The organism is Metabacillus bambusae (assembly GCF_017497975.1).
In the GTDB taxonomy this organism is placed as follows: Bacteria; Bacillota; Bacilli; order Bacillales; family Bacillaceae; genus Metabacillus; species Metabacillus bambusae.
Window position 1 is genome coordinate 57,672 of sequence record NZ_JAGDEL010000001.1, and the last position, 57,671, is coordinate 115,342.

The window sequence follows — 57,671 nt, forward strand, 5'->3', positions numbered from 1 at the left end:
CTGCCTCTGGTTTTGCTCCTAGCATTAAAGCACCTTCGATTAGCTGTTTTTCTCTTTGGATCCCTTCAACTAAATTCTTTACACCTAGAGTAATTCCTGTCATTGAGTTGCCAATAATCATCCCTGCAATTGGTATAAGATACTGTGGTTCATACCAAGGTTGAAAATGAATAACAACAAAATTAAAGTAAATGAGTGTAACAAGTGAACCAGATACCATAGATATAGCAATAATTTTCTTTAGTTTTTTGTTAATAGGTATGGCTACTTGTTTATATGTATTGTACACGGCAAAGCAAAGCATTAACAAAACGATTAATGTAATTAGAAATGGATTTGGTTGTTCAAATATATAGGTAAGAATATATCCCACTAAAATCAATTGAATCGTCATTCTTGCTGTGGAGATGATAATTCGTTTTTCACGTTTTAGACCACGCCATTTTACAAATGCGATTAATAATAAAATGAAGAGGTAGCCGGCAACTAATCGCCAAAATTCAATATCTCGTATGACGTTATTCATCCTCTGTCCACTGCTCTTTTCTCTAGTGTTATCATCTTTTCTGCATATTTTGCTGCGATCTTTTGTGAATGTGTGATCATAATAACGGATTGGCCGTTTTGCTTAACCTGCTTAATAAAGCTGGCCATTACTACAGATTCAGCGTCTTCATCAAGAGCTGCTGTTGGTTCATCTAACAGATATACTTCTGGTTCCATTAGATACACTCTTGCTAAAGCAAGTCGTTGTTTTTCTCCACCTGATAAAGTACCAGCATCTTCATTTAAAGCTTTATTTAAATGCACAATTTCTAAAGCCTTGTTCAATTCATGATCTTCTTTCAGCTTTTTCTCTGAAAAGTTCAACCCTATGTTTAAGTTATCGCGAATTGTTCCTTCAAAAATGGTAGGTTGCTGTGCTAGCATGACAACTTTTCTTCTATGTAGTATTGGATCAGCAACTTTTATATTTTTATCCTTAAAATAAATCTCCCCTCCATCTGGTGATAGCATAATATTTAACATTTTTAATAATGTTGATTTACCCGCTCCACTTTCACCAACAAGGCAAGTAATCTTATTAGCAGGGATTTCCATCCTGTCTATAAGTAAGATGTCTTTATAAATTAAATTTTCAATTACAAACATTTGTTTTACCTCTTTATATTAGTCTATTTCTATATTGCTCCAACTATAAAAGTTTGTAAATATAAATAGCTAAACAATATGAAAAACACCCACGTATTATGAAAATGTACGTGGGTGTTACTTTTAGATTATTCTTTTAAATCTTCAATTGAATCAATGTCCATATATTCAGGAACAACTAATCCAGTTTTTGCACCTTCAAGGTTTGCACCAAGGTCCTCAAAATCACCTTCGTATTTTTTGTATTGATCCGCATGAGTTAGTGGTAACCAACCTGCGATATGTGCGTCAATACTACCATCAGCTACACCAGCCCACATAGGACCTGCTTCGACTTGACTTAGTGTTACTTCATATCCTAAGTCTTGAAGTACTTTTGCGACAACATTTGTACTTGCGATTTCACTATCCCATGCAACATAAGCTAATTTCACTTCTTCTCCATTACCTTTTTGTGCATCTTTCGTCCATTCTGCTACTTTGTCAGTATTTTCTTCTACCCAAGCAGCAGCTGCATCTTCAGGTGATGTTCCATCTTGAATATTGCTCATAATTACGCCCATTTCGTCTGGTGTCCAGTGGAATTGATCTAATACCTTATGAACGCCCGGTAGATCTTCAGCTAATCCAATACGTGCAATAGAATTAATATTTTCTGCTTCACCATATACACCCTTAGGATCTTCTAAGTATTTCAAATCAAATTTTGAAAACATCCAATGTGGCGTCCAACCTGTTATGATAATCGGTTCTTCATCGTCATAAGCTTTTTTAAGAGATGCAGTCATTGCTGCTCCTGATCCTTCAATAAGCTCCCAATCTGTTAACTCATACTCTTCAAGCGCAGCTGCAGTTGCTTTCATAATTCCTGCACCAGGATCAATACCCGTAATTTTGTATTCTACACTCTCTCCAAGAGATGCTGTGTTGCTACCAGAATCAGTAGTCCCACTACTTTCCTCTCCGCCACTACAAGCAGCTAAACCCAATGATAATCCTAATGCTAATGTTACTTTTGAAAATTTTGTAAACATTAAGCTGTTCCCCCTTTTTTTGTTTTTCCTATATTTTGAGTTATCCGGTCTAATATAATCGCAATGATTACGATTGCCAAACCAGCTTCAAAACCTGTTCCAGTTTGTAATTGTGTAACGGCACGATATACGTCCGCACCTAAGCCTGGTGCGCCAACCATTGAGGCAATCACTACCATCGATAAAGCAAGCATGATGCTTTGGTTTATACCAGCCATAATTGTTGGTAATGCCAATGGTAATTGTACCTTCAGTAATTTTTGAGCTGTTGTTGATCCAAATGCTTGAGTTGCTTCTATTAAATCTTCAGGTACTTGCTTAATCCCTAAAATTGTTAAGCGAATAGTTGGAGGCATTGCGAAAATAACGGATGCGACCACTCCTGGTACAACGCCAATATTAAAGAAAAAGATTGCAGGTAGTAAATAAACAAATGCAGGCATTGTTTGCATAAAATCAAGGATTGGTGTCACTATTTTGCCGACCGTCTCACTTTGAGATGCCCATATTCCAATCGGAATACCAAGAATTATAGATATACCTACCGATGTAATGACTAAAGCGATTGTGTCTAGCATGTTTTCCCAATATCCTAGATTATCAATTAATAATAATCCTACTAATGAAAATAGTGCGATACGCCAATTACAAACCTTCCATGCTAGTAAACTAACAATAATTGCTAAAATAATCGTTGGAATGATACCTAAACCTAGAACGATTCCATCTACGAAGAACTCTAACCCAGTAGCGATACTTTCAAAGAAAGGTTCAAAATGATTAACAAGCCATTCGATGATCATGTCGATCCAATTGGCTATAGGCAACTTTGGTAATAATTCATCCATCTTAGAGTACCTCCCTTTCTACTTGTGCAGGGAGCTCTTTGTATTCAATGTCATTAATGTACGTCTCATTACCTGCTAATGCTCCAATAACTGCTCCTCTTATGACAATACCCTTTAGTCGTTTGTCCTGATCAATAACAGCTACAGGGATCGTTGCCATAGATACATCATCAAATAGGTCTATAAGAAGTGTATCTTGCTGAACGGTCGTTACATCTTTATTTAGCACTTCCGCTAAAGTCAGATTTTTTTCTACCGCATCTCTTGCATCAGCAGCAGTTACAGCTCCTATTAATCTCTTTTGTTTATCAACAATATAAACAGTAGAGATTCCGTTATCTTTCATCACCTTAAGAGCAACCCTAGCTCCTTTTTCAAGTTGAATCGTTTCTGGCCGCTTCATAACATGACCAGCAGTTAATACTTTTGATAAATCGACATCCTCAACAAATCGCTCTACATAGTCATTAGATGGATTCATCAAGATTTCTTCTGGTGTACCAATTTGAACAATATTTCCATCCTTCATTAAAGCGATTCGGTCACCAATTCGTAGGGCCTCATCAAGATCATGTGTGATAAAGATAATTGTTTTTTCCATAGTTGACTGAAGCTCTAATAATTCATCCTGCATGTCTTTTCTAATAAGTGGATCAAGTGCACTAAATGCCTCATCCATTAATAAAATATCAGGATCATTAGCTAATGCACGAGCAAGTCCGACCCTTTGCTGCATACCACCACTTAATTGACTTGGGATTTGATGTTCATATCCTTCCAGACCAACAAGCTTAAGGGCTTCTAATGCACGTTCCTTACGATTTTCCTTGCTAACACCTTGAATCTCTAGTCCATATTCAGCATTAGCCAAAACTGTTCGATGTGGGAAAAGGGCAAATCGTTGAAAGACCATACTTAGCTTTTTACGACGGACATTTCGTAATTCTTCCTTACTCATTGAAACAATATCTTCCCCATCAATTAATACTTGACCACTTGTCGGTTCTATTAATCGGTTAAACATGCGAACTAAAGTTGATTTACCACTACCGGAAAGTCCCATAATAACGAATATTTCGCCTGGATAGACTTCAAAGTTTGCACGATTAACACCTACAGTAGAACCTGTTTCTTTTAATATTTCTTGCTTTGATTTTCCTTGTTTGAGAAGCTGAGCAGCTTTTTTAGTGTTTTTCCCAAAAATTTTCGATACTTCTCGAACAGTGATTTTTACCGTACGTTCATTACTATTCATTTTTCCACCTCTACCTATTGACTCATATAAAGCGCGACTAACCATCTATTATTAATTAATCCTTCCCTTCAATGATTTATTGTCACGAACACTATGCCTTATTAATTATAGAAATAGTACAAAATGATTACAAAGCGCAAATAAGCTCATTTAACTCCGTAAAGTACGTACAGAAAATACTGTACGTACTTTACGTTCTATATACTTACAATTCCTCCATTTTCCTTTTCCTTCATTGCCTTTACAATCAAATCATATAAATGTAGTCTGTATATATACATTAGCTAATAGGATGTGACAGGGTTTGCAAAGTAAAGAAGAACTTGAGAAAGCTCGCGAACGTGTAATTGAAGCAATCTCTCAAAATATGAACTTATATGGTGTAACACCTTCAGTAGGAAGATTGTGGGGGCTACTTTACTTTCAAAATCAGCCTATGACCTTAGATGAAATGAAAAATGAATTAGGTATGAGTAAAACAAGTATGAGTACTTCTGTTAGGAACCTAATGGATTTACATATGGTGGACAAGGTTTGGAAAAAAGGTAATCGCAAGGATTTATACGTAGCTGAGGAAGATTGGTATCAAACCTTTATTGATTTTTTCACAATAAAATGGAGAAATGGTGTACAAATTAATGTTTCTGCAATTGAGAAATCGTTACGAGAACTTAATTTACTCCTTGAAAAGCCAGAACTCACCGAAGAGTTTATAAATGAAATAAAAAGTGACATTGAGAAGCTTCATCAATCGTTAGAATACTACGGCTGGTTAAATCGCTTAGTTGATAGCTTTGAGACTCACGAAATTTTTGATTTTATTCCAAAAAAACCGATCGATCACACGAAATAATGTGGTTGATCGGTTTTTTTCAAATGGGCTTTGTTAACGGAAAATGTTAATTTTTCATATGAAAAAGCACCCGACAGTATCTTCTTTTTGCAGGTATGTTCAAACAACATAAAAGCAACTAAAAAATACAGAAAAACACTGTTCACCACTATAAGAAATCGCTTACAATAAAAGCATCAACGAAAAGGAGGAAATTTACATGAAAAACATAACAAAACAAACCGTACAAACATATAAGGGTGGAACACTTTCTTAAATTGTTAACGGTGTACTCCCTTATATGTGTTCATTTAAATAACACATAAAGGGGTAAATCATGCATTTTCCATTTAAAAAATTTTTCTCATATTACAAACCTTATTTAACGTTGTTTCTTTCGATATTGGTGTGCGCTTTTATCGTTTCTGTTGTGACTTTGGTGTTTCCGTTGCTCGTTCGGTATATTACGAAAGATGTTCTAGCAGGTGACTTGTCCACTGCGCTAAGTAAAGTGTATTGGATTGGTGGGCTAATGCTTGTTTTAGTCGCAATCCAGAATATCGGGAACTTCTTTGTGGACTACAAAGGTCATGAAGTTGGTGCTCGTATGGAAAGTGATATGCGAAGCGAGCTGTTCGAGCACATGCAAAAGCTTTCCTTTAGCTTTTATGATAAGGAAAAGACAGGTCAGCTCATGTCTCGAATAACGAACGACCTGCTACTGCTATCCGAGCTGTACCATCACGGTCCAGAAGACTATGTCAAATATCTCGTCCGTTTTATTGGAGCATTCGTCATTTTGTACTTTATTAATGCACCATTAACGATCGCCGTATTCTGTTTTTTACCATTCTTAATTGTCTTTGTATTGTATTTTAATAAGCTGTTGAATAAAGCATTAAGAAGAAACAAAGAACGAATTGGAGACGTAAACGCACAGGTTGAGGATAGTCTATCAGGAATCCGCGTAGTAAAATCGTTTGCCAACGAGTTTATCGAGATCGAGAAGTTTAACCGAGAAAATAATCGTTTTCTTGATAGCCGAAAAAAAACGTACAAGGCTGAAGCGTATTTTTTCAATGGTGTTGAAACGTTTATCCAACTTATTACCATTACAGTGGTCATCTTTGGTAGTGCTCTTATCGCGGGAAAAACGTTAGATTTAGCAGATTTGATCACTTTTTTACTGTATATCAGCTTTATGATTGAACCAATTCAACGACTGACTCATATGAGCATGCAGTTTCAAGAAGGAATCACTGGCTTCCAGCGCTTTATGGAAATCATGAATCTAATGCCGGCAATCAAAAACAACCTGAATGCCATTACCCTAAATGATGTACATGGTGAAATTGAATTCAAGCAAGCTACCTTCCGATACGAAGATCAATTAGACAATGTCTTAGTAAACCTGTCACTTCGTGTACAACCAGGAGAATACGTTGCATTAGTTGGTCCGTCTGGTGCGGGAAAAACGACATTATGCTCGCTCATCCCTCGCTTTTATGATGTGACTGATGGGGAAGTGTTACTAGATGGGATCAACGTCCGTGATATCGACCTACAGTCCTTAAGAAAAACAATTGGTGTTGTACAGCAAGATGTTTACCTCTTCACAGGAACGGTGACAGAAAATATCCGCTATGGAAATCCATCAGCGAATGATGAAGAAATTATCGCGGCAGCTAAGCACGCCAATGCCCATGACTTTATTATGAACTTGCCAAACGGCTACAACTCCGAGATCGGACAACGAGGTGTCAAACTGTCTGGTGGTCAAAAGCAGCGATTAAGTATCGCTCGCGTATTCTTGAAGAATCCACCAGTTCTCATATTTGATGAGGCAACGAGCGCACTAGATAACGAGAGTGAAAGCATCGTCAAGGAATCACTAGAATCGTTAGCAAAGGGACGTACAACTATCGTTATTGCCCATCGCCTCTCCACTATCCGCAACGCTGAGCGGATTATCGTTTTAACGGAGGACGGTATTGTGGAACAAGGTACACACACCGCATTACTTGCACGCGATGGAGCGTATGCACACCTGTATTCTAAGCAGTTTGAATTCCAGGTGTAAACTCTTTAAACACTAATCGGCCCCTTCTCCTTTAACGAAGAAGGCCGATTAACTTTAATAAGCTTTGTTGAATTTTTTTATTTAACTTTTTCAAAAACTTACTTAAATTTACCTGCAACTATTGTGGGCTATAATGGAGCAACGAAAGAGGATGACTCAAAACCAAAGGGTCAGACCCCTCCAACACAATATATAGCACCTTATACGTTAAAGGCTACTATATATTAGTAATGTTGGGAGGTGTCAGACCCTTTTAAGTCAGCCTCTTTTTTGTACCTCTTACCATAGATAGAGTTTGATTTTGGCAAGCATTCAGTAGTATCTTATCAACTTTTTTCCATGACTGCGAAGTAATTGCCTTCACTGTCTGAAAAGTTAAATACTCTTCCAGAAGGCATATTTACAATTTCACCGATTGTGATATTTTTATTAGAAAAGTCCTTATATAGTTCTTCAAGGGTTTCTGTGAAAAACATTAAAGAAGGTGTACCAAGATTTAATCCAGGTGACATTTTAGCAACTAATTCCTTACTATGTAGAATGATACTTGTCTCTGTATCCTTCGATGGCGAAATTTCAATCCATCTCATTCCCAGACCATTATTATCTTCACTTATTACACTAAACCCTACTTTCTCAACCCAAAATTTCACTGCCTCATCTTGGTTATTTACATAAAGCATGATTTGACCTACTTTGTTAATCAAAAATATCACTCCTATCTTAAATAAAGTAATGGGTGTTTTAGTTAATGGCTTTTTTCTAATAGATTGTTGCTTTTAAAATAAAAACTAATTCAGGTTGATTGGAGCGGAAGTTTGAGACTCCTGCGGGAGCAGCGGGACAGGTGAGACTCATTCAGGCGTTTACGCCAAGGAGGCTCACCACCCGCCCCGCGGAAAGCGAGCAACTGGAGCGGAAATCAACCACACTCCATTACTTGGTAAATAGCAACAAAGTTGGCGAAAACAGCCTAGTTAATAAATCCCTGTAAAAATTTTACCATAAAAAGTAATTTTTACCCAGGTTATTTAAAGTAACACTCATTGAGAAAAGAGCTTTTTCATTTGATCATTACTTTTTCAATATACCTAAATATTCTTTCCAAGGCCCAACGTCTTCTCTGTATCTCTCGGCCATGACCCGAACGATTTGAGCAATGTGGGTTAAATCATGAACCACCCACGTAGAAAGCAATTCACTTACCTTAACTAAACCAAATTCAGGGTGTGAACCTGCTAATTCAAGTTGCAATTCAGCTTCAATAAGAACCTTTAGTTTAGTTATATTTAGTGCTCTAATCGTTTTAAATTCAAGCAACTTTTGTTCAATCGAACTTTCAGACCTTTGATTTAAGTGAGAATTACGATCAAATGGTGGAAATGGTTTACTTTCACCCTCCTGAAGAATAATTTCTAGTCTCGGTATCCAATTATTTTTCTCTGCATCAATAAGGTGCTCAATCACTTCAGAGACATTCCAGGTTCCTTCACCTTCATTGCATTGCAACCAACCATCAGTTAAACCAGATAAAAAACACTCTAATGTTTGTGGTGTACGTTCAAGAAGCTCAATAGCTTCTTTCATATTAAAATTCATAAAACTGCTCCTTTATTGATTAACCCCTAGATACTCTTATTATCTCCTTCAATAACATATAGCTGCTTATGTTTGTTTAAAAGCTGCTGTTGTAAATAAAAACCTCACTAATTTAAGCTATCTATGTAGGATCATCTGGATTAGTATTAAATTCTCTTTTAATCCGAAAAAACCTCTTTAAAAATGTTTTTTTGATGAATCTAAACTGACCTGTTCGTTAATAAGAAAAAGACGATGCCTTCTTTCAGCACCGCCACTCCTTAGTTCAGAAATTAATTTATTGCCACTTTTCTAAGAGATTGTTGCTTTTTAACGATAACTATTTAAGGTTGATTGGAGCGGAATCAACCACACCGCACTACTTGGTAAATAGCAACAAAGTTTGCGAAAAAAAACAATTTATTAGATTATGTAATGTTATTTTAGTTGGTCAATTATTAAAAGTAATGATTTCACTATCTGTTAAAGTATACTCATGAGAACTAATTAATGAAGCTTTAAGTGATTCAGTTAGTCTGTCTTCATCATATGCACAAACTGAAATAACCTTCATCGATTGTACCGCCTTATTAGCTACTTGTTCAAATTGTTCTATTTTACATGTTATTTCCTGTAGATCTCCCCATTCTACATGAGCCCAAGTTCGAATGGAAGCGTTTTTTTCTATGTAAGTCTCTAACATATTTGAAAAATAAGAAACAATAGTAGGTGGATGAAAATCTCCATGTGAACAGTAAAAATCAAAGTTATTAACATGCTTAATTTTGTCCAGTTGTACCTTAGTTAATAAAGGTTCTACTTTCTTATATAGTAATGGAAATATCCTTTCGTTTTCGATAACAAAAACATAATCCCCTTGCTCGATTCCAGAGCAGATGTAGGAAACTGCATTTTCTATATAGCGTTCTAAATCGTTAAAACAGTAAAATATATGATAGCATGTTGATTGCTGTAAATCCCTCATTAGTTGCTTAACTTTTTTATCCAAAGCTTACTCCTTACCATCTAATAGCTTTTGTCTATAGTCCAGAATTTAAATTTTACATGTCTTATTTAAATTGTAGCATAACCTATTCATTCTAAGCTGCATTGTAAGTAGAATAAGAATAAAGAGCTACCGAAGCAACCCATTTATTGAATAAATGATAGGACTTTTCGCCTTAAATGGACTCTAAACAATCTTCCCTAAGCCTAATATAGATGTTGTTATTGCCAAGCTCGTTCATTGGCAACAACGCTAGCATCAAATTCAGTGGCATATGCAGTATCTGTAACTATAAATTTTTGCTTTGTCATGTGAATCCCTCCTATTATCAATATTTCTTAACAGAGTCTTCCGAAAAAAGTAAACCCTTACACTCTTAATCCGACAAAAAAAGGTTTTCTTAGACAATTAAAATACTATTCAAATGTGGAAAAAAGGATTATGATAGATCTATTACACGGCAAAGGGGTGACATCATTGAAACTTCGCTTGCTGATTAAATCGATTATGATGCTTTTGTTAGTGTTTGTAGGGTTTCATATTGTTTCAATGTCTCACTTAAATCACCCTATTAATCAAGCAAAAGTGTTAGCCGTTGAAACGGAAGCATCCTTAGCTACAATTAATCTCCAAGAGGATGATCAAAAGCATTTTAATCACCTAGACAGCATTCAAGTAAAGGATCCTTTAATCTTACTTATAGTGATCATAACACTATTGATCTTTTCAACTATAAGATTTAATCAGAAAATAAGACATTTCCTTTACTCAGTTTATTATCAATCATCATACTTTTCTAGAAATCATTTATTTACTACCTAATAATATTAAATAGGAGGTTTTATAAATGATGTTTTGGTTAAGAATGATTCCAGTTGTTGCTTTTTCAATTACTGCACTTAGTCTATTCACGTATCAAGGGATAGAAATCATACACGCATTCTCAGATTATTTTCAAAAAAAGTAAAGATTTCTTTATTAGTTTTGAAAAATGATCATGTGAAATAAAGATTAGGGCTGATCCAATGATGGATCAGCCCTATTTTTATGAATGATTATCTTTTTCGTCAGCAAGTGTTAACCACACTTTTGTGACAGAACCAGCATCTTGTTCATCAATAACGAAGGAACCGTTACTATATCGGTCATTAGGTCTTAATGATGCAAGATTGATACATTCAATTACACCTTTTTCTGTCTCGAGATAAAACTCGCCCTTGTCTTGAGCAATTTCTGCTCCAACAACTCTATGTGGATTATTTTTTAATTCTCTAAGCATAACTAAACCACGTTTAGCACGTGATGATTTTTCAAAGTCAGAAACATTCATCTTCTTTACTGCACCTCTTTGAGTGGCAATAACTAAAAATGCTTTTTTATCACGTTCGATTACTTTTCCGCTAACGACAAAATCATCTGGTTTTAGATTAATCCCTTTTACACCAGCAGCTCTTGGACCAACAATGCTTACTTCTTCTTCCTCAAACCACAAACCATACCCTAACTGTGTCACTAAGAATAAATCATTTTGTCCTGAAGTTAAATGGACATCAATTAGTGTATCATCACCTTTTAGATTTAAAGCAACCAGTGGTTTTGAATACCTCTGTGCTTTATATTGACTTAACTCAGTCTTTTTCACCATGCCTGATTTCGTAATAAAGGTTAAGAAATAATTCTCAGCAAAATCCTTGACAGGTATTGCCTTTAGTATGACTTCATCTCTGTCAATCGGTATAATGTTTGCGATATGCTGACCAAGGTCTTTCCATCGTATATCAGGTAATTCATGCACTGGGCAATATAAGTAATTCCCTTTATTTGTAAAGAGTAAGACGACTTCGGTTGTATTTATTTCGATTTGAGAAAGCAATCTATCACTATCCTTCATCCCGAAATCCTGTCCGTTAGATGCGGCATATGACCTGAGACTCGTACGTTTCACATAGCCGTCCTTTGTGACCGTTACAATAACATCCTCAGATGCGATCATAACTTCAAGATTGATTTTTATTTCTTCAATCTCAGCCTCAATGACAGAACGACGATCATCCGCATAGGTCTTTTTCACCTTTTTCAAATCATTTTTAATCACTTTTAGTAAAACATTTTCATCATTAAGAATGCTTGAAAGTTCCTCGATTTTCTTTGCAAGTTCTTCTGCTTCATTTGTTAATGCGGTAATATCTGTATTTGTTAAACGATAAAGTTGTAAGGATACAATTGCTTCAGCCTGTGGCTCAGTAAATTCGAATTTTTGAATTAAGTTATCCTTAGCATCACGCTTGTCTTTTGAAGCACGAATAGTTGCGATCACTTCATCTAAAATCGATAATGCCTTTATTAATCCTTCAACAATATGCTCCCGCTCACGTGCTTTACGAAGTTCATATTTTGAACGATTTGATACAACTTCCTTTTGATGACCAATATACGCATCAAGAATGGAAGGCAAGCTCATTAACATTGGTCTACGGTTATGGATTGCAACCATATTAAAATTGTACGTAATTTGCAGGTCACTATTTTTGTATAAATAATTTAATACACCTTCAGCATTTGCTTCCTTTTTCAGCTCAATAACGATTCGTAAACCAGTTCGATCTGTGTCATCACGTACTTCAGCGATTCCCTCAACCTTACGTTCAATGCGGAATTCATCCATACGTTTCACAAGATTTGCTTTGTTCACTTCAAAAGGAATTTCCGTAATGACAATTTGTTGTTTTCCACCACGAATTTCTTCTATACTTGCTTTCCCGCGTATAATTATTTTACCTTTACCTGTTTCATACGCCTTTTTTATTCCCTCAAGTCCTTGAATAATTCCACCTGTTGGGAAATCTGGGCCTTTTATTACTGTCATTAATTCATCAACAGTACAGCTTGGTTTATCCATTCGCTTAATAACTGCATCGATGACCTCACCTAAATGATGTGGAGGAATATCTGTTGCATAACCTGCAGAAATTCCTGTTGACCCGTTCACTAATAGATTAGGGAACATTGCAGGTAAAACCAATGGTTCCTTACTAGTGTCATCAAAGTTCGGTACAAATTCCACCGTTTCTTTTTCAATATCACGAAGTAGCTCCGTGGCAATTGCGGATAATCTTGCTTCCGTATAACGCATTGCGGCTGGTGGATCACCGTCAATACTACCGTTATTTCCATGCATCTGAATAAGAAGATTACGGACCTTCCAATCCTGACTCATACGAACCATTGCTTCGTATACAGATGAATCACCGTGAGGGTGGTAATTACCTATAACATTCCCTACTGTTTTTGCTGACTTACGATAATTCTTATCATTTGTATTTCCATCGACGTGCATGGCATATAAAATTCGTCGTTGTACAGGCTTTAAGCCGTCACGTGCATCTGGAAGTGCACGATCTTGAATAATGTACTTACTATAACGTCCAAAACGGTCACCTAGTACATCCTCAAGAGGTAAATCACGAAATATTTCTACTGAATCTGCCAAGACCTATACCTCCTCTGCGACCGATAAATGTTCGTTTTCTAATATATTTGTTTCTTCATCAAGACCAAATGCTACGTTATTTTCAATCCACTTACGACGTGGCTCAACTTTATCACCCATTAATGTTGTTACACGACGCTCAGCACGCGCAGCATCATCTATTTTAACGCGAATTAGCGTTCTAGTATCTGGATTCATTGTTGTTTCCCATAGCTGATCAGCGTTCATCTCACCTAACCCTTTATATCGCTGAATCATATACCCTTTACCAACCTTGGAAATGGCACCTTGTAATTCTTCATCAGACCAAGCGTATTCCACAATTTCTTTTTTCCCCGAACCTTTACTTACTTTATACAAAGGTGGTAAGGCGATAAATACTTTGCCATTTTCGATGAGTGGTTTCATATAGCGGTAAAAAAAGGTTAGCAGTAATACTTGGATATGAGCACCATCTGTATCAGCATCGGTCATAATAATAACCTTATCATAATTTATATCTTCAATTAAAAACTCTGCTCCAACACCTGCACCGATAGCATGAATAATCGTATTGATCTCTTCATTTTTAAAAATGTCAGCAAGCTTCGCCTTTTCAGTATTAATAACTTTACCTCTTAGTGGAAGTACAGCTTGAAATCGACGGTCTCTTCCTTGTTTAGCTGAACCACCTGCTGAGTCACCCTCAACGAGATATAATTCATTTTTTAAAGGGTTACGTGATTGTGCTGGAGTTAATTTACCACTTAACGTTGTTTCTGAACGTTTGCGTTTCTTACCACTTCTCGCTTCTTCGCGAGCTTTACGTGCAGCTTCCCTAGCTTGGAATGCTTTTATCGACTTTTTAACAAGTAGGGTCCCAGAATCAGGATTTTCCTCTAAGAAATAAGATAGGTTTTCAGAAAGAACTGCATCGACAGCAGATCTTGCTTCACTTGTACCTAGCTTACCCTTCGTTTGACCTTCAAACTGTAGAAGTTCTTCAGGAATTCGCACTGATATAATTGCTGAAAGTCCTTCTCGAATATCAGAGCCCTCTAAGTTTTTATCCTTTTCCTTCAACAAGCCTGTTTTTCTGGCATATTCATTAAAAGCTCTTGTCAAGGCTGTTTTTGAGCCAGCTTCATGTGTTCCACCATCTTTCGTTCGAACATTATTTACGAAAGATAAGATGTTTTCTGAATACCCATCATTGAATTGGAAAGCAAAATCTACTTCAATTCCATTTTGTTCACCTTCAAAGGAAACGACAGGATGAAGTGCGTCCTTTTCTTCGTTTAAATAGGTGACAAATGCCTCTATACCAGTCTCATAATGATAAACCTCATTTTGATCATTACGTTCATCAATAAGTTCAATTTTAAATCCTTTTAAGAGGAATGCTGATTCACGTAAGCGTTCACTTAGCGTTTCAAAATTGTATGTTGTTGTACTAAAAATAATTGGATCTGGTTTAAAATGAATTTTTGTACCAGTTTTCGTTGTCTTCCCTTTCTTTTCAAGGGTTGTTACAGGCTTTCCGCCATTTTCAAAACGTTGCTCATAAATTGAACCATCTCGTTGAATCGTTACAACTAACCATTCAGAAAGAGCATTTACAACAGATGCACCAACACCATGGAGACCACCACTTGTTTTATAACCACCTTGACCAAATTTACCTCCAGCATGAAGGATAGTCAAAATAACTTCAGGTGTCGGCTTACCGAGCTTATGCATCCCTGTTGGCATCCCACGACCTTTATCTTGAACAGAAATACTATTATCTTTATGTATTTTTACAATTATATGGTCACCATGACCCGCTAAGGCCTCGTCAACTGAATTATCGACGATCTCATATACAAGATGATGCAAGCCTCTACTATCAGTACTTCCAATATACATACCTGGACGTTTTCTTACGGCTTCTAGTCCTTCAAGTACTTGGATAGCATCATCATTATATTCAAATTGTTGCTTTTTAACCAAAAGACTAAACCCCTTTCAATTGACACACAATCAAATCATCTCTCTAATTAAGAACGCATGTTTTAGTATTTTATACAATATTTCGTTTATCGACAACCCACACTTTTAAAGAAATGCTTATTTTCTTTAATAATTTGTTATTTAGTATAGTGCAAATAACGTAATATCCATGCTTTATTGTATATGGTAAATTGCTTTTAGCAAACCTAATTCGTGTAAAAGATAAAAAAATCCTTGTTTTTCACAAGGATTTTTCCTAAAGTTGATCACAATATTTTCACCCCATTCTTAATGGGGAGTAAAAAATACCTCAATATCATGATTCAAAAGAATAAGTAGATTTGGTCAAACTGCGTTAAAAATCCGCTGAATTTGTACCATTCCGTGGAGGTGAAAAAATACCACAGTGAATGAGGTCTTACTTTACTTTGTCATAGCATGCTCAACCTTAATACAACGATTCATCACAACAGTTTTATTGTTTTTTTTCAACAGATCATATGCTTCCTCGTTCTCAAGACCTAATTGTGCCCAATAAACATCTGCATCAATTTCTAAAAATTCCTTAGCAACATCAAGTAAATGCTCAGAGCGTCGGAATACATTGACGATGTCAACGTGTCCTTTAATATCTTTTAATGATGCTACAGCTTTCTTACCAAGCACTTCATTCACCGTTGGATTGACTGGTATAATTTCATAACCTGCATCTTGCATTGCTTTACTTACCATGTAAGATGTACGTGATGAATTATCGGATAAACCAACAACTGCAATTGTTTTACTATTTTTTAAAATCTCGCCAATTTCCTGTCTTGTTGGATATTCAATCGTCATTAACATCCAGCTCCTTTTCTCAATCATAGCAACAATGACCAATATAAACAATTTTTAAGTCCTATTAAAGTTTATTCTTAACGCGTTGATTTTATCCTGTATCAGTTCTCCAATACGTAGAGATTCACGCTGAATTTTTTTGCGATTCACAAGTGAATTTAATGTTTTTTTAATTCTATATTAGAGTTTTTCTATCATCTCATGGTAGAATATAAGAAGATTATTCAAAGGAGCACTTATATGATTGAAGCAATTATCTTTATTTTAGCGTATTTACTAGGTTCCATTCCTTCAGGATTAATTGTTGGAAAACTAGGCTATGGAATTGATATTCGTGAGCATGGAAGTGGAAATTTAGGTGGTACGAATACATTCCGTACACTTGGTGTAAAAGCAGGACTTATTGTAACGAGTGCAGATATACTGAAGGGAACACTAGCCTCTGCATTACCGTCACTATTTTTTAACAGTGATTTAAATTCGCTTTTAGTAGGTGTTTTTGCTGTTATTGGCCATACATATCCGATTTTCGCTAAATTTAAAGGTGGAAAAGCCGTTGCAACTTCAGCTGGGTTACTGCTATTTAGTGCACCAGTTATGTTTATAACCATTTTAGCGTTCTTTTTCATCGTTCTTTACATTACAAAATATGTATCGTTATCCTCAATGCTTGCTGGTGTTTATGGAATCATTTACAGCTTGTTTACAAAAGATATTCCATTAATTATAGTGATTTCACTATTAACAGTCTTTGTCATATATCGACATCGAGCAAATATTAAAAGAATCATAAATAAAACAGAACCAAAAGTTAAATGGCTTTAGTTTGTCTTTAATACTTTATAATAAAAACCACTTTTACTGTGGTTTTTATTTTTTTACAAAAATTTAACATATTCAATCGGATACAAAAATGGTTCTATCTGTAGTTCTATATTATAATAAAGAGAAGGACTACTATTTTGTTTTATTCTTCTGTTCTAGGGAAAAAACGTATCATAGGATAATTTACTTGTATTTAATTAGTCGTTTATAGAAGGAGTGTTAATGATGGAAATAATCGTTGATGAAAAGGCTGCAAGTTGGTATATAGATGAATTACAACTTCAAAAAGGTGATACAGTACAATTTTTTGTCCGCTATGGAGGATGCAGCAACGTACAAAAAGGCTTTTCATTAGGTGTAGTAAAGCAAGAGCCTGAAGATATCGGTTCTAGTGCAAAAAGCAAAGGAATCACTTTTTTTGTTGAGAATCGTGACTTATGGTATTTTGATAACCATAACCTTCGTGTAGAACTTGATGAAGAAGTAGATGAGCCAACATTTAACTACATTGAATCAGTAAAACAGTAAAAAACAAAAGTTCGGATAAACATCTGTAATTTAACAAACGACAAAAAGAGGGTTACTCAAAAGGGTAACTCCTCTAATTGGTAATGAATGATTTGTAAGGTTTTTTTGGAAGATTCTTTTCCTTGAAATCTAGGTCTATGTATGTAATTTAAACCGTTTAATATGGTCATCTAATCCATAATGTTTTAAGACTTTCACTTGTGTCTTCCCTAATAAATCAAAATGTGGATATTGCTCATTATGATGTATCCATTCTTTTTTTAAACCGAATTGTGCTCCCCAGTTTGCTAATTTTTCAAGGTCCTTACATCCCGCTTTTGTTACACAATGTGATTCTGGAAATCGGTCATCTAGCCAGAAATGTGTTAAAAATGAAATTTCTCCACGAGTTACTTCTTCCTTCCACTGCACTAATTCCTTGCGCGAAATTCCAAAGGCCATTTTATTTCTTCGCCTTCTCGTACGCTTCATGCCATTCAGGGAAGAGCTTACGAAATTTTACAGGTCTGAACGTATCCTTTTGGACACAAACATGACTTGACTTAGCTTGTACTGCTAAATCTCCTGAAGGAGTGAAAATTTCATACCCATAAACACTTCTCATCCCATTATATTCTTCTATCCAAGTATGGATAATTGCAGTATCACCATAACGAAGCGGCTTTTTGTAGGATATTTCAAGATCGATTACCGGTGATATGATCCCCTCCTCTTCCATTCCTGCATAGGAAAATCCAAGGTCTTGAATCAATTTTGTTCTACCTACTTCCATCCAAATTAAATAATTTGCATGATAAACTACACCCATTTGATCTGTTTCTGCATAGCGTATTTCAATTTCTTTCTTTGATACAAGCATGTCATTCTCTCCTTGTTGCACAATTCTAGCTCTTAGAAATTCTTCTAACAATCATATCATACAAATATTTGAAATTGAAGAACAAAAGCCCAAGCAGGTGTATAGGCTGAAGAAAAAACTAACCTGATTTATAATCGATTTTCTTACTAAAAAAATGGCTGTTTTCGCAAACTTTGTTGCTATTTAACAAGTATTGGTGAATGGTTGACTACAGCGATAGGATGCTCGCTTTCCACGGGGCGGGCGGTGAGCATCCTCTGGGCACTGTGGGGTCTCTTGTCCCGCTGCACCCGCAGGAATTCTCGCATATCCGTTCCATTCAACCTAAAACGTTTTTTGTTCAAGAAACTATTTAAAAAACAACAATCTTTTAGAAAAGAGCCAAAAAAATAAACCAGGCAAAATGCCTGATTTATTGATCGTGACGATATCCGTTTTCACGTGCTTGAGCTTCATCTTTAATTTCTTCGCGCAATGCATTAATACTTTCTTCACGACGAAGGTTTTTCGCTTCAATTCTCTCACGTTCTTCAGCAGAAGCAAATTGAAGTGTGTCTTGTGCTTCTTCAATGTTTTCAATCGTGTTTTGAACCATGCTTTGTAACTTTTCTACATTGTCAGTACGATCGTCCGGGTTTGGTCGATTTTGTTTTGCCATCGTTATCATTCCTTTCATGGTTAGCTTACAAAACAATAACTTTAGTCTGCTATATAAAAGGAGTTTTTAAACACTTATTTATGTTAAATGTAGAAGAGATTACTCTCCTTTAGTTTGCATAACCTGAGCATGCTTGCCGGATGTATCTTGCATTTTTTTGCCTTTATTATTTCCAAATCCTTTTGACTTTGTTCCAATGTGACTTGGAGCATAATGGGATTGTTTCATATCTGAATTTGTCATGGTTATCGCCTCCTCAAAGAATAGGTTGTCCCTATATAAGACAATAAATGACTAGAAAAGCTTGTTAATCTAATTTCTTTAGCATTTTTTGCTCCCAGCGCTCCTCAATTCGCTCAAGGGCTTCTTGGTCTTTTAAAAGTTGTTCTTTATTTTCTAAGACTAATTCTTCAAATGATCTCTTTCTACTCTTTCTCATCATGATCACCTCCGCTTATGTTTATAAAAGGATGTCCAATTATTAAATCATTTAGTACAATTTTTAGAAAATAAACGAAAGTGGCACGATATAGATTATTGTGATAAGTATAATCTATATAAAAGGCTCTTTTCTAAGAGACTGTTGCTTTTAAAACGAAAACTGCTTAAGGTTGATTGGAGCGAAAGTGCGAGACTACTGCGGGAGTAGCGGGACAGGTAAGACTCATGCAGGCGTTTACGCCGAGGAGGCTCACTGCCCGCCCCGCGGAAAGCGAGCATCTCTCGCTGCAATCAACCACCGCACTACTTGATAAATAGCAACAAAGTTTGTGAAAAAAGCCATATAAAAAGACCGAGATAAATATCTCGATCTTACTTAAGCTCTAGAAAATCTTCCATTTGTTTATAGGTCATCGCACCAACAAACTTTGTTCCAATGATTCCATTTTCATCAATAATATAGGATGTAGGGTAAGACATTACTTCATATTGGTTATTTATTTTCCCTTTTTCGTCTAATAATACTGGAAACGATAATTCTAGTTCTTCAACAAAATCCTTAACAGTATCCACGTTTTTTTCTGAACTAGTCAGGTTTACAGCTGCAATAACAACCTCGTCATTATAATCTGCTTGTATTTTCTGCATATCAGGCATTTCAGAGCGACATGGAGGGCACCATGTTGCCCAAAAATTTAGAATAACCTTTTTACCTTGTAGACTTGATAAACTCATCTTTTCCCCATCTAGGGTCGTTAATTCAAAGTCTGGTGCTGCATTACCCTCTGTAACACCCACTTTAGTGTCATTGGGATTTATAGCATAATAAACCGCATAACCAATTAAAAAAACTAAAATTGAAATAGCTAATATTTTTTTCATTTGATTAAATAAGACCTCCTAAACAAAAGACAAAACAATAATTTTTATCAGTTGAAATACAACTAAATAAGTAAAAATCAGGATCATAATTGAGTGCATAAAGACTTTAAGTGAGATTTTCTCTTTTTTCCCAATCCAAAATAGATAAATGATACTAATAGCAAGTCCTAAATAAATACCATCTTGGCCACCTGAAACATATAACCAACTAAAGGTTAATAAGAGATCAGGTCGAAACAACACAATACTAAATTTGTAAGTCATAACAATTAGTAAAGCAGCTGTCCAAAAGTGCTTTAGAATAAAATGTCTTACAAGAGATGCTTTTATCAAACTTTCAATTAGATAATATGTAACTAAAAATGAAAATAGGACAACTATAAGATAGTACTGTAATGTAAAAGGTCCTAACTGAAAAGCATCATACATACACGGACCTCCCATAATGCCATTTTTCTTAATTCTATTTAATCACGGAAACTTAGAAAGAACAATGAATTTAGCTTCCCGTTCCTTTTTTAGACACAAAAAAAGGAACGGGAAACCCGTTCCTTTTATAATGCTTAGCCTTTTAATTTGTCACGCAATACCATTTGAAGAATTCCACCATGGCGGTAGTAATCAATTTCAACTTCACTGTCGAAACGAACTAATACTTCAAATTCTTTTTTGTTACCAGCTTCATCAGTTGCTGTAACTTTCACGAAATCACGTGGTTTTACAGTTTCATCAATTGTTACTTCAATCGCTTCTTTACCAGTAAGTCCTAGTACCTCAGCATTTTCTCCATCTTTAAATTGAAGAGGAAGCACACCCATTAACACTAGGTTACTACGGTGAATACGCTCGAAGCTTTCAGCGATAACTGTTTTAATTCCAAGCAGATTTGTACCTTTCGCTGCCCAGTCACGAGAACTTCCCATTCCGTAATCCTTACCAGCTAATACAACAAGTCCTGTACCATCTTGCTTGTAATCCATACATGCATCATAAATTGATTTCACTTCACCAGTTGGCCAGTAAGTTGTGTAACCACCTTCTGTACCAGGGGCAATTTGGTTTTTGATACGAATATTTGCAAACGTACCTCTCATCATTACTTCATGGTTACCACGACGAGAACCATAAGAGTTAAATTCTCTTGGTGTTACCCCATTTTCTTGAAGGTAACGGCCAGCAGGTGTATCTTTACCAATTGAACCAGCAGGTGAAATGTGGTCAGTTGTTACAGAATCACCGAATTTTGCAACAATTCGTAAATCCTTTAACGTTTCCACTTTACCAGGCTCAGCTTCTAAGCCTTCAAAGAATGGTGGATTTTGAATGTATGTTGATGAATCATCCCATACATATAACGCTTCATCAGTTGTTTCAATTTCGTTCCAACGAGCGTTATCATCAAATACTTGCTCATATTCTTTTCTGAATAACTCAGGTGTAACAGTTTTATTAACAACTTCGTTAATTTCATCTGTTCCAGGCCAGATATCTTTAAAGAATACGTCATTTCCATTTTTGTCTTTACCTAAAGAATCACTTTGTAAGTCAATATCAACTGTACCAGCTAAAGCATATGCCACAACAAGTGGTGGTGATGCAAGGTAGTTTCCTTTTACTAGTGGATGAATACGTCCTTCAAAGTTACGGTTACCTGATAATACAGAAGTTACTAATAAATCGTTTGCTGCAACAGCTTCTTCGATTTCATCAGCAAGTGGACCAGAGTTACCGATACATGTTGTACAACCATAACCAACAAGATTAAACCCTAGTGTTTCTAAATGTGGCAGAAGACCTGAATTTTCTAAGTATCCTGTAACAACTTTTGAACCAGGAGCTAATGATGTTTTTACGTATTTAGGCACTTCCATTCCTAATTCAGTTGCTTTTTTCGCAACTAAACCTGCAGCTACTAAAACGTATGGGTTTGATGTATTCGTACAGCTAGTAATAGCAGCAATCGCAATCGCACCAGTTTTCATGTTTGTTTCTTCACCATTTTTAAATTTCACAGTGATTTCTTTGTTAATTTCAGTTGCTTCTAAACCAAAACCTTGGTTTCCAGCTGGAGCAACTAAATGTTTATGGAACGTATCTTTCATCATTGATAAAGGAATTAAATCTTGTGGACGTTTTGGTCCAGAAAGATTTGCTTCAATTTCAGAAAGGTCAATTTCCACTACTTTCGTGAAATTTGGATCTTCGTTTTCAGGCGTGAAGAATAAACCGTTAGCTTTGCAATAATCTCCAACGATATTAATTTGCTCTTCAGTACGGCCTGTAAGACGCATGTAATTAAGTGCTTCTTCATCAACAGGGAAGAAGCCACAAGTTGCACCATATTCAGGAGCCATGTTTGCAATAGTAGCTCTATCTGCAAGTGGAAGTTGCGCTACACCAGGACCAAAGAACTCAACAAATTTACCAACAACACCTTGTTGACGTAAAACTTGAGTAACTTTTAATGCTAAGTCAGTTGCAGTTGTACCATTTGGAAGTTCTCCAGTTAATTTCACTCCGATAACTTCAGGTACTGGGAAATATGAAGGTTGCCCTAGCATACCAGCTTCAGCTTCGATACCACCAACACCCCAACCAAGAACACCAATACCATTGATCATCGTTGTATGTGAGTCAGTACCAACTAAAGAATCTGGGAATGCTTCGAATTCTCCATTTTCATTTTCTACTGCATGAACTACATTTGCTAAATACTCTAAGTTAACTTGGTGAACAATACCAGTTGCAGGTGGTACAGCACGGTAGTTGTCAAATGATTTTTTCGCCCAGCTTAGGAATTTATAACGTTCTGCATTACGTTCAAATTCAAGCTCCATATTGAACTGTAATGAATCCATTGTTCCAGCTTTGTCAACCTGTACAGAGTGGTCAATTACTAAATCAACTGGAATTTCAGGATTGATTTTATCAGGGTCTCCACCTAAATCTGCCATTGCTTTTCGTAAAGAAGCTAAATCAACAACAGCTGGAACACCTGTAAAGTCTTGTAAAATAACACGAGATGGTTTGAATGGAACATCGATATCTTTTTGCTCAGAAGTTCCCCATTTCGCTAAGTTTTCAACATGTTCTTTTGTGATAACTCTGCCGTCTACTTGACGTAATACAGATTCTAAAAGAACTTTAACTGAATATGGCAAGCGTGAAACGTTACCAATTCCTGCATCTTCTAATGCTTGTAAAGAATAGTAGTTGTACGTCTTTCCATTAACCGTAAAGCTTTTACGTGCTTGGAAAGCATCTTTTTTTGTTGTTACTTGATTAGTCATTAACAATTTCCCCCTTATTAAGATCAAGATCGACTCTTGTCGAAGGATAGTACCCCGTTTTTAAACTTTCGCACAATTCAATCTTAATACAACTAGTAACATAAGTAAATAACAATGATGTTATTGATATGTATAAGTTTTTCTTATGAAAGCGTACTAGTTTTACTTTTTTACTATATCAAATTTTGAGCAAAATAACATAAAAACTTTTAAAATTTTTTATTATTTTTTACTTAATTTGGTTTGTAATTAGCGTTTCTGAATGGTTCGTTGTTTTTTGAGACAAGATATCTGTTATAGGGGGTGAAGTGATCTTATGGCTAAACGTAAAGCTAATCACGTGAGAATGGGTATGAATGATGCAAGTGCTCAAGGTGTTGGTGCAGGCTACAATGAAGAACTTCAAAATGAGCCGTTAACAGCTAAGCAAAGACAGAATAATAAGAAACGTAAAAAAAATCAATAAGATATAATGTTTGTTTCTTTACGACAAAAAACGACGGATCCTCCGTCGTTTTTGCTTGAAGAGGTAATAACACAAGATTGTTGTTGTGCTTATATGTCTGTTTGATTCACATCATTAACGATTTTTTGGAGATCCTGTTGATATTGTTCAAGACGTTGTCTTTGTGTTTCAGATGCATTTTCAAGTGCATTATTAATTTGTTGATAAGCTTCATTTACTTCTTCTGTTAAATGTTTAAGCTGTGCTCCGTAGTCAGCGCTATCTTTTACGATACTCTCATACGAATCAAAAGCTTCAGTCGCGCCTTGCTGTGCTGCTTGAAAAGCTTGTTGCTTGTCCTTATTATATGGCATAAATCCACACACTCCTTCTATTCATGTATGAAACCATCTGTTAGTATGCCTCTTATTTCTAAAAATATTCACTTTAATATAAGAATGTTTTTAAGATTTTAACTCATTCTAATGGTAGGAGGGATGACAATGACTAATAAAAATACAGGTAAAGATATGCGAAAAAACGCTCCAAAAGGGGATAACCCAGGACAGCCAGAACCTTTAGATGGTTCTAAGAAAGTTAAAAACGCAAACCATACCCGTCAAAAGCATAACCAAGGGCACGATATGTAAGGAATGGGCTAGCCCCATTTCTTTTTTTAGCGTTTTAGGAAATTATAAAATTCTCGTACTGTGGCTAAGCGCTTGGCATCCAGCTCCAACGCCTAGCCCCTCGAGGTCATAAGCTAATTTAGAATTGAAGCATTCTATTCTAAATCATCTTACGCTTGTCGGGGCTGATCAAGGCGCTTGCGCTTTTGTTCTTGGTTAGCGTTAGCTTTACTATAAAATTCTTATCCTGTGTAAGTCACTACCTCTAGTTTATAACACCTATTTCCCCAAGTTAAATTATGCAATTTTCTATCCAATTACCTTTCCGTAGGACAAAAACTTTCACAAAAAAAACAATCTTGAATACCTTATTGGTTAAAGGGGTTAAAAACATTCATAAGTGAAGGAAGTTTCAGTTCTATGGAGGTCAATTTTCATGAATATTAGAAAGTGTTCAAATCCAATGAATATTAATGGGATTGAAGAATGGATGACACAATTTTTTACTGACCCGTTTACTAGCTTACTGGATGAGCACACATTTCGAGTCGACTTATTTGAAACAAGCGAGGATTTTATTATTGAAGCTGAGCTTGGAGAAACAAAGAAAAAAGAAGATATTCAAATTACTACATGTATAGAAAAAATAAAGATTTCCGTTCAATCTAATGTAAGTAATGAAAATGAGGAAGAGAAAAACAATGAGGAAATCGCAAGGACAATTACGCTACCTTATTCAATAGAAGATAAAGAGATTATTGCAGCATTCAACCATGGAATTTTAGAAATAAAAATAGCTAAAAATAGTAGTTGTGAGCAAAAAAGAAATACAATTCAGATAGTTGGCTGACAAAAAAGTAACCGCTTGCTCGCTCCAGTAAGCCATTTCCCCTTCTTAAGCTAGTATCTCAACTACTTACACATTCCTCGTGGATCACTGCACCAATAAAAAATGACAGCGATTATGGCTGTCATTTTATTCTTCAACTATATATTTCGAATGTTGCTGCTGCACACTTATTGTAATACGTTTTAATTCTTGATTCCCACATTGCACACAAGAATTATTTTCATCATTAAGAATCATACATTTTAAGCAATAATATTTTTCCATTAAGCGAAACCCCTTTTTCAATCAATATATGATGAAAAAGATTGTTTGTTTCATTTAATCTACAAGATGTTCAAAACTGTTATGATAAATTTTATCCAATTGATCTATTTTATATATGAAGAATTCATGGTCTGAATATTCATCTAATCGATTTTTTTCCTTATATTCTTTGACAGCTTTTTTAGCTTGCTCAATCGAGGTAAATATGCCCAGTATATTTGAGCTTTCTCCACACTCTGCACACCCAAGATCTAAAACAACATAATACATCTTAACACCCTCTAAGTTCTTTTAAACAATACTATAGCACGTTTAAAAAGGCTTTTACTAACAGAATGCATCTCTAGCATTTACAAAGGTAAAGATATAGAGACTTTCGTTCCCACACCTACAGTAGACTCAATTTTAAGCTTTCCCTTATGATTTTCAATAATTTTAAAGCTTGTCATTAAGCCAAGTCCAGTACCTTTTTCTTTCGTTGAATAAAAAGGCTCACCAATATTTGCTAACCGTTCTTCAGGAATACCACAACCGTTATCAATGATCTGAATGAAAAGAGTAGATTCACTAGCTGATAGTTCAACCGTTACACTCCCTTTTTCATCAAGCGCATCTAAAGCATTCTGTATAATATTAAAAAACACTTGCTTTAATGAGTTTGCATCACCGTTTATTACAGGAATATCTGTATTAACAGTATAGTTTATTTCTTTGTTGATTAATAATGCCTGAGTTTGACTTAACTGAATCACTTGCCACAGTAATTCATCCACTTTTAATAGCTCTAATTTATCTTGATGTGGACGGGCCATTGTTAAAAACTCTGAAATAATCGCTTCGACTCGGTCTAATTCATCAAGCACAATCTTTATAAAATCTTCGTTACATTCTTTTGTATTGGAGAAAAGCTGCATAAATCCCTTTACAGATGTTAAGGGGTTTCGTATCTCATGAGCAACTGCTGCAGCTAGTTGACCAACAACAGCTAGCTTATCAGATTTTCTTAATAAATTATCCGTTTCTAGCCTTTTTCCAATATCCCGTGAAACCGATATTATTCTTTCTGATTCACCTGTTTGTTCATTTATGACAGAACGCATATTTGTTTCAATCCAAATGTATGTACCATCTTTTTTACGTGCACGATAAGTTGCAAGGATTGGGTCAGTATTTGTTAATACATCGGAATGTTTTTTTTCAACTTCAGGTATATCTTCTGAATGGATGAGTGTGTATGGAGTTTTTCCAATTAACTCATCAGGATCATATCCAAGAATTTGCGTAATTGATGGAGAGATATAAACATATCGTCCATCCATCGAATGAAGGTTAATGACATCGGAAGAATTTTCTGCAAGCAGTCTATATTTTTGTTCTTTATTAGTCAGAAACTTTTCTAGGTTTTTTTGTTCTGTTATATCTAATACTTGAGCCAAAAAACATTGTTGTTTTTGTGTTGGATCATTTATAAATGAAACGTTTAACGAGCCCCAAACAATTTCCCCTGATTTATGTAAATACCGCTTTTCCATTTGATAGTAATGTCGTTGGCCTGTAATCATTTCATGAAAAAGATCTAAATCTAACTCATAATCATCAGGGTGAGAAATGTCTTTTATTGATAACTCTTGCCACTCTTCATCTGAATACCCGATAAACTCATAAAAGGCTTTATTAATAATAATTTGCTGAAAACCATCCTCAAAAATAATTTGTGGGATTCTCGATTGCATAAACACTTGTTCATAAATTGATGAATCAATAATCATATTGCCCCCGACCTTCGTTTACAAATTATGTAACAAATAGTAGTAACCTTACTATAACAATTTTTTGTTAAAATAACCATTTTTTTACTAGGTAAAATATTTTTTAAATTAGCTTATTAAAGCGACTATTCAATAGTGTGAATTTCAAAATGAGCAATGCTTTCCTTCAGGTCAATATTACGAAAGTCTTAGTTTTTGGTCGCATAAAAAAGACTCCCATAAACAAGAAGTCCTATTTCGTAAACAATTCCTATTAATTATTGATCGTGTTTTTCCTTTACACTTCACTAACATTACTTAAAATAAGTTGGATAACGTTCTTTTAAAAGTTCCTTTTCAAAAACGACTAAACGCAAATGTTCCGACATTACTTCTTCTGCTTTATCTGGTTCATTCTTTTTAATTAATTCAAATATTTGTTTGTGCTGGGAAATGATAATACTCCAATCTAAATAGGAGGACAAACGCAGCAACCGAAGTCGTTTAAAATGACTACTCATTAGTTGGAGCATATTCCATGTTCGATTCTTTCCACATGCAGAAAACAAAATTTTATGAAAGTCATCATCTAATTCAAATAACTTTTCATGATTATCCTTTTTTTCACACGTTTCTTGCATGGCAATATTGGTTTGCAATTGAAATAAATCATCATCAGTTAATTTGTCACACGCTAATTTCACAATCACTTTTTCGATGTTCTCTCTTACAAACCGCGATTCTTCAACATGTGATAGATCAATTCGTGAAACAAAAGTACCTCTTTGTGGGTAAATTTCTAATAGCTCTTCCTGAGATAATTGTAAAAAAGATTCTCTTACAGGTGTTCTACTAACCTTTAATTGCTCTGCCACTTCTTTTTCAGATATTTTCGTTCCTGGTTCTAATGTTAATGTAATTATTTGTTCTTTTAACGTATGATAGATATAATTCCTTGTTGAACCATTATTTCGGTTATCATTAGCAATAAACACCAATCCACCCCCCATTCGATCTAACTCTAATATACCAAATGTATCATACTAGTATGGTAATTTAAAAATTATTATAGATTAAGTACTCGAACGATTCAATATAAAAAAGAGCAACTCACTAACCTCAGGAGTTGCCCAGGATGGATCAATTTGCGGAATTTTATTTACTATTCGTACTTTCCCCCTGTCGTAATTGTTGTATCTGAAAACCCTTCTACACTTGTTTTCTTCTCATTAAAATGCTTTACATTAGCAAGTATTCCTTCTCTCGTATAAAACGGATCATCACTAGCAAGTGGAAGCTGTACATGGGTTCCTAAATTAGCAGATTTGTAGATTGCTGAAATTAGCTCTAATGTATTTCTACCTTGGATGCCGTCAATTAACAATGGCTTTTCTTTAGCAATTGCTGATAAGAAATGATCGATCTGTCCTGTATGTCCTTCATATTTCAATTCAGGATATTGTTCCCAGCATTCCGTTATTTTAGATTCTACATCTGTATCACTTTCGGGGTAAGGAAATCCATTTTCACGCGCTTTTTGGGCCTTAACCTTCCAAGGTACAGAAACTCTTGCTTTTTCACCCTGGAATATTAATTGCTGTTCTTCCCCATGATGTACAACTGAGCTTGTCACTTGTGCTAGACCACCATTTTCATATTTAAAAATCGCAACGGATAGATCTTCTACCTCGGCATTGTCATGCAATGTATTAGATGCAACGGCCACAACCTCTTTTGGCATTCCCATCGTCCATTGGAGCATATCAATATGGTGAACAGCATGATTAAGTGTACATCCACCACCCTCTTTTTCCCATGTCCCACGCCACCATAAATCATAATAGCTATAACCACGCCACCAATAGGAATCAACTTGCACATGTGAAATTTCCCCTATTAAGTTTTGATCTATTACATGTTTTAATTTCATGATCGGATTAATAAATCGATTTTGAGCAACAACTGATAAAAGCTTGTTACTTTCTTGTGCAGCCTGTATCATATCATCACATTCTTTTAATGATGAAGCCATTGGCTTTTCAACTAAAACATGTTTACCCGCAAGAAGAAAGTCGATTGAAAGCTTAGCATGGGTAAATGGTGGTGTACAAATGGAAACTGCATCGATTGTAGGATCATCTAGTAATTCTTTATAGTCGCTCACAACTTTTGCTTCCAATTGATACTTCTTCACATATGATTCTGCTTTTTCTGGATAAATATCTGCAAATGCTACAATTTTACATCTATCACGGAATTGACAATAAGCGTTTATATGCGCAATTGAAATTGAACCAGTACCTATTATTGCAATATTAATCATGCCATCTTTCCTCTCAATATAAATTTATTCAACCTACCGTAATCACACTAGTATGGTAGTATGGATGTGATTATTTTACCTTCGAATTATTTTACCTTCGATTTGAAGAATCCTTACCAATCAAATTTACTTTTATTAAAACAACTTTAAAAAGAAACACCCCTTTGAAAGTGATACTTTTCAAGTCATTCACTACTCATAAGATGGTGTTTATAATCGTACTATTTTTATACTTAGCGTTTAATAAATCGTTCTTTTCTTTTCATCAGGTATTCCGGAATGACGATAAAAATATGTATTAATTCGATCTCTCCATTCGATTGCATTTTCAAGCTGCATCGTAAAGCGATTTAACACATTTTCATATCTGTAAGTGTCTATTTTATCCTTTAACTTTTCCCAACGTGCCTTCATATTTTCTACCTGTTCTACACCTAAAAAATGTGTATTGTAAATATGCTGAATCACCGTTTCACCCGACTTTAAAGTATGTGTATATGGAACATGGTGGAAAAACAGCAACAATTCATCAGGACATGTTTCAAGAGATTCGTAGATTTCTGCATTTTCAGGGTAATATTGACCACTATATCCAGTACCATTTTTAACAGTTCTGTTTACCCCTGTTCCAAGGCAGTCTGAAAAATGATATGTGCCCCATTTAGAATATTCATAGCCTTCAATATTAGGTCCATAGTGATGTCCTGGATTAATCATCCAGCCCACACCAAGTGGTGATGTATAATTTTCATAGATACGCCAGGAATTTAAAAGCATTTGATTAACTTCTTCAACAACTTGCTCATCATGTCCAAAGGTTAAACGTACCCATTCATCTGATATTTCTTCAGCGGAGAGTTCAGTATCCCAGATTAGACGACCATACCCATAAAAGTTGGCTTGAGCTAGTGTATTCCCAGTCCAATTTAAGTCATTTCCGATATTGGATACTGCTGTTATTCCACTATATTGAAATGGATACTTTGAACCATTCACAATAGATTTGACAGTGGAACCTTTTCCCTCTGAATACGTATCAAAATCTAGTACTTCCTTCCATTGTGGAACTAAGAAGCATAAATCCTTTTGTTGACCTGTATATTCTTGAGCAACTTGAAATTCCAATACTTGATTTGTTTGCTTCAAACTACCGAATAATGGGGATACAGGCTCGCGAACTTGAAAGTCCATTGGACCATTTTTAATTTGAAGTATGACATTATCAAGAAATTCTCCATCTAATAGTTTAAAATGATCATACGCTGCCTTAGCACGATCAGTCTTTCGATCTCGCCAGTCTTGAAGACAATCATAAACAAAACATCTCCAAAAAACTAAACCACCAAATGGTTTCAATGCACGACCAAGAAGATTTGCACCATCTGCATGGTTTCTACCATATGTAAAAGGACCTGGACGATGTTCAGAATCCGCCTTCACAATAAAGCCACCAAAGTCAGGGATATATTCGTAAATTTCAGCAACTTTTTCACTCCACCATACTTGAACTTCAGAATCAAGTGGATCTGCGGTATTTAAATCTCCTATTTCAATAGGGCTTGCATAATTAACACTTAAATAGGTAGTAATACCATAAGCTCTAAAAATATCTGCAATTTCTGCAACATGAGGTAATAGCTCTTTCGTAATTAGCTTTGATTCCACTTGATGAACATTGACATTATTAATTGATAAACTGTTAATACCAACAGATGAAAGATATCTAGCATAGTCTTTTATTCGATCTACGTCATGAGTAAACTCGTTTTGATCGTAAAAGATTGAATTTCCTGAATAACCACGTTCAATATCACCTAACATATTGTCCCAATGGTTAATCATTCGAATTTGATTTTTTGGATTTTCGAAAATAGCTAGGTTATTGATGTCTTTTCTCATTTGAATCAATCTTAGTAAATGAAATGCAGCGTATAATAAACCTTTATCAGTTTTACCTAGTAGTAAAACCGCTTTATCTCCCTGGTAATCAAAGGATTGAATCATATAGCCATCATCATTTAGTTTATTGCAAGCTTCATAATCGACCCCGTATTCCTTAATAATCTGTTGATCATAAGTTGCTAAAACGATTGAAGCTTTCTTTTGTGGTTCATGAGAGAGCGTTGGTGTTTCACCTAACATGGAAAATAAACCTTTTACGAGTTCTTCTTTAGCTGAATCAATGATTGCTGATTGATCTAAAATAACTAAATTGCTACAAACTTTTTTATATTCCTGAACGCGAGAATGATCTATAATGTCGCTGTATTGTAACCAGCAATTATAAGCACTTTTCCATACTGATTCTTCTAACTTAACATTTGTCAAAGCTGCCACAAACACTTACCCCTTTCTTGAACGTTTTTCCTTAAACATTTTACTAAATAAAATATGCTGGAAATGATAATTTCCAGCATATAAGAGTTTTAGACAATTGTCTTTAAACAGTTACATTTGCTAATGTTTCTAATAAGTATTGGTTAACTAGTCCTTTTAAACGTTCTTGTCTACCAGATTCGTTTTTAATTTCATTTAATTGCAATGCATATGCTTCTAATTGATGGAAGTTTGTTTTTCCTTCAACAATATCAAGACCAATACCTTCTGAATAGCTGCTATAACGTTGGTCAACAAAATCGTCTAACACCTTGTCTTCAATCAACTTATTCGCAACCTTTAAGCCAATTGCAAAGCTGTCCATACCTGCAATGTGAGCGTGGAAAAGATCTTCAGCGTCAAACGAACCTCTTCTTACTTTTGCATCAAAGTTAAGTCCACCTTTGCCTAAACCACCATTTTTCAATATTTCATACATTGCAAGTGTTGTAGAATACAAGTCTGTTGGGAATTCATCTGTATCCCAGCCAAGTAACGTATCACCTTGGTTCGCATCAACTGAACCTAACATATTGTTAATACGTGCTGTGCGTAATTCATGCTCAAACGTATGGCCCGCAAGAGTCGCATGATTTGCTTCGATATTAAACTTAAAGTAATCTGTTAAATCATATTTTTGTAGGAATGCTAGACCTGTTGCCACATCAAAATCATATTGATGCTTCGTTGGCTCTTTTGGTTTTGGTTCAATTAAGAATGGTGCATCAAAGCCGATTTCCTTCGCATAATCAACTGCCATATGGAAGAAGCGTGCTAAATTATCTTGTTCAAGTTGCATATTTGTATTTAAAAGCGTTTCATAACCTTCACGACCGCCCCAGAATACATAGTTTTCTGCACCTAGCTCTTTACCAACCTCTAAACCTTTTTTAACTTTCGCAGCGGAATAAGCAAATACATCTGCATTATTTGAAGTAGCAGCACCGTGTACATATCTAGGATGTGTGAACATATTTGCTGTATTCCATAAAAGTTTAGTTTTGCTAGTACTCATATATTCTTTAATCATCGCAACGATTGTATCTAAGTTTTGGTATGTTTCTTTTAATGTTGCGCCTTCTGGTGCGATGTCAACATCATGGAAACAGAAGAATGGAACATTTAATTTTTCAAATAATTCAAATGCAGCTTCTACACGAGCTTTCGCTAAGTCCATACCTTGTAAATGGTTCCAAGGACGGATAGCTGTTCCTACTCCGAATGGATCTGAACCATCTGCAGTAAATGTATGCCAGTATGCTACAGAAAAACGAAGAATTTCTTCCATTGTTTTTCCATTAACGACTTCCTCAGGATTGTAGTACTTAAATGATAGGGGATTTTTAGAACCTGCACCCTCATATTGAATTTTATTAACATTTTCGAAATAAGCCATTTTTTATTCCTCCTGATCTAAATTAAGTATGTAACACTTTTTCTGTTATCGCTTACATTCTCTTTTAAAAAAACTTGTAGGTTGAAATGTGCTAACCAAGTTGTTTGTTATCTTTATTTCTTACTGTTATATTACCATTAGATACTTAGTTTGTCTATCCGATAAACTAAGTTTTTTATAACTTTTTTGTATTAATAGAAAATCACATCCTCAAACCCCAGAATAAGCCATAAACCCACCATCTACTGGAACACTTATTCCTGTAACAAATCCACTAGATTCATTATCTACTAGCCATAGTAATGTCCCTAGTAAATCTGTTGGATCCCCAAGTCTTCTCATTGGTGTATGGGAAAGAATTTTTTCCGTTCTTTCGGTATTTGTGCCATCTTCATTTTTAAGTAGTTTTTCGTTTTGTTTTGTTAAGAAAAATCCAGGTGCAATTGCGTTTACCCGAATACCTGTCTCAGCCAAATGAACAGACAGCCATTTTGTAAAATTCTCAATCCCAGCCTTTGCTGCACTGTATGCCGGTACTTTGGTCATTGGACTTGGTGCACTCATGGAAGAAATATTTATGATCGAACCTTTCTTACCTACCATTCTTTCAGAAAAAACCTGTGTTGGTATTAATGTCCCGACGATATTTAAGTTAAAGACAAACTGAAATCCTTCAGTTGTAAGATCGAAAAAGGTTGTAATTTCCTTGTTTTGTAAATCAGATAAATCAAAGATTTCGTTAGTAGTCACACCTTTAGGGTGATTACCTCCTGCACCATTAATCAAAATATCGCAAGCCCCATACGTCTCATTCACTATTTCTTCTGCCTTTTTCACACTCTCACGATCTAATACATTACATTCAATCGCTAATGCTTCCCCACCTTGGCGTTTAATATCTTCAGCAACAGTAACAGCTTTTTCATATGTACGGTTTAATATAGCGACCTTCACTCCCTGTCTAGCAAGCTCTTTTGCCATACAGCTACATAAAACGCCACCTCCACCTGTAACCACTGCTACTTTCCCGTTTAAACTCTCATATTTTGGTAACATCTTATCCATCCTTTCACAATTTATGTTTATATGAAATCTCAAAATATTAAGTTGTAATGATAACTAATACATAGTCAAAATATAGGTTGTCAACTAAGAAATAGACACTATGACTTTATGTTACGCCTCCTTATCAAAGATCTTGAAGCGCTTACAAAATCCCTCAAAACTTATTATATCACCTAAAATAATCTTTGTGTATCGTTTAAACTAAGTTTTTGGTAAATGTTTGTTTCTTAACCGTTACGCTTCTCTGAAATATAAGTTTCTTTTCGTATAGAAAAAGAAGGCTCTTTTCTAAGAGATTGTTGCTATTAAAACAAAAACGATTTCAGGTTGATTAGAGCGGAAATCAACCACACCGCTTTACTTGGTAAATAGCAATAAACTTTTTTAAAATATTATATATTCTTACCCGCCATCACTACTACTAGAAGCAGTAACAGCAGACATACTCGCGATCATTACTGCTTGTTGAGCTTGAATGATGGTTTCTATCGATGTACTTAACCCTGCGGTAACAACATCATTCATTTCAGTTTTATCAATCATTAAAAATAGTACGCTCATCATAAAGTTCATATCTTTTTGCCATTTAAAAAGTTTATCATCATTAAGCTGTAGATAGACAGCTTGGAGTTTCATAACCTCATCCTGAAAATTATCTAAAAAGGAAAGCATCCCGATGTATGGATAGTGTAAACTTTTCGTCTTTATCCCTTTCTGGTAAAGGTCATTTTTAATCACCAGGCATTTTACCGCAGCATCCTTAGGATCTCTTGAAGGATCAAGTGAGAGGATATGACTTAAAAACTGCAAATCATTTCCTTTACGAAATTTGTTTTGTTGTAATTGAGAATAATTTTCTTCCATTAATAATGCAGTTTGATCAACTTCAAAATCGTTTTGTGCAATAAGTGCAGCTAACGGATAATCAGAAGACCCCGTTAGAAAATAATGTTGATCCTTCATCCTGTTATACAGTTGAATGGTCTTATCAATATAATGTTCTGCTTTCTTACCAGTATTTAATAATATACCAGCTGAAATATATGAAAAAGTTGATCGAGAGAATCCTTTTTCCATCAGTTTTTCATAGATTGTTAGTAGCTCATCAAATGAATGTTGAGGGTTAGAAGTAGTTGTTTCTAACATAGCGGCTGTAGTGAAGCGCTGTGTTGATTTTAAATAAGAAAACATATTAACTTTCCCATTAATATAATCCGAAAGCTCAATATATTTAATTAAGTCAAAGTCCCTTGACTTTGCCACATACATTGCTGCCACAAGCATGAAAATACGTTGATCAGAATGCCATTTAAACTGTTTTTTTAGTTGAGAAAATATATCTTTGTATAAGTTAACTTTTATATGAAGGGAGTCCAAAAAAGTCACATCCTTTTTGTTGTTTAATTTATGGTTGTTTTTGCATTTGTACACATATCTACGTTACGAATTTAGTCTAACTTTGTTTTCTCTATGTAAGCTTGTCTTTAATAACACTTATGTACATTTAGAAAAGAGCTTATTTTATATACGTTTATATACACCCATATGTTTCAACAATTTTAAAGAACGGAATAAATTCCACTAAAATTTAATGACCTTAAAATGACTTAATACTCCCTACAACTAAAATTAGACACAAAAAATAAGCAGGTGAATCACTTCACCTGCTTATTTTTTCATAAGATTAAAATTTCGCTTGATAGTTTGTTAATTCCCAAGTATGAACAGCTGTACGATAGCTATCCCACTCTGCTTTTTTAGCTGCAACATATTCACCGAATACATGCTCACCTAAAGTTTTAAGACCAATTTCGCCGTTTTCTAATTCGGCTACAGCTGCTTCAAGACTACCAGGAAGATTGTCAATTCCTAATTCCTCACGACGCTCTTCTGTCATATGGAAAATATCTTCATTAATAGAAGCTGGAGCTTGTAATCCTTGTTCAATTCCATTAAGACCTGCTGAAGCAATAACAGCAAATGTTAAGTATGGATTTGATGATGGGTCTGGACAACGAAGCTCAACACGAGTAGCCATTCCCTTTTTAGCTGGAATACGAATTAATGCTGAACGGTTAGATGCTGACCAAGCAATATAGCAAGGTGCTTCATATCCAGGTACTAATCGTTTATAAGAGTTTACTAAAGGATTTGTAATCGCAGCAAAGCTTTTTACATTTTCAACTAAACCAGCAATAAATTGATATGCTTCTTGTGATAATTGTAATTCATCTGCTGGATCGTAGAATGCATTTTCGCCATCTTTAAAGAATGACATATTTACATGCATTCCAGAACCGTTAATTCCAAAAACAGGTTTTGGCATGAAGGTTGCGTGTAAACCAAATTTTTGTGCAATTGTTTTAACGACCCATTTGTAAGTTGTAGACATATCTGCAGCACCAAGAGCATCTGCATATTTAAAGTTAATTTCATGCTGACCTTCTGCTACCTCATGGTGAGAAGCTTCAATTGTAAAGCCCATTGCTTTTAATGCACGGTAGATTTCTAAACGAACTCTTTCTCCAAGATCCTTTGGTGAAGGTTCAAAGTAACCGCCATTATCACCTAATTCCATTGTTGGGTTGCCATTTTCATCTGCTTTAAACAAGAAGAATTCTAATTCAGGTCCAACTGAAATGGAATAGCCTTTATCAGCTGCACGTTCAACAGTCTTTTTTAATACGTTACGTGTATCACCTTCAAAAAGAGTTCCGTCCGGGTTAGCTGCTGAACAAAGGAAACGAGCCTCTGAATATCCTTCTTCAACAGTCCAAGGTAATACTGCAAACGTCGAATAATCGGGAATTAAGTATAAATCAGATTTATTGATTGGGGAAAAACCTTTAACAGATGAACCGTCAAACATTTGTTTCCCTGCTACTACATCATCAAATTGATCAACAGTAACTGTAATACTTTTTAAAATACCCTCTATATCTACGAATTGTAGATGAATAAGCTCTACGCTTTTTGAGTTAACAATCTCTTTAATTTGTGCAAGAATTTCCGTATCATTTTTCGCTTTTGAAATAACCGCTTCAGCCATGTAAGATAACCTCTCATTCAATGTCTATTTTTATAACATGGGTTTATTATATTTAAAGTTTGTAAATTTGACAAGGGGTTTTCTATTAAATTTTCTGTATTTTTATAATATTTTCATAGAAAACGGTTTCATTGCAAGTCCTTATTTAGTTACTAGAATATATGAAAGAATATTTCATTAAAGAGCTTAATGAAATAAAAATTAAAACAAATGTATTTTTATACAAATTTACCATTTTGTGTGTTATTTATCTATTAGCATAAGCTAATTTCATCAATTAGAAATATTAAATTGAGGAGGTCTATAATATAGATTCGATATTCAAATCTATCTATGGTTCTTTCAGTAAAATAGATATTATGATTAATTTCCTCAAATTTTATTTCATGTTTTTCCTTTGGTTTGTAATGCTTCTCTCCTACAACAAAGTAGTATAAGTCCTCGTACTGTTCATATTGTTATAAATGTCAATGATAATATGTACATTTTTGATCGTTTTAGAATGTACAATATTGACCCTCGACCATTTTTAATTAAATTTAGGGGTCTTTTGACTATATTCGATATAAACCTGCTGAATCTTGAATTTCCAATGTATGTTACCTATATACCTTATTCTCCATAAATAATAATTCATAGAAATTGAAGAAATTGTTAAGAATAAAGCACGAATGAAAATTATTAAACACGAAGGTGGAATGATGATGGGATTTCGTTCGATTTTTATTGTATTCCTTTCCATCCTATTAATTGGCTGCACTGTTCATAAAAATAACGAAGAGCAAGATTTACTACCTATTGCCATTCAAACGAATAATAAAAATCCCCCTAAAGTTGTCCTTCTTATCATTGATTCATTGATGGATAAACCATTAAAGCAAGCGATTCAAGAGAATAAAGCGCCTGCCCTGGCATTTTTTTTAAATCATGGCCGTTATAATAAAAACCTAGTCAGCTCCTATCCAACAATGTCAGTTACAATAGACAGCTCTTTAATAACGGGTACTTACCCCGATAAACATAAAATTCCCGGTCTTGTATGGTATGACGAAGATGAACAGCGAATTATCAATTACGGAAATGGTTTTTTCGAAATGGTGAAAATTGGGGTTTCTCAGTTCGCTGAAGATTCCCTATATCAATTTAATAATGTGGATCTCAGCCCTAAGGTGGAAACCATTCATGAAGTATTAGATAAAAGAGGGAAACGAACAGCTTCTATTAACTCTATCATTTACCGAGGAAATTATGAACACACTCTTAAAATTCCAAAGGTCTTATCGAAAACTACTGCTTTGCCAGATCATTACAATACCTCCGGACCAAAGATACTGTCAGTGGGTGCATTTATTCGTCAGGACGAAAAAAATAAACATTTAGTAAATCGGATAGGGCTCAATGATGCATTTGCAGCCCAAGAATTAAAATATCTTATAGAAAAGAATAAACTTCCTGAATTTTCAATTATTTACTTTCCGGTAAATGATCATGTTGTACATAGAAAGGGAACTATGACGACTGAAGGCATTGAGGAACTTGATAAACAACTACAAGAAGTATTAAATGTATTTCCAAACTGGAAAAATGCCCTTGATAATATGATTTGGATTATCATTGGAGACAGCAAGCAATCATCAGTTAAAAAGAACAAAAAGGAAGCATTAATTGATATACGAGACGCTCTTTCTAACTACAATATTCTAAAGCTTAATGAGCCTGTTCGTAATAAAGATGAACTTGTCATTACGGCAAATGAACGAATGGCATATGTATATAAGATCAATGAGGATATACCCTTGCAAGATATTATCAGTAGATTACAAACAGATGAGCGTATAGCATGGATCGCATGGAAGGAAAACGACATGATTCAAGTAAAATCAGGAGATCAAGATGAAGTCTTTCAATTCAAACCTGGTGGAGTTTTTAGAGATGTTTATAATCAAAATTGGTCCATAAAAGGAAATAGCTCAGTTCTTGATCTGGCTATAGATAATAACAATCAAATTAAATATGGGGATTATCCAGATGGATTAGCAAGATTGTATGGTGCATTACATTCACAAAAAGGAGATTTTCTAATAATGGATGCTAAACCTGGTTACGAATTTATCGGAGAAAGTTCTCCTGAACATACAGGTGGGGGTGCCCATGGGTCTATGCATAAAAATGATTCTCTTACACCTATTATTGTTACAGGAACCGATAAAAGCATAGATCATTTGCGTATTGTTGATTTAAAAGAATGGATATTGGATATCTTAAAATGAGTTTAATATCCGTTTTATACAGAGAAAATTTTGATTCGGATTTTACTGATTCCAATTTCTACACATAAAAATGCCTACATTGAAGTAGGCATTTTTATGTGTACTGAAATTTATTTGTTTGTTAAAGGATTTTTGTCAGGTACTAATTCCTTTGAAAACTCTGTTATACCAGCAGCGTTTGGCATTTGGCCAGCTGTTTGTGTTCGAATATTATTCATTACATTTTGAACAGGACGTAGCATATTTCTGTTTCGATTACTCCTTATTCCAAAAACGGCTGCACTAACTCCTAGACCTAATAAAGACGCCCACATCATGCCTCTATTGTTTCTTTTCCTGCCAAACATCTTTAAAATATTTTGTCTTCTCCCTGTATTCAAAAGAGCTGTTATCCAATTATTCATTTTCAAGCACTTCCTCTTTTAAAATTTGTAAAGCAAAACTTTTCCCTTACTTCATCTAATATTTACTTTAAGGGATTTGATGATGCTGGCAATGTTTTGATATGGACTAATTTCATTAAAGTGTTTTAACTGATTAAGTTATAAAATGGAATTGACAAGAAATTCAATATGTTTTAAGTAGAACATAAAGAAAGCCCTTTACATTACAAAAAACATCTTTTGAATAGAATCAATAATTGCGAAGAACCTAAACTCTAGATAAATTTCTTTTGCCCCTTCATAATTTTAACGCGATCATCCAAATTATCCCATAAGTTCTATTTCTAATTAATCTAAAGAAGGGATACCGATTGCTGATAAAAATCAATACTTCTCCACTATTTCTTATAGTAACGCACCCCGTTTCAATAAGAAAAAAATGTGTAACAATTTAAACATTCCTTACATTTTGATCTTCAATTCTTTTTTATGACATCTATATATGATTGTACAGGGTACACATGTCTTCAATCTTTCCTTACATTAAGATATAAATACTTGACGTAACCTTTTTACAATTATATACTTACTATCAAAAAGTAAGTTAAATATTCTATTCGGAGGTAACTTTATGAGCTTTCATGGTCAACCTAATACATTTGTTAGTGAAGTACATCTTAAAATTAGCAACTTAACACAATCGGTCCAATTTTACACTAATATTATTGGCTTACAAGTTCTTAGTAAATCAGCAAAGATGGCAAGTCTTACTGCTGATGGAGTAAATACGTTAGTCGTTCTTGAAGAGATTGACAATGCTACTGCTAATACAGGAAGAAAGTCCGGCTTATATCATATCGCTCTCCTTCTACCAAATCGTCAGCAATTAGCTAATACTCTTTATCATTTGCTTGAGACTCGTTATCCCCTTCAAGGTGCCTCAGATCATCTTGTAAGTGAAGCCATCTATTTAGCTGATCCAGATGGAAACGGGATTGAGATCTATGCAGATCGTCCAGAGGAAACATGGAAAAAATATGATGGTACAATCGAGATGGCTACTAATCCTCTAAATGCAGAAGATTTATTAGCGCAAAGAGGCACTGAATCATTTGTCGGCTTACCACCCGAAACAATGATGGGGCATATTCACCTACAAGTTTCCTCCATTAAAGAATCTGAAGAGTTTTATCAGGCACTTGGCTTTCATGCAGTAAATCGCTATGGGCTTCAAGCGTTATTTATTTCTACAGGAGGTTATCACCACCATATTGGCTTAAACACATGGAATAGCGCGGGATCTACTGCCCCTTCAGAAAATGAGGTTGGCTTAAAAACTTTCACTGTAAAGTTTCCAAATGAAGAAACTCGAAATTTGGCCATTAACAATCTAAAAACATTAGGTACTGAAATTACGCAAAGAGAAAACCAAATCTCGACTTTCGATCCATCGAAAAATGTGGTCCTTCTAGCCATTTAAAAGCAAGAAATGGTAACTATAAATCCTTACTAATAAATCAAGATCTTTGACATATATTTTACGGATTATGTAAGATGAAACCATATCTTACATACTGAAAGGAGCCCGAATAAAATGGCACAATCATTACAAGAAAAAGTTGCGCTTGTAACAGGGGCTGGAAAAGGCATTGGTCGCGCTACAGCACTTGCATTAGCAAAAGAAGGTGTGAATGTTGGACTTATTGCTCGAACTGAAACAGATTTAATGAATGTTGCTAAGGAAATCGAAGCCTATGGTGTGAAAGTAGCCTATGCAACTGCAGATGTTTCCTCGATGGAACAAGTAGATCAGGCTGTAGCAACTATTAATAGTACACTTGGCACAGTAGATATTCTCATCAATAATGCTGGAACTGGAAAATTCGGTAAATTTCTTGAACTTGAACCAGATGAATGGAAACAAATCATTGATACGAACTTAATGGGTGTTTATTATGTAACTCGTGCAGTTCTTCCACAGTTGATTGATAAAAATGGTGGTGACATCATTATGATCTCCTCTACAGCTGGTCAAAAAGGTGCACCTGTTACTAGTGCATACAGTGCTTCTAAGTTTGGAGTTCTAGGATTAACAGAATCTTTAGCACTTGAAGTTCGTAAGCATAATATTCGTGTAACTGCCTTAACGCCAAGTACAGTAGCAACAGAATTAGCTTATAAGGAAAACTTAACAGATGGCAATCCTGAAAAAGTCATGCAGCCAGAAGATTTAGCAGAATTCATCGTTGCTCAATTAAAATTACATCCTCGTATTTTTATTAAGTCAGCTGGCCTTTGGTCGACTAATCCTTAATCCGTGTGTAACCAGTATCTCTACAATGAGCTACTGGTTTTTTATTAACTCATATTTAATCGCTTTTTATAACAAACTAATAAGACCCTCTCCCACTTACCTGCTTTACCATCTATTTACTTTCTTACCTTCCCAATTCGTCCATACACTGTAACTTTTTCCCTATTTTCAATAAAAGTTGTAGACAATGTTCAGAACTTAACATATAATACAATTAACAATTAACATCTTGTTAATTAAAATAAGAATGATAATAGGAGTGCAGTACCATGTCTAATAAAGAAGCATTAGAACAATATGATCATAAACAATTTCGCACACCAGATGGGTACACTTCTGATATTGCAGTTTTTACCATTCTCTCTACTAAAATCGGAGAATTTAAGCCGCCCCATATGACTTTAATGTTGATGCTTATTAAAAGAGCTCAATTAAATGCTGAGGGCCACCCTAACATTGAAGCTGGTAAATGGGCATTACCTGGTGGTTTTGTTCAACCGGATGAATCTGCATTTGAAGCTGCAAAAAGAGAGCTTGAAGAAGAAACAAGCGTAAATAGCATTCACATTAAGCATTTTGGTGTTTACGACAAACCTGGACGAGATCCTCGTGGTTGGATTATCTCAAATGCACATTATGCTATTGTTCCCGAGCATGAGCTTTCGAAGCGTAGAGCAAATGATGATGCTGCAGATGTAAAGTTGTTTTCGGTTGATGAAGTGCTGCAGCTTGACTTGGCGTTTGATCATCGTGAAATAATAGAAGCCGCAATAGCTGTGATTAAACATGATTTACTACAAACACCAGTAGCAAAAAGCTTTTTACAAGATCATTTCACGTATTCTGAATTACAAGCGGTATTAAAAACAGTTACAAATGATCCGGCGATTACTAGCGATCAAGCTTTTTCAAGAAAAATTAAGACTCTTCCTTTTATTGAAGAAGTTTCCGGTCAAAAAACGCAACGAACATCAAAGACCCCTACTCAACTTTATCGATTTGCAGATGAAATGAATATTGTAAGACCGATTTATACTGCAAGATATTAATTGAAAATGCTTGTAAAGATACTCTATTTTTTAGGAGGAAATTTAAATGAAAAAAGCATTAATTAATATTGACTACACAGTTGATTTTGTAGCTGATCATGGTGCATTAACATGCGGAAAGCCAGGACAAGAAATTGAAAAAGATATTGTACAAATAACAAACGAATTTATTATTAATGGTGATTTTGTCGTTTTTGCTATTGATATGCATAATGAAAAAGATACCTTCCACCCAGAGACAAAGTTATTCCCCCCGCACAACATAAAAGGAACGAATGGTCGAAACCTTTTTGGTGAATTAGAAAATGTATATCAAACACATCAACAGAAGGATCATGTTTATTGGATGGATAAAACACGGTACAGTGCTTTTGCAGGCACTGATCTTGAACTTAAACTTAGAGAACGCGGAATTACAGACCTTCATTTAGTGGGTGTTTGCACTGATATTTGTGTATTGCATACAGCAATTGACGCTTTTAACAAAGGATTTAACATTACAGTCCATAAAAAAGCAGTAGCAAGCTTTAACGCGCAAGGCCATGATTGGGCTTTGAATCACTTTAAAGCATGTATTAATGCTACAGTTATCTAAGAATACAATGATTTTTACATGAAAATAGATCTTTTTACTGGAGGATATGACGATGAATAACAACTATAGTGATGATAGCTTAGCTCTTCACACAGATCTTTACCAAATAAATATGACTGAATCTTATTGGGAAGATAATATCCACAATCGAAAAGCTGTATTTGAAGTATATTTTCGTAAGCTTCCCTTTGGTAATGGCTATGCCGTTTTTGCAGGACTTGAAAGAATCATTCAATATCTAGAGGCTTTCCACTTCAGCGAAACTGATATTGCTTATTTACGTGATGAATTAGAGTACGAGGATGACTTTTTGACATATTTGAAGGATCTTCGCTTCACTGGAAATGTCTATTCAGTCGTTGAAGGTGAGATGGTATTTGGGAATGAACCAATTATTCGTATCGAAGCTCCTTTAGCAGAGGCACAATTAATTGAAACTGCTATCCTAAACATTGTAAATTACCAAACCTTAATTGCGACAAAAGCAGCCCGAATAAAACAAGTTGCTGGTGAAGACACAGTGATGGAATTCGGAACGAGACGTGCTCATGAATTGGACGCTGCGATCTGGGGAACAAGAGCTGCTTTTATCGGTGGATTTGATGCCACTTCAAATGTTAGAGCAGGAAAATTGTTTGGAATTCCTGTATCTGGGACCCACGCACATTCTTTCATTCAAGCTTATAAAGATGAATATATTGCCTTTCATAAGTATGCACGTCGCCATAAAGATTGCGTTTTTCTTGTTGACACTTACGATACATTAAAATCAGGTGTACCAAATGCAATAAAAGTTGCAAAGGAATTAGGAGACAAAATTTCATTTAAAGGAATTCGCCTTGATAGCGGAGATTTAGCTTACTTATCCAAGGAAGCAAGAAAAATGCTTGATCAAGCAGGGTTTCATGATACAAAAATAGTTGCTTCTAATGATTTAGATGAAGAAACAATAATGAACCTAAAATCTCAAGGAGCAAAAATTGATATTTGGGGAATAGGGACAAAACTAATTACTGCTTTTGACCAACCGGCGTTAGGTGCGGTCTATAAACTAGTGGCAATTGAAGATGAAGATGGAGAAATGATTGATACAATCAAAATTAGCGGCAACCCAGAAAAGGTATCAACCCCAGGTTTAAAGAAAGTCTATCGAATCATCAATCGATTAAACAATAAATCCGAAGGGGACTACATTACCCTTCATAATGAACAACCTGAAAAGGAACAAAAGATTAAAATGTTTCATCCTATTCATACATTCATTAGCAAATTTGTCACGAACTTTGAAGCAAAAGAACTTCACCAGAAAATTTTCATAGATGGAAAGCTCGTATATGACACACCAACATTGATACAAATGCAGACGTATACGATGGAAAATTTACAATTATTGTGGGATGAATATAAACGAGCATTACATCCTGAAGAATATCCAGTTGACTTAAGCCAAGCGTGCTGGGAAAACAAAATGAAAAATATTGAAGAAGTTAAACAAAAGGTTTCAGAAATGATATCAGATAGTTCAAATTCATAATAGATCCCCCCTCTTATTTAATAATATTACTTGGAACATAAAGCTACCCATACTTGTTCTAGTTTTTTGGTCTAACGGTTTTCATTATGAATCTCTGGAGGATAACGATGGGAAAAATCGGGATTTATGGATCATCCTTTGACCCTGTTACAAATGTACATCTTTGGACTGCAAATACAATTCGACATCGCTGCAAGCTTGATAAAGTCATCTTCTTGCCATGTTCTAGTAAGCGGAAAGATAAACAGATGCAAACAGACGACAGTCACCGCCTGAATATGCTTCAGCTGGCAATCGAAAATAATGATACATTCATAGCTGATGATTACGAAATGACTCAAAATGCTTGGAATATTTCAACTTACGAAACATTAAAGTATTTTAAAAACAAATATAAAAATGATACGATATATTTTATTATGGGTGCTGATCTATTAATCGATATCGGAAAAGGAAAATGGGGAAACTCAAGTACGCTTGTACAAGAAAACAAGTTTATCGTAATGGCAAGAGATGGTATAAACATGTTAAAAGCGATTAGCAGTTCACCTATATTAAGAAATCATGATGATGGTGAAACATTTCATTTAATCGATAAAGGTCTAGCTATGGAAATTAGCTCAACCTATATTAGAGAAGAGTTTTCCCTAGGTGGAGATCCTCGCTATCTTTTACCTGAAGTATGTTACAAATATATTAATGAACATTCATTATATCGGTAGGAGGAATGAAAAATGAGTATACAAAAGCAAATTATGAGTGATTTACATGTAAAAGAAACAATCAATCCTAAAGAAGAAATCCAAGCTCGTATTGCATTTTTAAAAGATTACGTAAAGAAAACAGGAGCAAAGGGCTTCGTACTTGGAATTAGTGGTGGCCAAGACTCTTCCCTATCTGGTCGCCTTGCACAGCTTGCAGTAGAAGAACTACGAAATGAAGGCTATGAGGCTAAATTTATCGCTGTTCGTCTTCCATATGGTGTTCAAAAAGATGAAGATGATGCACAGCTAGCATTATCATTTATTCAGCCTGATGAAAGTATTGCTTTTGATATTTCTAGTACTGTTGATACATTTGCCCAAAACTATCATGGTACAACAGGTGAACCTCTCACTGACTTTAATAAAGGCAATGTAAAAGCGCGAGCACGCATGGTTACACAATATGCGATTGGCGGACAAAAAGGCTTATTAGTCATTGGCACAGACCATGCAGCTGAAGCTGTAACTGGATTTTTCACAAAATACGGAGATGGTGGAGCAGACCTTCTACCACTTACTGGATTAACAAAACGTCAAGGTAAAAGCTTATTACAGGAATTAGATGCACCAGAACGTTTATATCTTAAAACACCAACTGCGGATTTACTTGATAACACCCCACTGCAAGCAGATGAAACTGAGCTTGGCATTACGTATGATCAACTAGACGACTATTTAGAAGGAAAACAAGTTGATCAAGAAATCGCTGAAAAAATTGAAAAACGCTATCTTTTTTCTCAGCACAAGCGTGAACTACCTGCTACTATGTTTGATGCATGGTGGAAATAAGAATCAATAAAGATAGCCCTGATTAGTTCATATGAACAATGAATCTGATTGGGGTTCTTTTTATTTCTCTATTTGGGGTAGCAAAGGGAATTTGAAAATTCACAACGTTAAGGGTACAAACTTAGTTATATTAAGGGTTATAAGACTTGTATCAATAGGGTTTTAATCTATTAATTATTAATTATTATTTCACTTGAATTTATTCAAGAGGTTTTAAAAAATAAGTGCAAACGGAGTAACTCATTCCCCAAATACAGGAAACCTTATTCTCTTTTATATTGTTAAGGAATCTACAGACCACGATAATCACTATAAAATACAAATCATACAATTTTTAAAAGAAAACACCTTAGACTAATTCAAGTAGTTTTGTTATGCACTTTTAACCTTGCTATAGAAATGCGACCGATCGTAATGTTTAATGTTAAACTCCCTTTCTTGTTTTTCACAAGATGAAAGTAGAAACCATTGAATATTAAAGACAGACTCGTAGAGACAGAATGGTAATTTGTTTTGCTTAATGTTATTTTTCAGACTTTTCATCAACACCTCTTCTTTTATGCTTTTCATTAATAATTTTTTTGTTAAGTATCCTAACTTCACCGACCATCAATAGCCTCATATCTTCTACAATGTATTTAGCCAACTCTTCATCAGTTATATCATCTCCATCAATATCTAGACGAAATTCTTGCCCTTGAATTCCACCGCCATTCGTAAACTCAATTTCAAAATCGAATTGAACTCGTTTATCCATACAGAATCCACCTTAACTTTTATTATAGCGTTCCCCTTATACTATTCTTGTTAAAAAAGACAAATACCTTCCTGAACTAAACTTCCAAAAGACTATTTGTGTCAATTATTTTAATTAAAAAGGCACTTACCTTTTAGTGCCTTTTAGCAAAGCTGGTTTAAAAATTCAATTATTTTTTTAAAGTCCACTCTTTTTAATTACTAAAATGAGAACTTTAAATCTGGCATCCATTGCTTCATATGATTTATTATTTTTTTATATACTGCTTCTTTGCCTGCCACCTGTTTAAGAGGTGAAACAACATAATCTTCACCAACAAAAGTCGGAATAAAAGAAGGGTCTTTTAACTTAACCACTTTTTCACCATTTATATCTACCTTCACAACTTTAATCTGCATAATTCCGCCGATATCTTTATAGTCCCCTTTTTGACCAGATAAGAAATTACCTAGTGAGTAAGCGACAAATGAACATTTTCCGTCTGCCCTTTCAATCCATTCCATCGGCTGCAGTACGTGAGGATGATGCCCAATAATAATATCGGCACCGGCATTTGCGGTTTGACGTGCTAATTTCTTCTGTTCAACATTTGGTAACCTTTGATATTCTTTCCCAAAATGAAGACTGACAACAACGACGTCAGATAACTCTTTTGCTTCTAAAATCTCTTGTTCGATCTTCTCCTCATCTATTAAGTTTACTAAATACGGCTTATTCTTTGGTACTGAAATACCGTTCGTACCATACGTATAAGCTAAAAATGAGAATATAATACCGTTCCTTTCCAACGTTCTAATTTTCATTCTATCTTTAGATGAGACGTAAGAACCTATATAAGGCATACTGATCTTATTCCAGTGGTCAATGGCATTTCGGATCGCCTCTTCCCCACGATCTAACGTATGATTATTTGCTAATGTCACAACATCAACACCACTTTCTTTTAACGCATCCCCCACTTCATGTGGACTGTTGAATGAAGGGTATGATGAAAGACCTATCCCTACACCGCCTATCATCGTTTCTTGGTTAGCAATACTAATATCTGCTTCACCTAAATAGGCTTGGACCGGTGTAAGCAAAGGCATAAAATCATACTGTCCGTTTCCGACATGTGCTGGATTGTATACTCGATCATGAATGAGCACGTCACCGACGGCAGATAATGTAGCCGTCGAAGTTATAACAGTAGACTGATTTCCAGGCTCTTCTGAGGTTTCCGTATTAATTTCCTCTCCTGAACCTGTAACCTTATCCTGAATAGAAGAAAATTGTGGCTCCATATATTTTTTCTGCACGAAATAATAACTTGAGACTACTAAAATAAGAGTTAATAATGAAAAATAAAATAATAGCCTTCTCATCAAAATTCTTCCTTTTTTATTTAATTCTTTTTAGGATGTCCTACATTTAGAATTAGCATGCTATCCCTATATTTTCCTAATGAAATGAATTACAACTTAAGAAGACTTCTTCTCCCGAATCTACCGTAATAACCTCAATATCAATGACTGTATACTCTCCATCCTCGTTCTTTTCTATATATGAATTTTCCTTATACTTAACAGAAAGGAAATTCATATATCATTGGATCATTACAATGTCTATATATTTCAGGTTATGCAAGAATATTAGCCATAACATGATATTCCGGATCATTTTTTGCTTTTCGGAAAACCATATTCACCATATGATTATTATTTGTCTCATGAAATTCATTTATAAAGTACATTATGTTGCCTCCTATTAATTTTCATAACAACCTTAAACTCAGTAACGGAAATTGAAACAAGTGAGGAATTTTATATTACCAATCCAGAAAAAACTGATGGGGAAAGCTTTACAGTCGAAGTTTATGCAATTCCTTAATGCTACTTATGATCGCTTAACGTTGTTCATCCGCATTTTACTGACTGGACCTCTTTTTTACAAAAAAAGTAATATTTGATGATATCTATGTTAAGCTTATTTTAATAGGATTGAAGGAGGCGTTTCTATGGTTAGCAAATTGAAAACGCTTCGGGCAAATTTTGTTGGGGATTACATATAATTGCCCTATAAACTCTGTTTCCCCTATTTTTGAAAGGTGGAAATTTAATGTACTCTGAGAATAGCTTACCTGAATCATCTGAAATGGTACTATCAGAAAAGAAAGCGGTAATTAAAAAGTCAAATGCTATACTTAGACCTTCTGGAGAATGGACAAAAGATGTGCATAAAGTGTTAGCTCATTTAAATCGTAAAGGCTTTACGTATGCTCCAAAAATTGTCGGTACGGGCTATTCTTCAGACGGAAGAGAAGCCCTTACATTTATGCAAGGAGATATGATTCATCCAGCACCTTGGAATGATGATGGATTATTTGAACTAGGAAAAATGATTCGAACTTTGCACAATGCAATGAGTTCATTTCCTGTTGAACAAAGTATTTGGCAGGAATGGTTTTTACACTCGATAGGTGAACCTAGCATAATAAGTCACTGCGATATTTCTCCTTGGAATATATTAACTTATCAAGGGAAACCATGCGCTTTAATTGATTGGGAATACACTGGTCCAGTTGATCCATTAATGGAACTTGCACGGGCATGTTGGTTATTTCCTAAGTTAATGGATGATGATATCACCCTTATACAAGGCTTTCCCTCTTCCCAAAAAAGAGCACAACAAGTGAGATTGCTAGTAGATGGGTATGGCTTAGTAGCTAATGAACGTAGCAGAATGGTTGAACGAATCATTGAAGTTGTTATACATGAAACTGCCAATGAAGCAATAGAAGGACATGTCACAGAGGAAAGTGTCGGATTACTTTGGGGATTTGCTTGGCGATCAAGGTCAGCTGCTTGGATCTTAAGAAATCGATCTATTATAGAAAAAGCGTTAAAGTAACTTTAATGCTTTGTATTTAATTCAAAAAAATTCAATAGCCAACATGTAGACAATTACTGTTGGCTATTGATTTAGGACTGTTAGTAGCTTGTGTGCTATTTTAGTTGCGATAATTCCTACGCATAAAATATCTTTATCATTATTCTATTCACCGTAATTATATTATGTAAATAAGATTAGATAGGACAGAATCATTCTGCCCTATCTATCACCTATAACGTAACACCTGTTTTAAAAATAGCAATCTCTCTAAAGTTATTCTTTTCGTGATTCAAAAGCTCACCACTAGCAACCTTAATAATATAGGTAATAAAATCCTCTAATAGCTCTACAGAGGATTGACCCTCAATAAGTGTCCCTGCATTAAAATCAATCCAATGACGCTTTGTTTCAAAGATTTGTGTATTTGTTGATATTTTCATCGTCGGAACAAATGTCCCAAACGGAGTCCCTCTTCCTGTAGTAAACAATACTAACTGACAGCCTGATGCTGCTAATGCAGTGGATGCAACTAAATCATTTCCAGGCGCACTTAGAAGATTCAATCCTTTTGAGTGTAATCTTTCACCATATTTTAGAACATCTACTATAGGAGCTGTTCCTGCTTTTTGAGTACAGCCGAGAGATTTATCTTCAAGTGTAGTAATTCCTCCTGCTTTATTACCTGGTGATGGATTTTCATAAACAGGCTGATCATGTTTTTGAAAATAACGTTTAAAATCATTAATTAACTCAACAATTTCATGAAAAACTTCTTCATTTTGCGCTCTTTCCATCAATATTTTCTCTGCACCAAACATTTCTGGAACTTCAGTTAACACAGTAGTCGCTCCTTGTGCGACTAAATAATCAGAGAGTCTTCCTAGCAAAGGATTAGCTGTAATTCCTGAAAAACCATCAGAACCACCACATTTTAAACCGATTTTTAATTCTGATAAAGGAATATCTTCTCGTTTATCCGCTCTAGCATTCTCGTAAATCTCAACTAGCAGATCTACACCCTCTTCAATTTCATTTGAAACCTCTTGTGAACGGAGAAACTTTACGCGATTCTCATTGAATTCACCTAAGGACTCTTTAAACTCATGAATATCATTATTTTCACAACCAAGACCTAAAACTAATACACCACCCGCATTTGGGTGTTTCACTGCATTCCCTAAAATCGTTCGGGTATTCACATGATCATCTCCGAGCTGTGAACAGCCATAATTGTGTTTAAGTACCTGTATATGTTCAAAAGGAGAAATATCTCCAACTCTTTCTTTAAATTCTCGAATGATTTGATCTGCAATCCCATTCACACAACCGACCGTTGGAACGATCCAAAGCTCATTACGAATTCCTACCTGTCCATCGTCTCGCTTATACCCTTTAAAGGTCATATTTTTTTGCTGTTCGCTCATATGTTGAATGTTAGGGTGATACTCATATTCTTCCACACCAGATAAATTTGTCTTCGTATTATGTGAATGCACCCAGGTACCCACATCTATATCATCAGTAGCATGACCAATTGGAAAACCATACTTGAGTATATTTTCGCCAGTCTTTATGAATTTCAATGAAAACTTATGTCCTTTAGCAACAGCCTCTTTTAACTGAATTGTTTCTCCATCTACTTCAAGCTTTTCATTTTCTTCTAGATGGCGAATAGCCACAGCTACATTATCAAGCTCATTTATTTTAATAAACGCTTTCATTATATTCACCCTTTAAATGTGGTAATTGTTTTAGAGCCTCGGTCATACCTAGTCTAGCAATGGTTACTACATATCTTGTTACCAATTCGGTTAAGTTGGGTATTTCATTTAAATTTAATCCCCAAAGTCTTTCATCAGATAAAATATTCGAAACAAGATCTCCGATTTTCATTTCACTGTCATCACAGTCGCTCCATAATTTTTTAAATAAAGTTAATGTCTCTTCATCATCAACAAGTTCAATTACCTCAGTTCCACGTTTTCCCTTGTAGAAATAGATTAAAGCACTTAATGAGAAGACGATTCCATTTGGCAGCTTTCCAAACTGATTTACATAGTCGAGTAGTGTCGGTAAGATCCTTGCTTTAAATTTTGAGATGGAATTTAAAGCAATACTTGATAAATAATGATGAATAAAAGGATTCTTAAAACGATTTAAGACATCTTCCGAAAAATTGGTAAGCTCTTCTTTCGAAAAGGATAATGTCGGAAGTATTTCATTGAACATTGTGTCTTCGATATATTCCTTCATAACGTCTGTCGTAACAGCTTCACTTACTGTGTTTAAACCATATAAATAGGAAACAGGAGTCATCAAAGTATGTGCACCATTCAATATTTTTACCTTCTTCAATCTGTAGGAGCTTAAGTCGTCGACTACATGGACATTTAATCCTGCTTTTTCAGCTGGGAATTCTTCTTTAACAAACTCTGGGCCTTCAATAACGAACAAGTGAAATTGCTCGCCAACAACGACTAGCTTATCTATATAACCAAGTTCTTCTGTTTTTTCTTTAATTGTATCCTTAGGAAATCCTGGTACGATTCGATCGACTAATGTATTGCAAAATGTATTCGCATCTTCCACCCAATCAATAAATTCAGTTTCTAAGTTCCAAGTGCGAGCAAATTGCAAAACGATTCTTTTTAATTCTTTTCCATTCTCTTCAATCAACTCACATGGAAGAATGATGAATCCTTTGGAACGATCACCTTTAAAGACTTGAAACCTTTCATATAAAAATGCGGTTAACTTACCAGGAAAGCTTTTTTGCGGTCGATCATGAAGTTGATCCTCAACCTGAAATGTAATTCCAGCCTCAGTCGTATTTGAGATAATAAAACGCAGTTCAGGATTTTTTGCCATTGCTAAATATTCAACATAATTATTGACTAAATTTAACCCTCTGCTAACACTACTAATTACTTCATGTTCACTAACTGGTTTTTGATCTTTAATCCCTTGTAAATATAAAGTATAAAGTCCATCTTGCTCGTTTATCATATCAACAGTTCCGTTTGGTGTTGACTGGACAACGACAACACGACCATTAAATAAATTTTGCTTATTCATTTCATGTATTTGCCAATCTGTAAATGCTCTTAGAAAATTACCAGTACCAAATTGCAGCACTTTTTCTGGATATAATTGATCATTGTCCAATAACGCTTTCGTTAAAATTTGCAATTTATTGCCTCCTTAGGAAAGAAATTTGCACACGTGAACATTTTTTCTAATAATAATGAAAAGTGTCCAACTATTAGGCTGTTTACGCAAACTTTGTTGCTATTTACCAAGTAATGCGGTGTGGTTGATTGCTGCGAGAGGATGCTCGCTTTCCGTGAGGTCGGACGGTGAGCATCCTCGGTGTAAATGCCTGCAGGAGTCACGCAATCCGCTCCAATCAACCTGAAATAGTTTTGTTTTAAAAGCAACAATCTCTTAGAAAAGAGCCAACCATTAATTCAACATCTATGGTTAGACACTTTCAATTATTGTACAACGCCAGGTCCAGCGACAGTTTGACGATTTACTAAGTTAGTTGTTAAGTATATTGGAGCAGGTTCTCCCACAACTTCATCCATTAATTCTAATAGCTTTTCAGCACCAACCATACTAATTTGTTCAATCGGTCTTTTTACCGTTGTTAGAGCTGGTGTCGTATATTCAGAAAAGCCAATATCATCGAAACCAATAATGGACATTTGCGTTGGTACGACAAGTCCTGCTTCGTTGATTGCTTTCATTGCTCCAATTGCCATATCATCATTTGAACAAAACACAGCAGTAGGCGGGCTATTTAGTAATAATAATTTTTTCATAGCCTCATAGCCGCTTTCCATATCATAATTCCCTTTCACCATATACTGCTGAAGAATAGGTACATTATGATCGATCAGGGCATTTAAATAACCTTCTTTTCGTTCTTGTGATGAGCGAAATTGTGAAGTACCTTCAATAATTGCAATATTCCGATGACCATTCTTAATGAACAAACTAACGGCTTCATAAGCTCCTTCACAATCATTTGATAAAATATTGACGATTGATCGATCCTCAACTTTGCGATTTAAAATAACAAGTGGGATTTTTTGCTCTAAAACATGATAGATAAACGCGTTATCCACATCACTTTGGCTCATCAAGATGATTCCATCAAATCTTTTCCGAGTGATAGATGAAAAAGATTGAAAATCCTGGATTCCTCGCACAAATAAATTATAATTTTCATCAATAACCGTATGTACACCTTTGATGGTTTCAGCTAAAAAACTTGAAGATGTACCATTAACTAAGCTAGTTAAAAATAATCCAATTGTATACGACTTCTGCAGGACAAGACTTCTAGCATGCACATCAGGTGAATAGTTAAGCTGGTTTGCTATCTCAATGATTTTTTGTTTTGTCTTATCTTTTATTAATGGACTATCGTTTAGTGCTCTAGATACTGTTGTATGTGAAACATTTGCTAACTTAGCAATATCCTTAATTGTAACTGCCACCTAAATACCTTCTTTCAATTCCTTTTAACCAAATATTATCCTTTTTCTAGTTCCAAGACACCGTTAAACTGAAAGTATTCTTTCGCATTGTAATAAGAAATACCTTGCACAATTTCACCTAGCATGTCAGGGTCATTCGGTACTTCACCATTTGCCACCCATTCCCCAATTAATTGACAGATAAGTCTTCTAAAATATTCATGTCTTGTATAAGAAAGAAAGCTTCTAGAATCAGTAAGCATACCAATGAATTGACTAAAAAGCCCAATATTCGCTAGCGTCTTCATTTGATCTAACATTCCGTCCTTCTGATCATTGTACCACCAGGCAGTTCCAAACTGCATTTTACCTCGAATTCCTCCACCTTGGAAGCTCCCAATCAAGCTTGCAAGCACATTGTTATCTCTTGGGTTAAGTGAATAAAGAATCGTTTTTGGTAGTGCATTCTCACTTTCCAACCGATCAAGGAATTGGCATAAAGGCTTCGCAACTAGATCATCATTCATACTATCATATCCAGTATCTGGCCCAAGCTCCCCTAACATTCTACTATTATTATTTCGTAGCGCGTTAATATGTAATTGCATTGCCCAGCCTAGGCTAGAATATTTCTTTCCTAAGAATACTAATGTATAAGACTTGTATTTCTTTTCATCCTCAATACTCACTTTTTCACCCGCTAAAGCTTGTTTAAAGATCCTATCAACTTCAGCTTTGTCTGCATCAGCAAACATCATTGTATCAATCGCATGATCTGAAACTCTTCCTCCTAGTTCATGGAAAAAGTCTACTCTTGATTCTAGTGCATTTAAAAAATCATCATAATTGTTAATTGTTGTATTTGAAATCGTAGAGAGGCTTTCAACCCATGCAACAAATTGATCTCGGTTTATTTCTAAGCCTTTGTCTGGTCTAAAGCTTGGCAAAACACGAACTTGAAAATCGTCTGTTGCGTTTAACTTTTGATGATATTCTAGAGAATCAACAGGGTCATCCGTTGTACAAATGACTTCGACACCAGACTTTTTAATAAGCTCTCTTACTGTGAATTCTTCACTATTCAATAATTGATTTACTTTTTCCCATATCAAAGGTGCACTTTTTTCATTTAAGATGTCGTAAATACCGAAAAATCGTTGCAGCTCTAAGTGTGTCCAATTATAAAGAGGATTCCCAATGGTCATTGGTATCGTTTTTGCCCAAGCTAGAAATTTATCATAATCACTAGCATTACCCGTGATAAATTCTTCTTCAATTCCATTCGCTCTCATTGCTCTCCACTTATAATGATCCCCATATAACCAAGCCTCAGTAATGTTTTTAAACTGTTTATTTTCATAAATTTCCTGAGGACTTAAATGACAGTGATAATCAATAATTGGTAAGTCCTTAGCATATTTGTGATATAACGTGATAGCAACATCGTTTGATAATAAAAAGTTTTCTCCCATGAATGTTTGCAAATTATTCAACCCCTTTTAGGTTTTAAATTCTTGCACACGTGAACATAATTATGAAATTCAAAACATTTATTTAGCTTATTTTAAACTATGTATTTTTTGCACACGTGAACATTTAACTTCATTATATACTGATGAAGAAAAATATTCAATATTTTCGAACAATATAAAAAAAACAATTTTTAATCTTCAAAGATAGTTAGAAATATAGTATTAATATCTTTTTATGGTAAATTTATCATTTTTTTTATAAACTAAAAGTAACGATATAATGACTTTCGATCTAAAAAACAAGAAAAGGTTGGAAATAAATGAAAAACAACAAACACTTTCTACTTAGACTACCTCTTTTGGCTTTGATTTCATTCCTTATACTCTCAATAGCAGCATTTGTTGTTAAGGACAAGAAAAAAATCTCTTCTCGTTTAGAAACTTCAAAATATCCAATTCCGATTTTGACTGTTATAAAAAAAAGTCTTGGTGTTTCCTCTTCTTCAGGAGAATATGATCATATTATCAATGGTATGTCTAAAATTGATGTTTTAAAGCAATACATAGAGCAAGTTGAAATACCGATTACTGGTATGTTATTCCGTGAAGCTGTCTACCATGTTTTCGGGTTAAACTTAAACAAAATCTCAGACGATGGTGAAGGAGCAAAACTCTCAA

At 34.9% G+C, this 57,671-nt stretch carries 54 protein-coding genes (2 of these 54 cut by a window edge); 18 read left to right on the top strand and 36 right to left on the bottom strand.

The window, feature by feature from the left end; translation table 11 throughout:
* From I7822_RS00245 to I7822_RS00265, 5 genes are all read right to left on the bottom strand, one after another.
* On the bottom strand, positions 1–526 hold the 5' portion of the coding sequence (locus I7822_RS00245) for an ABC transporter permease (RefSeq protein ID WP_207974804.1). It extends 257 nt beyond the left edge of the window; the window shows 526 of its 783 coding nt (coding positions 1–526); it begins with the start codon at positions 524–526; its stop codon lies beyond the left edge, outside the window.
* Entirely contained in the window at positions 523–1,152 is a 630-nt protein-coding gene (locus tag I7822_RS00250) for an ABC transporter ATP-binding protein (protein ID WP_207974805.1), read from the bottom strand. Before I7822_RS00250 ends, I7822_RS00245 begins: the two co-directional genes overlap by 4 nt.
* 128 nt (positions 1,153–1,280) lie before the next feature.
* On the bottom strand, positions 1,281–2,186 hold the full coding sequence (locus I7822_RS00255) for a glycine betaine ABC transporter substrate-binding protein (RefSeq protein ID WP_207974806.1): 906 nt from the start codon (positions 2,184–2,186) through the stop codon (positions 1,281–1,283).
* Complete coding sequence (locus I7822_RS00260; protein WP_207974807.1) at positions 2,186–3,034, bottom strand: ABC transporter permease; 849 nt, start codon at positions 3,032–3,034, stop codon at positions 2,186–2,188. The genes I7822_RS00255 and I7822_RS00260 overlap by 1 nt, the downstream gene beginning before the upstream one ends.
* A 1-nt stretch (position 3,035) precedes the next feature.
* Positions 3,036–4,289, bottom strand: coding sequence for a quaternary amine ABC transporter ATP-binding protein (locus tag I7822_RS00265; RefSeq protein ID WP_207974808.1), 1,254 nt, complete (start codon positions 4,287–4,289; stop codon positions 3,036–3,038).
* A 304-nt stretch (positions 4,290–4,593) separates the two neighbouring features.
* Between I7822_RS00265 and cudC the strand changes: the two genes are divergently transcribed.
* A complete protein-coding gene (cudC, locus tag I7822_RS00270) occupies positions 4,594–5,142 on the top strand; it encodes a choline uptake/conversion transcriptional regulator CudC (protein ID WP_207974809.1) in 549 nt (182 codons plus the stop codon).
* Positions 5,143–5,458: 316 nt separating this feature from the next.
* A complete protein-coding gene (locus I7822_RS00275) occupies positions 5,459–7,201 on the top strand; it encodes an ABC transporter ATP-binding protein (RefSeq protein ID WP_207974810.1) in 1,743 nt (580 codons plus the stop codon).
* A gap of 326 nt (positions 7,202–7,527) precedes the next feature.
* Here I7822_RS00275 and I7822_RS00280 read toward each other — a convergent pair whose 3' ends face one another.
* The 3 genes from I7822_RS00280 to I7822_RS00290 all read right to left on the bottom strand — a co-directional run bounded on the left by I7822_RS00280 (position 7,528) and on the right by I7822_RS00290 (position 9,788).
* On the bottom strand, positions 7,528–7,908 hold the full coding sequence (locus I7822_RS00280) for a VOC family protein (protein ID WP_207974811.1): 381 nt from the start codon (positions 7,906–7,908) through the stop codon (positions 7,528–7,530).
* A 367-nt stretch (positions 7,909–8,275) separates the two neighbouring features.
* Positions 8,276–8,800, bottom strand: a complete 525-nt coding sequence (locus I7822_RS00285) for a DinB family protein (RefSeq protein WP_207974812.1) — start codon at positions 8,798–8,800, stop codon at positions 8,276–8,278.
* 430 nt (positions 8,801–9,230) lie between these two features.
* A complete protein-coding gene (locus I7822_RS00290) occupies positions 9,231–9,788 on the bottom strand; it encodes an MEDS domain-containing protein (protein WP_207974813.1) in 558 nt (185 codons plus the stop codon).
* Between the two features lie 474 nt (positions 9,789–10,262).
* Here I7822_RS00290 and I7822_RS00295 point away from each other — a divergent pair, with 474 nt between their 5' ends.
* Positions 10,263–10,607, top strand: coding sequence for a hypothetical protein (locus I7822_RS00295; RefSeq protein ID WP_207974814.1), 345 nt, complete (start codon positions 10,263–10,265; stop codon positions 10,605–10,607).
* Positions 10,608–10,830: 223 nt separating this feature from the next.
* Here the strand turns inward: I7822_RS00295 and parC are convergent, their stop codons facing one another.
* From parC to I7822_RS00310, 3 genes are all read right to left on the bottom strand, one after another.
* On the bottom strand, positions 10,831–13,275 hold the full coding sequence (gene parC / locus I7822_RS00300; RefSeq protein ID WP_207974815.1) for a DNA topoisomerase IV subunit A: 2,445 nt from the start codon (positions 13,273–13,275) through the stop codon (positions 10,831–10,833).
* A gap of 3 nt (positions 13,276–13,278) precedes the next feature.
* Complete coding sequence (gene parE, locus I7822_RS00305; RefSeq protein ID WP_207974816.1) at positions 13,279–15,246, bottom strand: DNA topoisomerase IV subunit B; 1,968 nt, start codon at positions 15,244–15,246, stop codon at positions 13,279–13,281.
* A 423-nt stretch (positions 15,247–15,669) separates the two neighbouring features.
* On the bottom strand, positions 15,670–16,083 hold the full coding sequence (locus I7822_RS00310; protein WP_207974817.1) for a CoA-binding protein: 414 nt from the start codon (positions 16,081–16,083) through the stop codon (positions 15,670–15,672).
* A 240-nt stretch (positions 16,084–16,323) separates the two neighbouring features.
* Here I7822_RS00310 and plsY point away from each other — a divergent pair, with 240 nt between their 5' ends.
* A complete protein-coding gene (plsY, locus tag I7822_RS00315) occupies positions 16,324–16,908 on the top strand; it encodes a glycerol-3-phosphate 1-O-acyltransferase PlsY (RefSeq protein WP_207974818.1) in 585 nt (194 codons plus the stop codon).
* A gap of 225 nt (positions 16,909–17,133) precedes the next feature.
* Positions 17,134–17,436 (top strand): HesB/YadR/YfhF family protein, encoded by a 303-nt coding sequence (locus I7822_RS00320; protein ID WP_207975214.1) that lies wholly within the window; start codon positions 17,134–17,136, stop codon positions 17,434–17,436.
* Between the two features lie 135 nt (positions 17,437–17,571).
* Here I7822_RS00320 and I7822_RS00325 read toward each other — a convergent pair whose 3' ends face one another.
* The 8 genes from I7822_RS00325 to acnA all read right to left on the bottom strand — a co-directional run bounded on the left by I7822_RS00325 (position 17,572) and on the right by acnA (position 23,566).
* Positions 17,572–17,877, bottom strand: coding sequence for a hypothetical protein (locus tag I7822_RS00325; RefSeq protein WP_207974819.1), 306 nt, complete (start codon positions 17,875–17,877; stop codon positions 17,572–17,574).
* Between the two features lies 1 nt (position 17,878).
* Positions 17,879–18,295: an acyl-CoA thioesterase gene (locus I7822_RS00330; RefSeq protein WP_207974820.1), complete on the bottom strand. Its 417-nt coding sequence runs from the start codon at positions 18,293–18,295 to the stop codon at positions 17,879–17,881.
* Between the two features lie 412 nt (positions 18,296–18,707).
* Positions 18,708–18,953, bottom strand: coding sequence for a small acid-soluble spore protein Tlp (gene tlp / locus I7822_RS00335; protein ID WP_207974821.1), 246 nt, complete (start codon positions 18,951–18,953; stop codon positions 18,708–18,710).
* A gap of 99 nt (positions 18,954–19,052) precedes the next feature.
* Positions 19,053–19,196: an acid-soluble spore protein N gene (locus tag I7822_RS00340; RefSeq protein ID WP_066340559.1), complete on the bottom strand. Its 144-nt coding sequence runs from the start codon at positions 19,194–19,196 to the stop codon at positions 19,053–19,055.
* A gap of 64 nt (positions 19,197–19,260) precedes the next feature.
* Positions 19,261–19,392 (bottom strand): FbpB family small basic protein, encoded by a 132-nt coding sequence (locus tag I7822_RS00345; RefSeq protein ID WP_207975215.1) that lies wholly within the window; start codon positions 19,390–19,392, stop codon positions 19,261–19,263.
* A 374-nt stretch (positions 19,393–19,766) separates the two neighbouring features.
* Complete coding sequence (locus I7822_RS00350) at positions 19,767–20,276, bottom strand: TlpA family protein disulfide reductase (protein WP_207974822.1); 510 nt, start codon at positions 20,274–20,276, stop codon at positions 19,767–19,769.
* A gap of 18 nt (positions 20,277–20,294) precedes the next feature.
* Positions 20,295–20,705 (bottom strand): hypothetical protein, encoded by a 411-nt coding sequence (locus I7822_RS00355; RefSeq protein ID WP_207974823.1) that lies wholly within the window; start codon positions 20,703–20,705, stop codon positions 20,295–20,297.
* Between the two features lie 134 nt (positions 20,706–20,839).
* Complete coding sequence (gene acnA / locus I7822_RS00360) at positions 20,840–23,566, bottom strand: aconitate hydratase AcnA (protein WP_207974824.1); 2,727 nt, start codon at positions 23,564–23,566, stop codon at positions 20,840–20,842.
* A gap of 316 nt (positions 23,567–23,882) precedes the next feature.
* Here acnA and sspO point away from each other — a divergent pair, with 316 nt between their 5' ends.
* Complete coding sequence (gene sspO / locus I7822_RS00365; RefSeq protein ID WP_066340543.1) at positions 23,883–24,032, top strand: small acid-soluble spore protein SspO; 150 nt, start codon at positions 23,883–23,885, stop codon at positions 24,030–24,032.
* A gap of 89 nt (positions 24,033–24,121) precedes the next feature.
* Here the strand turns inward: sspO and I7822_RS00370 are convergent, their stop codons facing one another.
* Positions 24,122–24,385: a hypothetical protein gene (locus tag I7822_RS00370; RefSeq protein WP_207974825.1), complete on the bottom strand. Its 264-nt coding sequence runs from the start codon at positions 24,383–24,385 to the stop codon at positions 24,122–24,124.
* A gap of 129 nt (positions 24,386–24,514) precedes the next feature.
* On the opposite strand from I7822_RS00370, the gene I7822_RS00375 reads away from it, so the two are divergent.
* A complete protein-coding gene (locus I7822_RS00375) occupies positions 24,515–24,661 on the top strand; it encodes a small acid-soluble spore protein P (protein WP_207974826.1) in 147 nt (48 codons plus the stop codon).
* A gap of 415 nt (positions 24,662–25,076) precedes the next feature.
* Positions 25,077–25,490, top strand: a complete 414-nt coding sequence (locus I7822_RS00380; RefSeq protein ID WP_207974827.1) for an Hsp20/alpha crystallin family protein — start codon at positions 25,077–25,079, stop codon at positions 25,488–25,490.
* Positions 25,491–25,808: 318 nt separating this feature from the next.
* On the opposite strand, the gene I7822_RS00385 is transcribed toward I7822_RS00380, so the two are convergent.
* The 9 genes from I7822_RS00385 to glnA all read right to left on the bottom strand — a co-directional run bounded on the left by I7822_RS00385 (position 25,809) and on the right by glnA (position 37,711).
* Positions 25,809–26,024: a DUF7336 domain-containing protein gene (locus I7822_RS00385; RefSeq protein ID WP_207974828.1), complete on the bottom strand. Its 216-nt coding sequence runs from the start codon at positions 26,022–26,024 to the stop codon at positions 25,809–25,811.
* 80 nt (positions 26,025–26,104) lie between these two features.
* Entirely contained in the window at positions 26,105–27,523 is a 1,419-nt protein-coding gene (locus tag I7822_RS00390; protein ID WP_207974829.1) for a PAS domain S-box protein, read from the bottom strand.
* A gap of 293 nt (positions 27,524–27,816) precedes the next feature.
* A complete protein-coding gene (locus tag I7822_RS00395) occupies positions 27,817–28,512 on the bottom strand; it encodes a GntR family transcriptional regulator (RefSeq protein ID WP_207974830.1) in 696 nt (231 codons plus the stop codon).
* Between the two features lie 152 nt (positions 28,513–28,664).
* Entirely contained in the window at positions 28,665–29,825 is a 1,161-nt protein-coding gene (locus I7822_RS00400) for a Gfo/Idh/MocA family protein (RefSeq protein WP_207974831.1), read from the bottom strand.
* A 240-nt stretch (positions 29,826–30,065) separates the two neighbouring features.
* Positions 30,066–32,162, bottom strand: a complete 2,097-nt coding sequence (locus I7822_RS00405; protein WP_307847643.1) for an alpha-glucuronidase family glycosyl hydrolase — start codon at positions 32,160–32,162, stop codon at positions 30,066–30,068.
* Positions 32,163–32,265: 103 nt separating this feature from the next.
* A complete protein-coding gene (gene xylA / locus I7822_RS00410; RefSeq protein WP_207974832.1) occupies positions 32,266–33,597 on the bottom strand; it encodes a xylose isomerase in 1,332 nt (443 codons plus the stop codon).
* Positions 33,598–33,807: 210 nt separating this feature from the next.
* Positions 33,808–34,653 carry an SDR family oxidoreductase gene (locus I7822_RS00415; protein ID WP_207974833.1) on the bottom strand — a complete coding sequence of 282 codons (846 nt, stop codon included), beginning with the start codon at positions 34,651–34,653 and terminating at the stop codon, positions 33,808–33,810.
* Between the two features lie 411 nt (positions 34,654–35,064).
* Complete coding sequence (locus I7822_RS00420; RefSeq protein WP_207974834.1) at positions 35,065–36,039, bottom strand: DUF4003 family protein; 975 nt, start codon at positions 36,037–36,039, stop codon at positions 35,065–35,067.
* Positions 36,040–36,346: 307 nt separating this feature from the next.
* Positions 36,347–37,711, bottom strand: a complete 1,365-nt coding sequence (glnA, locus tag I7822_RS00425; protein WP_207974835.1) for a type I glutamate--ammonia ligase — start codon at positions 37,709–37,711, stop codon at positions 36,347–36,349.
* Positions 37,712–38,382: 671 nt separating this feature from the next.
* On the opposite strand from glnA, the gene I7822_RS00430 reads away from it, so the two are divergent.
* Positions 38,383–39,981, top strand: a complete 1,599-nt coding sequence (locus I7822_RS00430) for an alkaline phosphatase family protein (protein ID WP_243459180.1) — start codon at positions 38,383–38,385, stop codon at positions 39,979–39,981.
* 110 nt (positions 39,982–40,091) lie between these two features.
* Here the strand turns inward: I7822_RS00430 and I7822_RS00435 are convergent, their stop codons facing one another.
* Complete coding sequence (locus I7822_RS00435; RefSeq protein ID WP_207974836.1) at positions 40,092–40,385, bottom strand: hypothetical protein; 294 nt, start codon at positions 40,383–40,385, stop codon at positions 40,092–40,094.
* 610 nt (positions 40,386–40,995) lie between these two features.
* Here I7822_RS00435 and I7822_RS00440 point away from each other — a divergent pair.
* The 7 genes from I7822_RS00440 (at position 40,996) to nadE (ending at position 47,409) form a co-directional block, all read left to right on the top strand.
* Positions 40,996–41,844, top strand: a complete 849-nt coding sequence (locus tag I7822_RS00440; protein ID WP_207974837.1) for a VOC family protein — start codon at positions 40,996–40,998, stop codon at positions 41,842–41,844.
* A gap of 114 nt (positions 41,845–41,958) precedes the next feature.
* The gene (locus tag I7822_RS00445) at positions 41,959–42,678 is read left to right on the top strand and encodes a 3-ketoacyl-ACP reductase (RefSeq protein WP_207974838.1); all 720 of its coding nucleotides are present in this window, start codon (positions 41,959–41,961) and stop codon (positions 42,676–42,678) included.
* Between the two features lie 269 nt (positions 42,679–42,947).
* Complete coding sequence (locus I7822_RS00450; protein WP_207974839.1) at positions 42,948–43,727, top strand: NUDIX domain-containing protein; 780 nt, start codon at positions 42,948–42,950, stop codon at positions 43,725–43,727.
* 46 nt (positions 43,728–43,773) lie between these two features.
* Entirely contained in the window at positions 43,774–44,322 is a 549-nt protein-coding gene (locus tag I7822_RS00455; RefSeq protein ID WP_207974840.1) for a cysteine hydrolase family protein, read from the top strand.
* 52 nt (positions 44,323–44,374) lie between these two features.
* Positions 44,375–45,856 (top strand): nicotinate phosphoribosyltransferase, encoded by a 1,482-nt coding sequence (locus tag I7822_RS00460; protein ID WP_207974841.1) that lies wholly within the window; start codon positions 44,375–44,377, stop codon positions 45,854–45,856.
* A gap of 107 nt (positions 45,857–45,963) precedes the next feature.
* A complete protein-coding gene (gene nadD, locus I7822_RS00465) occupies positions 45,964–46,578 on the top strand; it encodes a nicotinate (nicotinamide) nucleotide adenylyltransferase (protein ID WP_207974842.1) in 615 nt (204 codons plus the stop codon).
* Between the two features lie 12 nt (positions 46,579–46,590).
* Complete coding sequence (gene nadE / locus I7822_RS00470) at positions 46,591–47,409, top strand: NAD(+) synthase (RefSeq protein WP_207974843.1); 819 nt, start codon at positions 46,591–46,593, stop codon at positions 47,407–47,409.
* Positions 47,410–47,932: 523 nt separating this feature from the next.
* Here the strand turns inward: nadE and I7822_RS00475 are convergent.
* Complete coding sequence (locus I7822_RS00475; RefSeq protein WP_207974844.1) at positions 47,933–48,166, bottom strand: cyclase; 234 nt, start codon at positions 48,164–48,166, stop codon at positions 47,933–47,935.
* A 200-nt stretch (positions 48,167–48,366) separates the two neighbouring features.
* A complete protein-coding gene (locus tag I7822_RS00480; RefSeq protein ID WP_207974845.1) occupies positions 48,367–49,530 on the bottom strand; it encodes a CapA family protein in 1,164 nt (387 codons plus the stop codon).
* A gap of 733 nt (positions 49,531–50,263) precedes the next feature.
* On the opposite strand from I7822_RS00480, the gene I7822_RS00485 reads away from it, so the two are divergent.
* The gene (locus tag I7822_RS00485; RefSeq protein ID WP_207974846.1) at positions 50,264–51,055 is read left to right on the top strand and encodes an aminoglycoside phosphotransferase family protein; all 792 of its coding nucleotides are present in this window, start codon (positions 50,264–50,266) and stop codon (positions 51,053–51,055) included.
* A 212-nt stretch (positions 51,056–51,267) separates the two neighbouring features.
* Here I7822_RS00485 and I7822_RS00490 read toward each other — a convergent pair whose 3' ends face one another.
* The 4 genes from I7822_RS00490 to uxaC all read right to left on the bottom strand — a co-directional run bounded on the left by I7822_RS00490 (position 51,268) and on the right by uxaC (position 57,005).
* Positions 51,268–52,758 (bottom strand): UxaA family hydrolase, encoded by a 1,491-nt coding sequence (locus tag I7822_RS00490; RefSeq protein ID WP_207974847.1) that lies wholly within the window; start codon positions 52,756–52,758, stop codon positions 51,268–51,270.
* Positions 52,742–54,226 (bottom strand): tagaturonate reductase, encoded by a 1,485-nt coding sequence (locus tag I7822_RS00495; RefSeq protein ID WP_207974848.1) that lies wholly within the window; start codon positions 54,224–54,226, stop codon positions 52,742–52,744. The genes I7822_RS00490 and I7822_RS00495 overlap by 17 nt, the downstream gene beginning before the upstream one ends.
* A 305-nt stretch (positions 54,227–54,531) precedes the next feature.
* Positions 54,532–55,542 (bottom strand): LacI family DNA-binding transcriptional regulator, encoded by a 1,011-nt coding sequence (locus I7822_RS00500; protein WP_207974849.1) that lies wholly within the window; start codon positions 55,540–55,542, stop codon positions 54,532–54,534.
* Positions 55,543–55,577: 35 nt separating this feature from the next.
* The gene (gene uxaC, locus I7822_RS00505) at positions 55,578–57,005 is read right to left on the bottom strand and encodes a glucuronate isomerase (RefSeq protein ID WP_207974850.1); all 1,428 of its coding nucleotides are present in this window, start codon (positions 57,003–57,005) and stop codon (positions 55,578–55,580) included.
* Positions 57,006–57,313: 308 nt separating this feature from the next.
* On the opposite strand from uxaC, the gene I7822_RS00510 reads away from it, so the two are divergent.
* Positions 57,314–57,671, top strand: the beginning of a protein-coding gene (locus I7822_RS00510; protein ID WP_207974851.1) for a hypothetical protein. Its footprint extends 521 nt past the window's final position; 358 of the gene's 879 nt are visible here — the first part of the coding sequence; its start codon is at positions 57,314–57,316; its stop codon lies off the right edge, out of view.

Coding starts and splice junctions, on each gene's coding strand:
- nadE (WP_207974843.1), top strand. CDS start 46,591: ATGAGTATACAAAAGCAAATTATGAGTGATTTACATGTAAAAGAAACA.
- I7822_RS00455 (WP_207974840.1), top strand. CDS start 43,774: ATGAAAAAAGCATTAATTAATATTGACTACACAGTTGATTTTGTAGCT.
- acnA (WP_207974824.1), bottom strand. CDS start 23,566: ATGACTAATCAAGTAACAACAAAAAAAGATGCTTTCCAAGCACGTAAA.
- I7822_RS00325 (WP_207974819.1), bottom strand. CDS start 17,877: ATGGCCTTTGGAATTTCGCGCAAGGAATTAGTGCAGTGGAAGGAAGAA.
- I7822_RS00395 (WP_207974830.1), bottom strand. CDS start 28,512: ATGGGGGGTGGATTGGTGTTTATTGCTAATGATAACCGAAATAATGGT.
- nadD (WP_207974842.1), top strand. CDS start 45,964: ATGGGAAAAATCGGGATTTATGGATCATCCTTTGACCCTGTTACAAAT.
- I7822_RS00265 (WP_207974808.1), bottom strand. CDS start 4,289: ATGAATAGTAATGAACGTACGGTAAAAATCACTGTTCGAGAAGTATCG.
- I7822_RS00445 (WP_207974838.1), top strand. CDS start 41,959: ATGGCACAATCATTACAAGAAAAAGTTGCGCTTGTAACAGGGGCTGGA.
- I7822_RS00400 (WP_207974831.1), bottom strand. CDS start 29,825: ATGATTAATATTGCAATAATAGGTACTGGTTCAATTTCAATTGCGCAT.
- I7822_RS00390 (WP_207974829.1), bottom strand. CDS start 27,523: ATGATTATTGATTCATCAATTTATGAACAAGTGTTTATGCAATCGAGA.
- I7822_RS00340 (WP_066340559.1), bottom strand. CDS start 19,196: ATGACAAATTCAGATATGAAACAATCCCATTATGCTCCAAGTCACATT.
- I7822_RS00260 (WP_207974807.1), bottom strand. CDS start 3,034: ATGGATGAATTATTACCAAAGTTGCCTATAGCCAATTGGATCGACATG.
- plsY (WP_207974818.1), top strand. CDS start 16,324: ATGATTGAAGCAATTATCTTTATTTTAGCGTATTTACTAGGTTCCATT.
- I7822_RS00350 (WP_207974822.1), bottom strand. CDS start 20,276: ATGAAAAAAATATTAGCTATTTCAATTTTAGTTTTTTTAATTGGTTAT.
- I7822_RS00375 (WP_207974826.1), top strand. CDS start 24,515: ATGACTAATAAAAATACAGGTAAAGATATGCGAAAAAACGCTCCAAAA.
- I7822_RS00450 (WP_207974839.1), top strand. CDS start 42,948: ATGTCTAATAAAGAAGCATTAGAACAATATGATCATAAACAATTTCGC.
- glnA (WP_207974835.1), bottom strand. CDS start 37,711: ATGGCTGAAGCGGTTATTTCAAAAGCGAAAAATGATACGGAAATTCTT.
- I7822_RS00440 (WP_207974837.1), top strand. CDS start 40,996: ATGAGCTTTCATGGTCAACCTAATACATTTGTTAGTGAAGTACATCTT.
- I7822_RS00475 (WP_207974844.1), bottom strand. CDS start 48,166: ATGGATAAACGAGTTCAATTCGATTTTGAAATTGAGTTTACGAATGGC.
- I7822_RS00415 (WP_207974833.1), bottom strand. CDS start 34,653: ATGTTACCAAAATATGAGAGTTTAAACGGGAAAGTAGCAGTGGTTACA.
- I7822_RS00285 (WP_207974812.1), bottom strand. CDS start 8,800: ATGAATTTTAATATGAAAGAAGCTATTGAGCTTCTTGAACGTACACCA.
- I7822_RS00435 (WP_207974836.1), bottom strand. CDS start 40,385: ATGAATAATTGGATAACAGCTCTTTTGAATACAGGGAGAAGACAAAAT.
- I7822_RS00330 (WP_207974820.1), bottom strand. CDS start 18,295: ATGCTTGTATCAAAGAAAGAAATTGAAATACGCTATGCAGAAACAGAT.
- I7822_RS00430 (WP_243459180.1), top strand. CDS start 38,383: ATGAAAATTATTAAACACGAAGGTGGAATGATGATGGGATTTCGTTCG.
- I7822_RS00480 (WP_207974845.1), bottom strand. CDS start 49,530: ATGAGAAGGCTATTATTTTATTTTTCATTATTAACTCTTATTTTAGTA.
- I7822_RS00485 (WP_207974846.1), top strand. CDS start 50,264: ATGTACTCTGAGAATAGCTTACCTGAATCATCTGAAATGGTACTATCA.
- I7822_RS00250 (WP_207974805.1), bottom strand. CDS start 1,152: ATGTTTGTAATTGAAAATTTAATTTATAAAGACATCTTACTTATAGAC.
- I7822_RS00255 (WP_207974806.1), bottom strand. CDS start 2,186: ATGTTTACAAAATTTTCAAAAGTAACATTAGCATTAGGATTATCATTG.
- xylA (WP_207974832.1), bottom strand. CDS start 33,597: ATGGCTTATTTCGAAAATGTTAATAAAATTCAATATGAGGGTGCAGGT.
- sspO (WP_066340543.1), top strand. CDS start 23,883: ATGGCTAAACGTAAAGCTAATCACGTGAGAATGGGTATGAATGATGCA.
- I7822_RS00345 (WP_207975215.1), bottom strand. CDS start 19,392: ATGAGAAAGAGTAGAAAGAGATCATTTGAAGAATTAGTCTTAGAAAAT.
- I7822_RS00355 (WP_207974823.1), bottom strand. CDS start 20,705: ATGTATGATGCTTTTCAGTTAGGACCTTTTACATTACAGTACTATCTT.
- I7822_RS00320 (WP_207975214.1), top strand. CDS start 17,134: ATGGAAATAATCGTTGATGAAAAGGCTGCAAGTTGGTATATAGATGAA.
- I7822_RS00275 (WP_207974810.1), top strand. CDS start 5,459: ATGCATTTTCCATTTAAAAAATTTTTCTCATATTACAAACCTTATTTA.
- I7822_RS00385 (WP_207974828.1), bottom strand. CDS start 26,024: ATGTATTATGTTGTTTTAGATCTTGGGTGTGCAGAGTGTGGAGAAAGC.
- I7822_RS00310 (WP_207974817.1), bottom strand. CDS start 16,083: ATGACGATTGAATATCCAACAAGACAGGAAATTGGCGAGATTTTAAAA.
- I7822_RS00490 (WP_207974847.1), bottom strand. CDS start 52,758: ATGAAAGCGTTTATTAAAATAAATGAGCTTGATAATGTAGCTGTGGCT.
- tlp (WP_207974821.1), bottom strand. CDS start 18,953: ATGGCAAAACAAAATCGACCAAACCCGGACGATCGTACTGACAATGTA.
- I7822_RS00370 (WP_207974825.1), bottom strand. CDS start 24,385: ATGCCATATAATAAGGACAAGCAACAAGCTTTTCAAGCAGCACAGCAA.
- I7822_RS00380 (WP_207974827.1), top strand. CDS start 25,077: ATGAATATTAGAAAGTGTTCAAATCCAATGAATATTAATGGGATTGAA.
- I7822_RS00460 (WP_207974841.1), top strand. CDS start 44,375: ATGAATAACAACTATAGTGATGATAGCTTAGCTCTTCACACAGATCTT.